At 45.5% G+C, this 47,983-nt stretch carries 41 protein-coding genes and 1 pseudogene (1 of these 42 running past the window's edge); 15 read left to right on the top strand and 27 right to left on the bottom strand.

The window, feature by feature from the left end; genetic code table 11:
• The 3 genes in view from JNK13_09410 to JNK13_09420 are tightly spaced (at most 36 nt apart) and all read right to left on the bottom strand, a layout consistent with a single transcriptional unit that may run on beyond the window.
• Window positions 1-932, bottom strand: partial view of a nucleotide sugar dehydrogenase gene (locus JNK13_09410; GenBank protein ID MBL7662954.1) — the 5' portion only. The gene continues 274 nt to the left of window position 1, outside the view; the window shows 932 of its 1,206 coding nt (coding positions 1-932); its start codon is at window positions 930-932; its stop codon lies beyond the left edge, outside the window.
• A gap of 36 nt (window positions 933-968) precedes the next feature.
• Complete coding sequence (locus JNK13_09415) at window positions 969-1,676, bottom strand: class I SAM-dependent methyltransferase (GenBank protein MBL7662955.1); 708 nt, start codon at window positions 1,674-1,676, stop codon at window positions 969-971.
• Complete coding sequence (locus JNK13_09420; GenBank protein ID MBL7662956.1) at window positions 1,655-2,686, bottom strand: hypothetical protein; 1,032 nt, start codon at window positions 2,684-2,686, stop codon at window positions 1,655-1,657. Before JNK13_09420 ends, JNK13_09415 begins: the two co-directional genes overlap by 22 nt.
• A gap of 102 nt (window positions 2,687-2,788) precedes the next feature.
• Between JNK13_09420 and JNK13_09425 the strand changes: the two genes are divergently transcribed.
• Entirely contained in the window at window positions 2,789-4,387 is a 1,599-nt protein-coding gene (locus tag JNK13_09425) for a hypothetical protein (GenBank protein MBL7662957.1), read from the top strand.
• The gene (locus JNK13_09430) at window positions 4,384-6,300 is read left to right on the top strand and encodes a glycosyltransferase (protein ID MBL7662958.1); all 1,917 of its coding nucleotides are present in this window, start codon (window positions 4,384-4,386) and stop codon (window positions 6,298-6,300) included. The genes JNK13_09425 and JNK13_09430 overlap by 4 nt, the downstream gene beginning before the upstream one ends.
• A 9-nt stretch (window positions 6,301-6,309) precedes the next feature.
• On the opposite strand, the gene JNK13_09435 is transcribed toward JNK13_09430, so the two are convergent.
• From JNK13_09435 to JNK13_09450, 4 genes are all read right to left on the bottom strand, one after another.
• Complete coding sequence (locus JNK13_09435; protein MBL7662959.1) at window positions 6,310-7,635, bottom strand: zf-HC2 domain-containing protein; 1,326 nt, start codon at window positions 7,633-7,635, stop codon at window positions 6,310-6,312.
• 22 nt (window positions 7,636-7,657) lie between these two features.
• On the bottom strand, window positions 7,658-8,212 hold the full coding sequence (locus JNK13_09440; GenBank protein ID MBL7662960.1) for a sigma-70 family RNA polymerase sigma factor: 555 nt from the start codon (window positions 8,210-8,212) through the stop codon (window positions 7,658-7,660).
• 832 nt (window positions 8,213-9,044) lie between these two features.
• On the bottom strand, window positions 9,045-10,214 hold the full coding sequence (locus tag JNK13_09445; protein ID MBL7662961.1) for an aminotransferase class V-fold PLP-dependent enzyme: 1,170 nt from the start codon (window positions 10,212-10,214) through the stop codon (window positions 9,045-9,047).
• Between the two features lie 17 nt (window positions 10,215-10,231).
• Window positions 10,232-10,867: a hypothetical protein gene (locus JNK13_09450; GenBank protein ID MBL7662962.1), complete on the bottom strand. Its 636-nt coding sequence runs from the start codon at window positions 10,865-10,867 to the stop codon at window positions 10,232-10,234.
• A 67-nt stretch (window positions 10,868-10,934) separates the two neighbouring features.
• On the opposite strand from JNK13_09450, the gene JNK13_09455 reads away from it, so the two are divergent.
• Window positions 10,935-11,696, top strand: a complete 762-nt coding sequence (locus tag JNK13_09455) for a hypothetical protein (protein ID MBL7662963.1) — start codon at window positions 10,935-10,937, stop codon at window positions 11,694-11,696.
• Here the strand turns inward: JNK13_09455 and rimO are convergent.
• Both rimO and lolA read right to left on the bottom strand, forming a co-directional pair.
• Window positions 11,685-13,136: a 30S ribosomal protein S12 methylthiotransferase RimO gene (gene rimO / locus JNK13_09460; protein ID MBL7662964.1), complete on the bottom strand. Its 1,452-nt coding sequence runs from the start codon at window positions 13,134-13,136 to the stop codon at window positions 11,685-11,687. The genes JNK13_09455 and rimO overlap by 12 nt on opposite strands.
• 14 nt (window positions 13,137-13,150) lie before the next feature.
• Window positions 13,151-13,909, bottom strand: a complete 759-nt coding sequence (lolA, locus tag JNK13_09465) for an outer membrane lipoprotein chaperone LolA (GenBank protein MBL7662965.1) — start codon at window positions 13,907-13,909, stop codon at window positions 13,151-13,153.
• 581 nt (window positions 13,910-14,490) lie between these two features.
• On the opposite strand from lolA, the gene JNK13_09470 reads away from it, so the two are divergent.
• Complete coding sequence (locus JNK13_09470) at window positions 14,491-15,594, top strand: hypothetical protein (protein ID MBL7662966.1); 1,104 nt, start codon at window positions 14,491-14,493, stop codon at window positions 15,592-15,594.
• Between the two features lie 228 nt (window positions 15,595-15,822).
• On the opposite strand, the gene phoU is transcribed toward JNK13_09470, so the two are convergent.
• From phoU to JNK13_09505, 7 genes are all read right to left on the bottom strand, one after another.
• Window positions 15,823-16,500: a phosphate signaling complex protein PhoU gene (gene phoU / locus JNK13_09475; GenBank protein MBL7662967.1), complete on the bottom strand. Its 678-nt coding sequence runs from the start codon at window positions 16,498-16,500 to the stop codon at window positions 15,823-15,825.
• Window positions 16,501-16,508: 8 nt separating this feature from the next.
• Window positions 16,509-17,315: a phosphate ABC transporter ATP-binding protein gene (pstB, locus tag JNK13_09480; protein ID MBL7662968.1), complete on the bottom strand. Its 807-nt coding sequence runs from the start codon at window positions 17,313-17,315 to the stop codon at window positions 16,509-16,511.
• A gap of 19 nt (window positions 17,316-17,334) precedes the next feature.
• Window positions 17,335-18,192, bottom strand: a complete 858-nt coding sequence (gene pstA / locus JNK13_09485) for a phosphate ABC transporter permease PstA (protein ID MBL7662969.1) — start codon at window positions 18,190-18,192, stop codon at window positions 17,335-17,337.
• An 8-nt stretch (window positions 18,193-18,200) separates the two neighbouring features.
• Window positions 18,201-19,097, bottom strand: coding sequence for a phosphate ABC transporter permease subunit PstC (gene pstC, locus JNK13_09490; protein ID MBL7662970.1), 897 nt, complete (start codon window positions 19,095-19,097; stop codon window positions 18,201-18,203).
• Entirely contained in the window at window positions 19,094-20,104 is a 1,011-nt protein-coding gene (locus tag JNK13_09495) for a PstS family phosphate ABC transporter substrate-binding protein (protein MBL7662971.1), read from the bottom strand. The genes pstC and JNK13_09495 overlap by 4 nt, the downstream gene beginning before the upstream one ends.
• A 194-nt stretch (window positions 20,105-20,298) precedes the next feature.
• Window positions 20,299-21,540: a PAS domain-containing protein gene (locus JNK13_09500; protein MBL7662972.1), complete on the bottom strand. Its 1,242-nt coding sequence runs from the start codon at window positions 21,538-21,540 to the stop codon at window positions 20,299-20,301.
• 32 nt (window positions 21,541-21,572) lie between these two features.
• A complete protein-coding gene (locus JNK13_09505) occupies window positions 21,573-22,268 on the bottom strand; it encodes a response regulator transcription factor (GenBank protein MBL7662973.1) in 696 nt (231 codons plus the stop codon).
• 131 nt (window positions 22,269-22,399) lie between these two features.
• Between JNK13_09505 and JNK13_09510 the strand changes: the two genes are divergently transcribed.
• Window positions 22,400-23,518: a hypothetical protein gene (locus JNK13_09510; protein ID MBL7662974.1), complete on the top strand. Its 1,119-nt coding sequence runs from the start codon at window positions 22,400-22,402 to the stop codon at window positions 23,516-23,518.
• A 281-nt stretch (window positions 23,519-23,799) separates the two neighbouring features.
• On the opposite strand, the gene JNK13_09515 is transcribed toward JNK13_09510, so the two are convergent.
• Window positions 23,800-26,334: a DNA translocase FtsK 4TM domain-containing protein gene (locus tag JNK13_09515; GenBank protein MBL7662975.1), complete on the bottom strand. Its 2,535-nt coding sequence runs from the start codon at window positions 26,332-26,334 to the stop codon at window positions 23,800-23,802.
• Between the two features lie 98 nt (window positions 26,335-26,432).
• The gene (locus JNK13_09520; GenBank protein ID MBL7662976.1) at window positions 26,433-27,071 is read right to left on the bottom strand and encodes a hypothetical protein; all 639 of its coding nucleotides are present in this window, start codon (window positions 27,069-27,071) and stop codon (window positions 26,433-26,435) included.
• Between the two features lie 118 nt (window positions 27,072-27,189).
• On the opposite strand from JNK13_09520, the gene JNK13_09525 reads away from it, so the two are divergent.
• Window positions 27,190-27,561, top strand: coding sequence for a hypothetical protein (locus JNK13_09525; GenBank protein MBL7662977.1), 372 nt, complete (start codon window positions 27,190-27,192; stop codon window positions 27,559-27,561).
• Window positions 27,562-27,695: 134 nt separating this feature from the next.
• On the opposite strand, the gene JNK13_09530 is transcribed toward JNK13_09525, so the two are convergent.
• Entirely contained in the window at window positions 27,696-29,315 is a 1,620-nt protein-coding gene (locus JNK13_09530; GenBank protein ID MBL7662978.1) for an MmgE/PrpD family protein, read from the bottom strand.
• 453 nt (window positions 29,316-29,768) lie between these two features.
• Between JNK13_09530 and JNK13_09535 the strand changes: the two genes are divergently transcribed.
• From JNK13_09535 to JNK13_09545, 3 genes and pseudogenes are all read left to right on the top strand, one after another.
• Window positions 29,769-30,476 (top strand): hypothetical protein, encoded by a 708-nt coding sequence (locus tag JNK13_09535; protein ID MBL7662979.1) that lies wholly within the window; start codon window positions 29,769-29,771, stop codon window positions 30,474-30,476.
• A 741-nt stretch (window positions 30,477-31,217) separates the two neighbouring features.
• Window positions 31,218-31,578, top strand: a pseudogene (locus tag JNK13_09540) (type II toxin-antitoxin system RelE/ParE family toxin).
• Window positions 31,575-31,892, top strand: coding sequence for an XRE family transcriptional regulator (locus JNK13_09545; GenBank protein MBL7662980.1), 318 nt, complete (start codon window positions 31,575-31,577; stop codon window positions 31,890-31,892). Before JNK13_09540 ends, JNK13_09545 begins: the two are co-directional and overlap by 4 nt.
• Here the strand turns inward: JNK13_09545 and aspS are convergent.
• Genes aspS through JNK13_09570 form a run of 5 tightly spaced genes read right to left on the bottom strand, consistent with a single transcriptional unit; the run spans window position 31,889 to window position 37,708 of the window.
• Window positions 31,889-33,706: an aspartate--tRNA ligase gene (gene aspS, locus JNK13_09550; GenBank protein MBL7662981.1), complete on the bottom strand. Its 1,818-nt coding sequence runs from the start codon at window positions 33,704-33,706 to the stop codon at window positions 31,889-31,891. The two genes, JNK13_09545 and aspS, sit on opposite strands and share 4 nt — an antisense overlap.
• Before the next feature lie 14 nt (window positions 33,707-33,720).
• On the bottom strand, window positions 33,721-34,818 hold the full coding sequence (locus JNK13_09555; GenBank protein ID MBL7662982.1) for a tetratricopeptide repeat protein: 1,098 nt from the start codon (window positions 34,816-34,818) through the stop codon (window positions 33,721-33,723).
• 9 nt (window positions 34,819-34,827) lie between these two features.
• Complete coding sequence (locus JNK13_09560) at window positions 34,828-36,039, bottom strand: aminotransferase class I/II-fold pyridoxal phosphate-dependent enzyme (protein ID MBL7662983.1); 1,212 nt, start codon at window positions 36,037-36,039, stop codon at window positions 34,828-34,830.
• Window positions 36,036-36,953 (bottom strand): lipoyl synthase, encoded by a 918-nt coding sequence (gene lipA / locus JNK13_09565; GenBank protein MBL7662984.1) that lies wholly within the window; start codon window positions 36,951-36,953, stop codon window positions 36,036-36,038. Before lipA ends, JNK13_09560 begins: the two co-directional genes overlap by 4 nt.
• A gap of 29 nt (window positions 36,954-36,982) precedes the next feature.
• On the bottom strand, window positions 36,983-37,708 hold the full coding sequence (locus tag JNK13_09570; protein MBL7662985.1) for an SCP2 sterol-binding domain-containing protein: 726 nt from the start codon (window positions 37,706-37,708) through the stop codon (window positions 36,983-36,985).
• Window positions 37,709-37,748: 40 nt separating this feature from the next.
• Between JNK13_09570 and JNK13_09575 the strand changes: the two genes are divergently transcribed.
• Both JNK13_09575 and JNK13_09580 read left to right on the top strand, forming a co-directional pair.
• On the top strand, window positions 37,749-38,408 hold the full coding sequence (locus tag JNK13_09575; protein ID MBL7662986.1) for a dephospho-CoA kinase: 660 nt from the start codon (window positions 37,749-37,751) through the stop codon (window positions 38,406-38,408).
• Window positions 38,401-39,069: a phosphoribosylglycinamide formyltransferase gene (locus JNK13_09580; protein ID MBL7662987.1), complete on the top strand. Its 669-nt coding sequence runs from the start codon at window positions 38,401-38,403 to the stop codon at window positions 39,067-39,069. Before JNK13_09575 ends, JNK13_09580 begins: the two co-directional genes overlap by 8 nt.
• Window positions 39,070-39,262: 193 nt before the next feature.
• Here JNK13_09580 and JNK13_09585 read toward each other — a convergent pair whose 3' ends face one another.
• Complete coding sequence (locus tag JNK13_09585; GenBank protein MBL7662988.1) at window positions 39,263-39,709, bottom strand: hypothetical protein; 447 nt, start codon at window positions 39,707-39,709, stop codon at window positions 39,263-39,265.
• Window positions 39,710-40,106: 397 nt separating this feature from the next.
• Here JNK13_09585 and JNK13_09590 point away from each other — a divergent pair, with 397 nt between their 5' ends.
• The 4 genes from JNK13_09590 (at window position 40,107) to JNK13_09605 (ending at window position 44,365) form a co-directional block, all read left to right on the top strand.
• Window positions 40,107-40,484: a hypothetical protein gene (locus JNK13_09590; protein ID MBL7662989.1), complete on the top strand. Its 378-nt coding sequence runs from the start codon at window positions 40,107-40,109 to the stop codon at window positions 40,482-40,484.
• Window positions 40,485-40,733: 249 nt separating this feature from the next.
• The gene (locus JNK13_09595) at window positions 40,734-42,692 is read left to right on the top strand and encodes a DsbA family protein (GenBank protein MBL7662990.1); all 1,959 of its coding nucleotides are present in this window, start codon (window positions 40,734-40,736) and stop codon (window positions 42,690-42,692) included.
• A gap of 230 nt (window positions 42,693-42,922) precedes the next feature.
• Window positions 42,923-43,900: a transposase gene (locus JNK13_09600; protein MBL7662991.1), complete on the top strand. Its 978-nt coding sequence runs from the start codon at window positions 42,923-42,925 to the stop codon at window positions 43,898-43,900.
• A 282-nt stretch (window positions 43,901-44,182) separates the two neighbouring features.
• Complete coding sequence (locus tag JNK13_09605) at window positions 44,183-44,365, top strand: hypothetical protein (protein MBL7662992.1); 183 nt, start codon at window positions 44,183-44,185, stop codon at window positions 44,363-44,365.
• Between the two features lie 276 nt (window positions 44,366-44,641).
• Here JNK13_09605 and JNK13_09610 read toward each other — a convergent pair whose 3' ends face one another.
• Both JNK13_09610 and JNK13_09615 read right to left on the bottom strand, forming a co-directional pair.
• The gene (locus JNK13_09610; GenBank protein ID MBL7662993.1) at window positions 44,642-46,339 is read right to left on the bottom strand and encodes a hypothetical protein; all 1,698 of its coding nucleotides are present in this window, start codon (window positions 46,337-46,339) and stop codon (window positions 44,642-44,644) included.
• A 48-nt stretch (window positions 46,340-46,387) separates the two neighbouring features.
• The coding region (locus tag JNK13_09615; protein MBL7662994.1) for a PKD domain-containing protein at window positions 46,388-47,983 on the bottom strand (1,596 nt) is incomplete at its 5' end.

A 47,983-nucleotide genomic window follows, 5' to 3' on the forward strand; every position in this document is an offset into this window, starting at 1 on the left:
ATCCCCAAAAGCGCAACCTTCTTGCCCCAAAGATTTCCACCCAGTGCTTTTTTAGCCTTATCAACGGCAAGTCCCGCTAGACCTTCATTGACTAGCATTGCCGTGTGACCGAGATGAAACTGATGATCAAAGAAACTCGCTAACTGCATTGTATCTTTAAACAAGCATGGTCCGGCAGCAAAACCTGGGGACTTATAACCCTTGGCACGTGGGTATTCATAGCGAATTGCCTCGTAGAGGCGATAAAAATCAACGCCGTTTTGCTCTGCAATCGCATAAAATTGATTAGCAATCGCAAATTCCAAGTAGCGCCAGGAATTTGCCATCAGCTTTGTTAACTCAGCCTCAAGTGGGCTAAGCTTGATGATCGAAGGGGCAATTCTGGAAAATAATTCCTTGGCACGATTAAAACTTTGATCGTCAAAAGCTGAAACAATTTGTGGCAAGTTCCAAATTTCTTCCAAACCTACACCTTGCGCCACACGTTCCGGGCAAAATGCTAACTTGGTTTTGGGATTTACTAGTGCAAGCTTTTCCTTGAGGTGCGACATCGTTCCAGGGAATAACGTTGAACGCATAATAATCAAAGTATCGTCGGCAAAATACTGTTGATAGTCGGCAAAAATTCGAGTTACTTCAGAAACTTTTGGGTTCAAGTGCTCATCAACCGGCGTTCCGGTAACAAAAACAATGACGCTCGCATCTCGACAAGCCGCTGAATCAGTTGTGGCCTTAAGCCCCGCTTGTAGCGCATGTTGTAATGTTTGGTCCCCATCCTTTTCTAAAAAGGGAAAGCGCCCCGAATTAACTGTGCGCACCGCGTTTTCGTTAATATCAATCAACGCTACTTCCAGGCCAGCAAGAGCAAACGTTACACCGAGAGGTAACCCAACGTGCCCACAACCCCCAATAATCACAACTTTCTTATCCATCGATAGCCCCTTTCTCAATCTGAATCATGAAGATACTTAAGCTGGGCGCCCCACGACAAATGTTTGCGCACCGAAAAATTTCCATAAAAACGGCATTTTTAAATACCAGCGAATCAATCCTGAAAAATGCCCAAGTTTCGATTTAACAGTATAGGGCAAAAATCGCGGGATCAATTCTTCTACACTAAAACCACAGACTTCCAATGCTTCAGCCAAGCTATGCTCAGTTAAGGCAATATGATGATCAATATAATCCCAATACGACGGGCCGACATAGCGGATATTCGGCTGTAGAATTATGACTTTACCTGTAGGTTTTAATACAGCTCGGACTTCATCCAAGACCTGCATCAATTGATCTTTAGATCTCAAGTGTTCGAGAAAGTTACTCATAAAAACAACGTCAACTTTCCCTGGCAGTGTGTTGCGAAAATTGGTTGCTGGTTGAATAAAAACTTTCACACCGTGTTTTTCGAGCTCGCGCGCATGTGGGCTTAAATCAAGTGCATACTTCTGAGCAGCAGAAATCTGCTTGATAAAGTAGCCGTCCCCTGCACCGATATCTAAAACACTAGCAGTCGGGCTAATATACTTTTGAAAAAAATCTTTACACAAAATTGACCAGACATACTCGCGAGATTGGTTTTCTTGATCGCTAAAACGTCGAGTATAAATTTCATATTCTTTCGGATCGATCGAATCTTGTAATTCTTTGTCTAAACTCACTTTTTCGGCTGCTTCCATAATTGCTTTATCAGTTGGCTACTGCGGCTCTTCAGGGCGCGCAAAAATCTTTGATAATCCCCGCTACAAATCATTGACCATGCTCGGCGCGCCAAGCGTATGACTTCACGCGCAGAAGGAGTTCTTCCAGTGTAAAAGCAGAGTGCCAATTTTGGCTGAACCTGCCCCACACATGTAAATCCAAATAAAAATCTCGCGGAGATTTCGGGGCTAATTGCTACCTCAAAACTAAGCTTTTCGCCACCCCGCACACGATTCCAAGGGGATAATTCGAAAACCAGGTTTTGTCGATGATTTGCGTGAATTCTCAGCTGCTTGGTCCAGCGCTGTACTGTTTTTGTGCGAATAGTTTGCAGATCGTCAGCTTTCAACAAGCTTACGCGAAATAAAGTTTCCCTGCCGAGTTCTGCTGCTGTCGTGCTTTCTGGATTAAGTCGCAAAGAGATTCCAATTGAGCGTAGGTCGTCTCCGGGCATGACAAAATCAACTCGCAAGTTCCCCGGGTTGATTTGCAAAAATCTGTCGCAACTTTGAACCAAGGGGTGCGGTCTAACAGCATGCATCCCTTGCGGCAGGAAAACACGCGGAAAGGGCGGAATAGAGTTCGACTGAAATTTTTCTAAGCTACTGAGCAGCTCCTCAGTTGTAACTATCTGCATAACCCGCTCTGGACAATCGATCACGCGGTCCACTTGAAGCAACAATCCAGCAACGTAATTGCGATCTGCAGGCCTGCTAACAAAAATAAAATCTGCCGCAGCAATCAACGCTAAAAGTCGGCTTGCGGAAACATTTGCGAGCAAATTATTCTGCGGATCAGATCCCAGACTAGTCAGATCTAAATATTGATACTGTCCGAATTGCTGTAGCTTGAATGTCCTGTCTGCGGAGCGTGTCCGGCGCGTAGATAAATCTTCAGTTTGCTGCTCGAACTTCGCACTAGAACGATCATTCGGCGGTTGGCCTAAGAGCTGATTTTTTTTTGCATCTTTTGTAGCAGCTTGCGCCATGGTTGTGTTAGTCTCTTGCAGCTTATTGACTGTGGGCCTACTAATTCATCTACAGCCAGCTAAGAACTAATATTAATACTATATCAATTTAAACCTTGATACATGAGAATTCTTGTCTTTGCTACTGATCTCCTTCCCTTGCCTGGATTACCGACAAGTGGCACAGCCTTAAGAACTTCCGGATTCATTGCGGGTTTTAAAAATTTAGGTCATGAAGTGCATTGTGCTGTTCCTCGGCAAGCACTGGCACTAGCTCAAGCAAAAGGTGCGCTTAAGAATTTTTCTACTGAAGTAGTCGCCAATCTCAGCGCACTTGCCTTTGATAGCACTAACCAAGAAGCGCTGGCTGCTCAAGTCGCGCCAGATTTAATTTTCTGTGGACATTGGCCTGCATACATTTTTCCAAAAGCTCCGCCAGTTCCAGTGGTAGTTGATCTGGCAGGACCACATCTACTCGAAAGACACTATCAAGGCTCGCCCAACCGCACTGACTCGCTCTTTGGCAAACTGACTGTGTTTGCCAGTGCAGATTATTTTATTACCTCCGGGCCAAGGCAAAAAGAATATTTTCGATCCTTTTTTGAACGCACAGGGCGGAGCGATTTCAACCAAGCCTCAACTGAAATCCCCATGCCTTTGAGTGAAAATTCTCCCTGCGCCGAAAACTCGAAGCGCAGTTCAAGAAACTATCCGCATTTTATCTTTGGAGGAGTATTTTTACCCTGGCAAGATCCCACTCAAGCCTTGACTAATCTCAGCGAATTTCTTGCAGCAAAACAAACAGGGAAATTAACACTGATTGGTGGAGTGCATCCACACTACCCAGTGCATAGTGGCGTCTATCAAAAATTATTTTCTAAACTCGAACTTAACCCACAGGTTACGCGAAAACCGCTCATGCCGTTTGAAGAATTTGCCTCAGAACTTGCAAGCGCAGATGTCGCCCTGGACTTAATGGCTTGGAATTTAGAACGCGAACTTGCGCTTACAATCCGCAGCACAACTTATCTCTGGGCAGGTCTACCGGTAATTTATAATGACTTTTCGGATCTTTCCGACTTAATCCGGCAGTATGATGCAGGGTGGACGGTAAGCCCTGCAGACTTGTCGGCACAGCAAAATATTTTTTCTGAAATTTCGGCAAATCCTGAGTCTGTTAAGAAAAAAGCTAAAAACGCGCTGCGCCTTGCCGCTGCGGAATTTAATGCCAGCAAGAGCGCTCAAAAAGTGCTCGATTTACTCGGGGCACCGCGCACAGCACTGGCCGATATTGTCTACATGGACTGTGAGCAGCGCGACACCGCAATTTGGAAGAATAGCGCAGTCTCGACTTTCTTTAGGGCACGGCGCAATTCACTTTCCCGCATCGATTTAAGACTTTCGACTCGATTTAACCCACCCGATGCTCCGTTAGAAGTGACTATTTCCAGTGCGAGCGACTTCGAGTCTAGTCAGGCTGATCTTAAATTTCAAACCACGCTCGCTCCCGAAAGCATCCCTGAGGATGATTGGTACTCAATTCATTTGCCGATGATCCAGACTGATCAATTACTGCGACTTGACTTACGATCGCAAGCCAGCGCACCCGATTGCGCAGTTTATGTCTGGGGCATGAATCATAGCCCCGACCCGCTGATGGGTAGCATTAAAGATGGTAAATTCACAAAAAATTATGCTGTCTGCATGAGGACGTTCTCGTGAGCTCGCAAGCAAAGTCAAAAAGCGTGCTCGTGCATGTTGTAACCTATAACCATGGGGATGTAATTAATGCCTGCCTCGATGCGCTCGATACGATCAGCCCAGCAGGCTTAAGTCTCCAAATCGAAGTCACAGACAACTGCTCTAGTGACGACACAGTTTTTCACCTCCAGAAGCGTCAAGCTCGTGAGCATTTCCGTTTTTTTCTTAATCCAGAAAATACTGGTTTTTCACATGCTCATAACCAAGCAGTTCAACGCGTGATTGAAAATAAGATTGATTACTTACTGGTACTCAATCCCGACGTGCGCTTAGAAAGCCCTGCGATCCAGGAGTTAGTGTCAGCCCTTGAGTTTGATCTGCAGGCTGGCACGGCAACGCCGAAACTGTTTCGCTCGAATCATAATCTTGACCCTGTGCAACCGCGCTGTTTTGATGCCTGCGGAATGTTTATCACGCCTAGCCTGCGGCACTTTGACCGTGGCTCAAATCAACTCGACCGCGGACAGTATGACGAGCCTGCATATGTTTTTGGCGGAACTGGAGCTTGCTTATTAATCAAACGCGAGTTTCTAGTTGATGTCTGCTTCGACACTCACGAGCTTTTTGACAATTCATTTTTTGCTTATCGCGAAGATGCAGATCTTGCTTGGCGCGCTCTGCTTTATGGCTGGAAATGTCGCTATGTGCCAAAGGCAATTGGCTACCATCGACGGGTTGTTTTACCCGAAAGACGAAAATCACTTCCACCAGCATTAAATCATGCTTCAGTTCGCAATCGCTTCTTAATGCAAATTAATCAATTTCACCCCTTAGACACTCCTCAAGCACTGCTACCTGGACTACTACGCAACCTCCTTGTTGTTCTCGGCAGCATTGTCTTTGAACGTAGTTCATTATCAGCATTCAAAGAATTAATGTCCCTCTGGAGCACACAGCTCAAGCGGCGGGCACTGATTCAAGCGCACCGCAAAATTGGACCAGGAGAAGTGCTCCCTTGGTTTGCCTCGAAGGAATACAGTCAGAAGGCATTAGCTCAAAGTCAAGCGCCTGAAAAAATTCGCACGATACATGCGGTGATCATTGATTATAAATCACCAGACCGAGTGGAGCGGCTGCTGCAAAGCTTGAAGGCTACGACACTTCCAGCAGATTTGAGCTTTTCCTACACAGTAGTTGATAATTCGACGGATAATCGTGGTTTTGCTGGTGGAATTAACTCCTGCCTCAAGGGCCGGCACGATGATGCCTTTTTAATTTTAAACCCCGACCTCACACTTGAGCCCGCTTCCCTACAATGCTTAGTCAACGATCTAAACCAATACGAGAACCTCGCGGTCGTTGCGCCAGTATTGCATAATCAAGATTACAGTTTACAATTAGGCTTCACTGCGCGTCGTCTGCCGACGCTGGGGTCAACTCTCTCTGAGCTTCTCGGGCTTAAGCGACTCTGGCCTAAAAATCCTTGGACTAGCTCATACCACTTAAGCGACATACCAAAGAACTCAGCTCGAGCGCTACAACATGACTTACCTCAGGTAGTTGAACAACCTGCTGGAGCCTGTCTATTAATCAGACGTAAAGCTTATGAAATTTTGGACGGTTTCGATCAAAGCTTTTACCCTGCATGGTACGAGGATGTAGATTTTCTCAAGCGCTTGAGTTGCACACGTTTCGTAGCTGCACTTTCTACCAAGACCACGACAGCAGGCAGCCGCGTGATCCATGAGGGTGGGCATTCGCTCACGGCTCTTAAGCGCAGTGATTTTTATAAAATTTGGTTTAAGAACATGGCCCGTTACTGGTGGAAGCATGGAAATTTCTTTGAAATCGCCTTGCTTATGCCGACGATCCTCCTGGCCTGGTTACTGCGAACAGTATTCGTTAATATGCGCACGATTCTATCTAGCAAATAGTGAAACGCTTTAGGGGCGCGTTGATTGGCTAATCTTTATAACTTCAATCTGCCGATACTCGCGCAGTTGAGCAAATTCCTCAGGGCTAATTAAAAAAGTAATATTCTCAACTGTAGCATTTGCTGACACCGCCCGCGCCGATCTAGCTACAGAAATCAAGGCAAAGACCAACAAATTACGCTCAGACCCTTGAGTTCTATTGTCAGTCACGCGAAGTAGTAAATCAACTTTTAGATTATCCAACTTCGACTCGTCAGCAACAAGGCCATGCATTAAATTTCGCTTCACTGGAATCGTCAGTGCTCTTAGCTGACGCCTTTCGGGCTGGATACCTGCATTGGATGATTGCAATCGATCGCTTCGATTTTCCATCAGGGCTTGTTGGTCAAGCTTAGCACTTAAGTTTTCTGCTGCAGGTTCCTCCATTGCACTTTGATCTTTTGCTCGCTTTTTTAGACCTTGGGCAGCTACTTGATTGCCAGCTTGCTCGACAGCTGCTGCAAAACCAGGCTCGATATTCTTACTATCAGCAAGTGGCGCCACAGTGCCCTGAAGAGTCGGTAGCTCCGAGCTAGCCTTAGCTTGCGCAGCGCCAATTTGATTTTCTTTTTGCTCGGTATCAGCTTGCGCGAGTTCTGCAGTTTCTACCTGCGCTAGCACACTAGACGGAGTAGCTGGCACTGCCCTGCTTCCCGTCTCAGCCTTAAACGCTTGAGGTGCTTGACTTAGGTCGTTTTCAAGCGGTGCCGATTGGACAGAGATTTCGTCACGCGATGACTGATCTTGCAGTGACCCTTCTTGCCGCTGATCTTGCAGCGCCTGATTTTGTAGTGGCTGATTTATTGCCTGGCGTTCTAGCTCTTTGCCGCCGGTCGCCATTTGCCCAGCGCTCGAGGACACTTGCTTACTAGAAGTTAGACTCGTCCCGGATTTATCGGCCAGAGCTTTTTCCTTCATTTCACTAGCGCTCTTTGCTTTGCTGTTTAAGACTTGATCGGGTTCATAATTTTTCGGCGCAACCAGCAGTGCAATCGTTGCCACTACAAGCGTTGAAGTTGCAAGGCTCAAGGTCTTCCAATTTAAGAATTTAGGAAAAATTGACCCGACCTCAAGTTTTTGAACTTGATCCATCGTCTTGACTGAGAAGGCAGGATGAACAGTACTGACCTCAGCACCAAGCTGAGCTTCAAGTCCAATCAGTCTTTGGTAATTTGTAAATTTCCGAGCACAAGTTGGGCAGGCCTGTAGATGTGCTTCGAAAAGTGTGCGTCTGTCTTCAACCAGCACACCCTCCAGTGCATCCAAAATCATTGCTTCAAACTCTTCGTGCTTCATTAGTTTCAATTCACCTGTTCAGCTAATTTCCCTCAAACATTATCGCGCTTAATAATAGCCGTGCACGGTTAAGCCGTGAACGGACTGTGCCCACCGGGATATTTAAGATTTTTGAGACTTCCTCATAACTACGTTGTTCAATTCCGCAAAGCACTAAAACTTCGCGAAAAATTGGATTTAAAGTGGCGATTGCATGCTGTAACTGGCTTAACTCCAGGTCCTGAGCAGGATTTGAAGTGCTACGTGCCGTAGCTTCAATTGCCGCTAGATTAGCAGTTCTTAAGCGACTCTCGCGATAAGCGCGTGATCTAAAATAAGTATTACAGGTATTAATTGCAATCCTGGTGATCCAGGTTTTAAGTGCCGCTTCGCCGCGAAACCGACTCAGGCCTTTAAAAACTTTTATAAAGGTTTCTTGGGCTAAATCATTAGCTACGTCGCGGTCTCCAGTTTGTCTAAAAATTAGATTCACAATCAGCTCTTGATATTTAAGGACAATCAGGCGAAATTCGTCCGTGGCACCTGCAAGAATGCGCTGAATAAGTTCTCTTTCTTCCTGAGGCGTTAGATCCTGCACCTAACCCTCTTAGCCTTGCTTAATTAGTTAGACCAGAGGGATTTAAAAGAGTTCGCATTTGCGATAATCTTTAGGAAGTTCAACCGCTTATGCTATAAATTAAGAAGTAAAGGCACAGCTTAGAGTAGATCGACCATAACAAATACTGAATTTTTGTTCTTTCTCAGATTTAAATTAAATATCGAGTATAGCTTTCCTCAATGCAGATTGTCTTTGCCTTGAGGGAAGTCAGCGTGGATTAAGGTTTTTAAGTTATTACTTTATAATACACTTACTCCAACTCTCACTTGTGAGGACTAATGCTATTTCTTCTCGAAGTGTTTTAGTCCTGACAAGGAGTAACGATGATAATCACAAGAACATTCGGATCAATCGCGGCATTACTTGACGCGATCGTGCATACAGCAACATACGACTTGCTAAATACATGCGCACGTGAAAACAAATCCAGCAACGGACCTAGCGCCCTAAGCACAAACGACAATTATACCGCGTGGTGTGACTGGGTGAGTTCACTCACCTCGTCCATCGGATTGTCAACTCGTGGATGGACCAACGGAGAAAAAGCACTCGCTCTTTGTGTCTATCACTTTGCTTTCAAGCTAATCGAGGTAGACTCGACCAGTGCCGAAAGCACTTTGTGTCACATCAGCTACGATTACCTAAGGAAAAGCTTCACCATGTTCATAACAGGAGAATGGGAGTGTTGTCCTCAGGATTGGGAAGAGGTGGAAGAAGCAGTTAAGTAGACCGCTCCAATTTTCACTTTAGGGAGATCCATGCTGAACTCCCCTCTTCTTATTCGATTTTTATTCGACCAAAACCAGCAAGTTTAGCACGAGGCAAATGCCGCTTCATTCCAAACCTGCCCGGCCCGAATTACCTCTTCCTCGGTAATATACATTTGAGGCGCAAAGCGTAGATATCCACCACGAGAAGAAACAAACACACCGCGCTTAATAATTTCCTTCATCAACTCCACCGGGTCCGTTTTAGTTACAAATGAAAGAATTCCGGAGCGATTAATTTTGTCGGGGAATAAAACTGGTTGATAAAATTTACGGTCAACAACAGTTAAAAATTTGTCTTGTAGACTAAAAATCCTATCGCGAATTGCCTCCATTTTCTGGCCTGAAAAAATCTGCTTGAGCGTAACCTCAAATCCATGCAACTCAGCTGGCGCAATCGTGCTATATTCAAACATTCTACCGTCGGGATGTGGGTCAAGTGTCAGATTTAAATAATCCACTCCCTGTTTCATCATATCTTGCCCAGTTAAAACTGGCGCAAGTTTTTGGCGAAATTTTGGACTAGTATAAAGTAGCGCTAGCGAGCTCGGCCCAATAAGCCACTTCGACGAAGGTGCGGCTATCGCTGAGATTTTCAGCGCTTCAGGGTAAATCGGCAAGGCCCCTAGGCTTTGTGCCGCATCAACTACAAAATCAATTCCGCGCTCCGCACAAAGCTCTGCAATACGCGCAATGTCGCAAGCAAAGCCACTAGTAAATTGCACATGACTGAGTGCCAGTAATTTTGTTTTAGCTGTGAGTGCCTGAACTACCGACTGATAACTAAACGAATGTGGGCGTTGTGGGTCAATCCGCAGGTCCGGAATAATTTTCAAGACAATGCCATTCCGTTCCAAATATTTCCAAGGATAAAAATTAGATGGGTACTCATGCTCGTAAGTCACAACTTCATCACCTGCGACAAGGGCCTGCGCCGCAACTAATCCTTGCGCAACTACACTCAAACACTCTGCGGTATTACGTAGGATTGAAATGTCGCTTGGATTTGCTTGTAAAATTTTTCCAAGCTCAGTGTGAATTGAGCGCAGTAGTTCATGATAGCCCTCAAACGCCTTAATTCCGTGCAATGCTTGGCGCTGCACGGACTCAATTAACGCTTCGAGAGCAGCTTGATGCAGCGGCGAAACCCCGCAGCTATTTAAAAAGATGTAATAATCTTTTACTGGAAACGCTTTACTTGAAGTCTCAAACATGAGTTTGCTTTATTAAATTAGTCGCAACTATAAACACCATTAGAGTATGCAGTCGATCGACCCGTTCCCTGATAGTCTTCTCGGCTTTCCGTGCGACCTGCCCCAACATTGCAATCACCATCTCCGGCGGGTTCATAGTTACCGACTTCTTTGACCATCACATTTGCTGTGTCGGCTACACCGTTGACAATGATTTCATATTTTTGCCCTGCTCGAGTATGAAAAGTGCCCTGACAACTCCCCCCGTGGGCTCGATACCAACATTTTTTATAAATTGATAAATAATCGTAACAATCACAGGGCGGACCTTTGTCTTGATAATATTTTTGTTGACATGACTGGTAGCTGTAATAGTCTAATTTACCGTAACCCTCACAATCGTAGGGCTCTTCATTCACATCAATCGAAAGCTTAAAGCTATGCTTACCGGGCAGCACTTGGATGCCAGAATTTTTAAAGGCGATACCGTCTACTGCGCGCTGATAAAAATCAACCGCATCGCCACCTTCGTATTTTGTCTTAACTAGCGCGATTTGTTCTTCGGGTAACTCCGGACCCTCATAGCCCTTTACTGGCGTACAGGCTGAGATACTGAGTAGCGTCCCAGCTAAAACAATTAAGCGAAAAACTGTAATAAAATCAGATATTTTCATAGTTAGACCCAGAAAAATACTTTTGCTACGCAACAAACTCCTGAAAACGGCCGAATTATAGATCAGAATGATAGATCAAACAGTAAATAAAATTTCGACCCAGGTTTTGCCTTCAACTACGGCATCTGGTCTCCAACCATCACTAATTATGGGGGCAAAACCTGTGTCTTTTAACAATTTTGGGCAGCTTTTTATGCCTACGGCGGGGGTGCGTACTGATTTCGGACTTGCCCAACTGCGCAGCCTTAATCAATTGGGCTTTGGCGTAAGCTCTCAGCTAACAGAAAACTCCCGCTTGGCAATCTTGCCAAATCTGTTTCACAAACTTGATGGAACACTCACTTCTAACCTCGCTAAGCTTGCGCTGAATATCTTGGGAATTGATGCTGAGCAACAGAAAATCGCGCCTTTCTCTAAGAAACTTTGGAATGAACATGTCGGCACACAGCCGCTGCAAGCCAAAGACACGCTCGTGGAAAATATCAAAGCTTTTGGTTTCCAGATTGATGACATTGCACAAAAGTTTTTGGGCAGTGCAAAAACCGACCAAAGCAATTTGCAATTACAGACATTAACCGATGTTAGCATTCCGCTTAATCCAAGAACACTTGAACTTGGCGGCACGCGTGCGGATCAGCTATTACTCAAAGAACACATTCGCCGTGGGTTATTACAGCATGCACGTCCTGTGCCTTATGAAAAAAACAAAAATGACCAAAAGAAACAATCAGCCCTAGCAGAATATTTAAAGCGTCAGGCCAACAAGCAGAGTACGAAATTTTCTACGCTTTTAAGCAAGCTCTTTCAGGCTTCAAGGCTAGCTAATTAAAGTGGCGATCAAATCAAAGTCCTTAACTTCGGTAATTTTCACGCGCACAAACTTCCCCTGTAAATCGCTGAGTTGATTGGCAAACTCCTCAGGGACGTCATTAATAATTACTTGGCCATCTGTCTCCGGACCTTGCCACTCGGTTCGAGCCGAGAGTAGTAGCTCTGTATCAGGATGAAATCCATCAACTAAGACCTTCATTTCTGAGCCAACTAATTTAGCCAGTCGCTGGTCGACCACTTTTTTTTGCGCTGCCATGATTCGTGCGCGGCGCGCCTCTTTGACTTGATCTGGCACTTGCTCAGGATAAGTAAACGAATCCGCTTCTTCTTCCTGAGAATAAGTAAAAGCTCCGACATGAGTAAAGTGCCCGGCACTGACAAATTCTTCGAGCATTTCTACATCAGCCTCGGTTTCACCGGGAAAGCCGAGAATAAAAGTTGTCCGTATTGCCAAGTCCGGTGCAGCCTCACGAATACTTTCAATCAAAGCTCGCGTTCCCTTTTCACCAAGCGGCCGGCGCATACTTTTCAAGACACTATTACTGACATGCTGTAGTGGAATATCTAAATAATTGCAGATTTTTTGCGAAGCAATAATTTGACGTATTAGTTCTTGATTTGTACCTACCGGGTAAGCATAAAAGAGTCGCACCCAGAAATCGTCCTGACTGATTTGATCGATATTACTGAGTAAATCAGCTAGTTCAGATTTAATCCCACGGTTTCCTGGGAAATCCGTGCCATAGGCAGTTAAATCTTGAGCCACAAGATTAAATTCTTTAACTCCATGATCTAAGAGCAGTTTAAATTCCGATAAAATCGAACTTTGCTGACGTGAACGTAATCCGCCACGGATTTTTGGGATAATGCAAAAAGCGCACGGACGATTACAACCTTCAGAAATTTTTATAAAAGCAGAATGTTTGCCTGTAGAAAGAGCACGCGGCATAGTTTCATCATAGAGAAAATATGGCCGGCGCGCCTGATCAAAGCATTCCGCTGTAGTCGAACCCTCTTCACCAATCTTCAATAATTCATCGGTTGAAACAAAACGATCAACCTCGGGAATCTCGGCTTGCAATTGTTGGCGATAACGCTCAACCATACAACCAGCAACAATCAGCTTACGACAGCGGGCTGATTTCTTGTAGGCTGCCATTTCCAAAATTTTATCAATACCTTCTTCAACGGCGGACTGTAAAAAGGCGCAAGTATTCACAACAATCACATCAGCCTGTTCAGGATTTTCAACTGCGCGATAACCTTGATCGAGCAGCACCCCAAGCATCACTTCTGAGTCGACTAAGTTCTTGGCGCAACCTAAGGTAACAAACGCAACATTGCCTTGGAATGGTGCAGCTTTCTTGGTGACAGTGCCACTTGGCTGTGTCTGGTCTGCACTGGAACAAGTTGATTCAGGGTAAATTGGTAAAGGCATAAGTTCGGCCGGGGCTAAAGATTAGTTTCCTGGATTGGGCGTGTTGCCGCGACAGGTAGTGCGCTTGCGGTTTTACGACGATCGATCACATCAGTGCCTTTTGGAATTTCAAAAGCAAAGCTTGTCGCAGGAATGTTGTCGTCATGTTTAATTGTCTCAAGTAAAATATTTGTTTCATTCCCGCCTACATCAATCAGATGCGCACCAAGTGGTGCATAAGTTTTAGCATCAACTACTAAACTGAAAGCCTGGAACCCTGCATCAGAATTTTTTGCCTTTAGTTGGAGGACTAACCCCTGATCGCTCAGGCAAGCATCGAGAAAGGAAAAGTTCTCGGAAAGTTTGCCCACGCCAAGGAGAAAGGAAACGGGTAAGTCGGAAGTAAAAGCATTTTTAAAGTCAGCGATTGTGACTTGATTTGCCTTTGGTTCATGGAAATAAAGCAGATTGCCATCAGCCACAAAGCGCTGTTCGCGTGGGCTTTGATATTTCCAATCCATGTATCCGGGTTTCTTAAAGCGCACTTCCCCGCGACTTGTTTCTTCTTCAGCCAGCGATATGAAAGTTGAGACTTGTGTAAATTTCGCAGTTAAGGAATTAAGCCCGCGATAGTTTGCATCGATAGTCTCGATTATATCTGCGGGGACTTTTGGCTTTACACCGGGCTGGCAAACAAAAAGTCCCTCAGCGATAGCCAAAGCGGAATTTGCGAAAAAGCCAATCAAGAAAATAGAAAACGCGCGCCAAGTTTTATTAGTTTTAGTTCTATGCATAGCCATTCTAAGACGAAGTAAAGTGCCATCTCATACTAAAACTAAGCGCTTTTCTCAAGAATATAACCACACAGATCGCCGAATTAATCATATATTTGACATCAAAAGTGTCGAAATTGAGCATTTTTCGCATTCTTTGAGAGAATTATCCGTTGCATCCTGCAAAAAAAACTGTCTTTTAAATTCATTTCTGAGAATAAGTTAGGGCTGTTACACTTAAGTGCGTTACGTTGTCGGGCCTCAGTAAAGTTCCTGCTGTTTTAATTTCCCCACAACCCTGAACCTGCCACGATATTCACTTCTAACGGACAGTCTTTTTGCCCAATGCCACGGATAAATTTCTTATCTAAGTATCCAGGATGGAGTTTCAAATTGTTAAAATTCTAACATTTCATCCCCGCATTCAATTGTTAGAATTTTGTTAGCGCTACTTATTGCTGATTCTAAATTGTCTAGTGAGTGCTAGAAACCTTTCAAGGGAAGCCTTTGACTCAGTTCTAGGTTGAGCCAAGATCGGGCTTAATCAGCGCTTCCCCCTAGATTGAATGGTCTCGAGTTAATAACTTAAAAAAGGAGCCGCTATGCGTAACTCAAAAGCAACTTTATTAGCGACGGCAACTGTACTGGCATTATCCATGTCAGCGCCAAGCCTGAGCTTAGCTGAAGATAAGGTTTACTATAAAGACGGAACGACATTTGAGCTTGGAGATATGAAGCTCAAAATGAATATTCGTCTACAAGAGCGCTTTGAATATACTGACAACGATGGTGGTGAAGATACCAATAGCTTCTCTGTCCGCACAGCACGTCTTGAGTTTAAAGGCAGCACTTTAGATAAAAAATTAGATTTTGCAGTTTCCAATGACTTCACAAAAGCAGAAGGCTTACGCGATGCATTTTTACAGTGGAACCTTGCGGAAGATCTTGGCGTAAAAATGGGGCAATACAAAACGCCACATGGTCGCCAATTTATGAATTCAAGTACAAAATTGCAGTTCGTCGATCGTTCAGCCGTTTCTAACTTCTTTACTTTCGACCGCAGACAGGGCGCGGGCTTTGTTGGCAAGCATGAAATGGGTGGATATCAAGTCGCTGTATTTAACGGTAACTCAACAGGCGAAGGCATAAATAGCGCCGGAGTAGATAGCGATCTACAAGGTTTTATCCAGGCAGATGCTAGCTTGATCGGCACATATGACCGCTCATTTGAAGGTGACCCAGTAGACACGCAAGAAGCTGCATTGGGCATTGGCGTAAGCGCGCATTATGGCCAAGGTGCTAAAACAGCAGAAGATCTAGCTACGGATTTTGATCAATACGGCGTAGCTGGTGACATCGGGTTTCGAAGCAATGGCTTCTCTGCTCAGGGCGAAGTCTTCTATGATTCATTCGAACCAGAAGGTGGAGATGAACAAGGAAACTTCGGATTCTATGCTCAAGCTGGTTACTTTTTCGTTCCAAAAGAATGGGAGGTTGCTGGACGGTTCGGCATGATTGATCTTGACGAATGCTCAAGCTCATACTGCGAACAAATGGAATACACAGCTCAAGTTGCACACTACATCAACGGACACAATCTTAAGGTCCAAGCTGGAGTAACTTGGATTTCTAGAGAATTTGATGATGGACTTGGAGAAGACACTGATACGCTAAAAGCACAGCTTCAAGTTGCGGCATATCTCTAAACGTTATCCTTTCGCATATAATGAACCAGGCTAGTTAACGCGCATCACGCTAGCCTGGTTTTTTATTGTTGATTTGTGAGAACGGGAGGTGTTGCAGCGGTCCGAGGTTGAGGCGATTTACTTGGAACGGGAATTGTGAGCAGCGGAGTTTATTGTAATAAATGAGCAGCGCAGCAATCTCCCGTTGCAAACAAATCGACCAAGATCGGGCCGCTGCAGAGCACCTCCCTAATGTTTTTTATTATCCCCAGTCCTACGCCAGTGCCTGACGATCTCACCCTCAACCAGGTAAATCACGTCTTCGGCGATGTTAGTCGTGTGATCAGCAATACGCTCTAGGTTTCTCGAAACAGAAAGATAAAGCATCAGTGTCTCGGCGTTTGCCGGGTTCTTTTGGATTTCTTGGGCGATTCCTGAGTAAGCACTACGATTAATCGTATCAATTGCATCGTCAGCAGCATGCACTTCGCGCGCCAAAGTCGCATCCAATTCGATAAAAGCCTGTAAACTTTTACGTAACATATTGCGAGTTTTGTTGGCCATTTCTTGAAAATCGAAGGGCGAGGAAATGACGGGGACTTGCGCAAGTGCAATAGCTCTCTCGGCGACATTTTTCGCTAGATCACCAATACGCTCTAAGTCGTTATTAATTTTTAAAACAGCAATAATTAAACGCAAATCTAAGGCAACTGGCTGGTGCAAAGCCAATAACTTTAAGCACTCTTCTTCGATGCGCACCTCAATCGAATCAATTTCATTATCAGTTGCTAGCACTTGCTGAGCAAGCTGTGCCTTGCGGTCTGCGACTGCTTTGACAGCGAAATGCACATTCTCCTCAACTAAAGCGCTTAGACTTAAAAGCTCGCGCTTTACTCGATCTATTTCCGTAAATAACACCTTAGACATGAATTAAATCACCCAAATCGACCAGTTACGTAATCTTCTGTTTGTTTTTCTTTAGGGTTAGTAAAAATCTGCTTAGTTAAGCCATGCTCAACCAGCTGCCCTTCATAAAAAAAGGCGGTAAAATACGATACGCGAGCAGCTTGCTGCATGTTATGCGTGACAATAATAATTGTCAGTTCCTTACCCAATTCACCAATCAGATCTTCAATTCTTGCTGTTGAACGCGGGTCTAGCGCAGAAGCTGGCTCGTCCATTAATAGAATCTGCGGATTGACTGCAAGTGCGCGGGCAATACAAAGGCGCTGCTGCTGACCGCCAGAAAGATCTAAGGCGCTATCGTCGAGACGATGCTTAACTTCATTCCACAAATCTGCGCGCTCCAAGCTGCGCTGCACAATCTCACTTAGCACCGCACGGTCTTTTGTGCCATGCAGCTTTGGGCCGTAAGCAATATTTTCAAAAATACTTTTTGGAAACGGATTAGAGCGTTGGAACACCATTCCAACTTTCTTACGTAGCGCTATCAGGTCCACACTTGAGCAATAAATGTCTTCGCCAGTTACTCGCACGTCCCCACTGATGCTGGTGTTGCCGATTAAATCGTTCATGCGATTTAAGCAGCGTAAGAACGTAGACTTTCCACATCCCGATGGACCAATTAGGGCAAGAACTTTTTTCTCGACGACATCAAGTGAGATGTTAAATAGAGCTTGAGTTTTTCCGTAGAAAAAATTCAGATCTTTTACCGCAACCGTTGTACTATCGAGAACTTGGGTAATCGGACTTATCGGTTCATCATTATAATCAGCTTTCATAACTACGTTTAACATACACCTATCTCAGCTTCTTCTGAAACCGAGCACGAAGCCAAATAGCAAAGGAGTTCATACACAACAATACTATTAATAATACAAGGATTCCTGCTGCAGCATTTGCGTGAAAAGCTTCCTGCGGACGTGAGGTCCAGTTGAAGATTTGAATCGGCAGTGCGGTAAATGCCGAGGTCAAACCGTCCGGCACAAAGGCTACATAAGTCAGCGCACCAAGCGTTACTAGTGGAGCGGTCTCGCCAATCGCACGCGACATGGAAAGAATGCAGCCAGTTAAAATCCCCGGTAAAGCAACGGGCAAAACCTGACACCAAATTGTCTGCCACTTGGTTGCACCAAGCGCAAGCGATCCTTCGCGAATTGATTTTGGCACTGTGCGCAAGGCCTCGCGTGTCGCGATGATAATCACCGGTAGCACTAAGAGTGAAAGCGTTAACGCCCCTGCAATTAAGCTTCTACCGAGCCCAGCGTAGCGAGCAAAAAGCTGCAGCCCAAGAAGGCCGTAAATAATTGAGGGCACACCTGCTAAATTTGCAATATTTAATTCAATTAATCGCGTAAACCAGTTCTTCCCTGCATACTCTTCAAGGTAAATCGCGGCAGAGACACCAACCGGCACAGCAATTGCTGCCGTCAAAATCATCAAATAAAAACTCCCTGCCAAGGCTGACAGAATACCCGCTTTCTCAGCAAAACGCGAAGGAAAAGAGCTTAGAAACTTATAGCTCAGTCGCCCGAACCCAGAACTAAGCACATCATAGATCAAGGCTAAAAGCACACCAAGGGCCAAGACAATTGCCAGGATCGCAATCAACTTGAAAACAAGCTCTGCAACTGAAATTTTTTGGCCGGAGAAAATCATTGTAAAGATTATTGAAAAGACCTTTTGTAGCGCTCGCGCAGCGTAATGCTAATAAAGTTAAGAACTAGTGTGATGATAAAAAGCATCAAGCCAACTGCAAATATCGTTTGATACTCTAAAGTGCCGTGTGGAGTATCGCCGAGAGAGACTTGCACAATATAAGCTGTCATTGTCTCCATTGAGCGCAGCGGATTAAGTGTAAAAATTGGCTCCTGTCCGGCAGCGATAGCAACAATCATCGTCTCGCCAACTGCACGAGAGACTGCAATGATAAATGCTGCAGTAATTCCACCGAGCGCTGCAGGCACAAGCACTGAAAAAATCATTTGTAGCTTAGATGCACCAAGCGCATAGGCACCTTCCCGTAAGCTTGCAGGCACAACAAAAAGCGCATCTTCGCTAAGGGACGCAACCATCGGCAGAATCATAAAACCCATCACAATGCCTGCACCAAGGGCATTAAAGCTAGTCAGCTCTGGAATAAACTTCTGCAGAAACGGCGTTACTGAGAGCAAGGCAAAATAACCAAAAACAATTGTTGGAATGCCTGCTAAAATTTCAAGCATCGGCTTAAGTGTTTTACGCACACGCTCAGAAGCAAATTCACTTAAATAAATTGCGATTATCAATCCTAACGGGATTGCTACGGAGAGTGCAATTAATGAGGTGATAATTGTCCCAGAGATTAGCGGAAGAATACCAAAGTGCTTATCGGCAAAAAGCGGAGTCCATTCAGTATCAGTCAAAAATTCGACAAGGGAGACATGTTGGAAAAACCCCCATGCCTCCGTTACAAGGATCAGGACAATACCTAGAGTAGTCAAAATTGAAACGCATCCACAAGTTCCAAGACAGAAATGAATGAGTTTCTCTTTAACTACTCTAGTATCCAATGTCGCGTTTATCCCTTAGCTGTTTCTTTCGACATAAGCTGTTCAAGGGTCATACCAATGAACGAGCCTTTTTCAAATAAGGAACCAACAACCCGGCCATCGAAACGTGAATGTGCCATTTCATAAACCTTAGATTGTAACGGCACGTAGCCGACTTCTTTAGTCAAGCTCTCGCCCTGTTTAATATAGAAGGAAACAAATTGCTTCACTTCAGGCTTATCAGCCGCTTTTTTGCTGACATAAATAAACAATGGACGCGCTAAAGGTTGATATACTCCCTTCAGTACATTCTCAATCGTAGGCAATTGCGCGCCTTCGCCATTATTTGGATTTAAGTCATCAATCGATACAGCAGTAAGTTTGCTCTTATTTTCCTGATAATAAGCAACGCCAAAAAAGCCCAGCGCATTCTTGTCACTCGTTACACCCTGCACTAACACGTTGTCGTCCTCACTGCTGGTATAGTCGCCGCGACTTGCGTCTTCTTTGCCCATTACGGCTTCAGTAAAGTAGTCATATGTTCCTGAATCAACTCCAGCACCAAAAAGCTTAAGCGGAGTTGCGGGCCAGGCTGGATTAACATCGCTCCACTTCGTGATTTTGCCTTGCGCTTCTGGCTCCCACATTTTTTTAAGCTCAGCAGTTGTCATGGTCTTAGCCCAAGTATTGAGCGGGTTGACTACTACTGTCAGCGCATCATATGCGATTGGGAGTTCAATATATTCGATTCCATTTTTCTTACAGAGTTCAATTTCAGCTGCCTTAATTGGACGAGAAGCATCGGAAATGTCAGTTTCGCCAGCGCAGAATTTCTTAAATCCCCCACCAGTTCCAGAGATACCAACTGTTACTTTGACATCTGGATGGGTAGAACCAAACTCTTCAGCTACAGCTTCAGTAATTGGGTAGACTGTGCTCGAACCGTCAACTTTAATTGTCCCGCTTAGTGTTTCTGCAAATGATGTGCCGGCGACTAAGAACGCTGACAAACCAACTAATGCCAATGAATTTCGCTTCATAGAATATCTCCTAGAAGAAGTTATTAACGCAGCTGTAATACACTTTTAAGTTAGATAAAACGACAGTTGTTAATGTTAGAATTTGGTTAGGAATTTAACTTAGATTAATTTTAGCATATTACTAACAGGTAATTACCTGCGTTATGCACATGTTAGAGCAGTTCACAATTCTATCTAGTAAATAGTGAATTGTTCTAGAAGTAGTGCCTGGGCATGTGTATTTTGAAAGTGCTGCCCTTACCAGGAACGCTTTCAACACTTGGGTAGCCGCCATGAACCTGACAGATATGCTTGACTATTGCCAAACCCAAACCGGTTCCTCCACTTTTTCTGTCTCGAGCCTGATCTACCCGATAAAACCGTTCAAAAATTCGTGGTAAATGCTTAGATTCGATACCAATTCCATTGTCTTTGACGCTCAGAATAATTTCATCGTCTTCACTAATAGCTAGAAGCTGAATTACCCCCCGTGGGTCGCTATAATCGATAGCATTATTGACAAGGTTCACTAGCGCCTGCTCGACTAGCATGCGGTCAGCTTGCAGCATAAGTTCTGGCGGACAAGTCAGCTCAAGCTGAATACCCCGTGCCAGTGCTCGATCACGGCAGATCTGTTGCACCGACTGAAAAATATCGTCAATTTTAAACTCTTCAAAATTATGCGCATCGACTTTAGCTTCGCTCTCAAGACGCGCCAGTGACAAAATGCTCTCGATTAATTTATCGAGTCGATCAGTGTGCCGCGCAATCATTTCTAGAAATTTAAGCGCATCGGCCGGGTTGCGGTAAGCTCCGTCAAGCAGCGTCTCGACGCTACCCTTGATTGAAGTAATCGGAGTTTTTAATTCATGTGAAACATTCGATACAAATTCCTTACGTAACTCCTCCAAGCGCTTAAGTCGAGAGATATCATGCAGCACTACGACTGCGCCGCGTTTGCCTGAATTGTCGAGGGCAAGTGGCTGCGCAGACGCTTGCACAATAAATTCACGTTCTTGCATCACAAAAACTAACTCTGTTTCCGAAAAACTATTGGACTTAAGCACTGCTCGCACAAAGCGTTCAAGTCCCGCATGGTGAAAGGCTTCAACAATACTTCTGCCACGGGCATGCATGTCAGTTAAATTTAAAAATCGTGCTGCAGCACTGTTGAGCTTAATAATTCGCTCCTCAGCATCAACTGCGATTACACCTTGCTGCATACTACTAAGTAGCGTTTCATATTCCGCACCTCGCAGAGTAAGGTTATGATACGTGCTACTTAAGTTCTTACGCATCTCCTCGAGTGCATCAATCAAGGGCACTAAAGTCGAGTCGCTGTCTCGAGTAACAGCCACAAAATTAGGACGAAAATCGCCCTTTCCAATTTGCTGAATATAGCTAATTAATGTCGCAATGACTCGATGTTGAGAACGGCGAAGTAGATCTTTGATCATCAGCTTATTGCTACGCCAAAAGGTGAAACGCTCTAGGGAAGCTCTTTAAACTTATAGCCAATCCCCCGCACAGTCTCAATCAAGTCACCATATTTACCGAGTTTTTTACGTAGTCCAACAATCTGCACATCAACCGATCGATCGGTAACTGGATAGTTACTGCCATGAACGGAATGCACAATATTTTGACGAGTAAATACTCGGCCACGATTTTGTGCAAGCAAATGTAAAGTCTTGAATTCTGTTGCCGTAATCTCAATTTTGCCGGAATTCGAGCTGACTTCAAAGCGCACTGGATCAATCACTAAATCTTCGACTTCAACAACTTGGCTAACATCAACTGTAATGGCACTGCTCCGGCGCAATACACTATCAACTCGAGCGATCAGCACTTTGGGACTAAATGGCTTGGTGATGTAATCATCTGCCCCAAGCTCGAACCCCAGGAGAATATCGGCTTCCTCACCTTTAGCAGTAAGCATAATAATACGAATGTCTCTTGTTTCTGCACGTTGCTTAAGGGTTTGACAAACTTCCAAACCATTAATACCGGGAAGCATTAAGTCAAGTAAGACCAGATCGGGTTTTGTTTTTCGCGCAAGCTCAAGGCCTTGCTCGCCGCTTGCTGCACACTGAATTTCGTATTTTTCTATTTGCGAGAGATTATATCTAACAAGCTCTGAAATATCTTCTTCGTCGTCAATAATCAGGATTTTATAACTACTCATAATTTTCTAACTCTTGTGGCTAAGTCCTTTAGCACGTAATAAGCAGTGCAGAAATTACGTTAACATCGAGCTATTGTTAGAATTCAGTTAGCGTGATAAAAGACTTCCAGGTCATTTATAGGAGATTTATTATGAAATTCTGCAATTTAATGGCAATTTGGCTGATCATGCTCCCCCTTTCGGCGAGCGCCGAGGATGCAAAATTTTACTGGAACGACGGCACTCGCTTAGAATTTCCTGAAGCCGGGTTTACGACAAAAATAAACATGCTGATCCAGCCACGCTATGACTTTACAGATACTGACGGTGGCGCCGAGAGCAATAGTTTCCAAATCAAGCGTGCGCGACTGATTTTATCGGGCACATTTCAAAATGATTTTTCTTATCAAGTCGAAAATGATTTCGTAAATGATCTTTCCTTACTCAATGCCTATCTCGCCTGGAAGCCTGAGAACATTGCTGAATTTAAAATAGGACAATTCAAGACATTGCTTTCCAGACAATTTAATACCTCGGATGCTCTGCTCCAATTTCCCGATCGGTCTTTTGTCTCCGACTACTTCTCACAAGGTAGAAATCAGGGCTTAGCTACTACAAAAGACCTCGCTGATGGCCGATTCAAGCTCAGTGCAGCTGCCTTTAACGGCCGCAGTGATGGCGAAGGAATTAACCGTGAGGGTCTAGACACGGAAGTATCAGCAATGCTTTCCGCGCGCTGGAACGCCTTCGGCAAAATGAATGCTTTCGAGGAAGGCGATGTAACTACGACCCCCGAAGCTGCGCTTTCGACCGGGATTGCCTATGCTTTTGCGGATGCCAGTAATGATCTCGATGGACCGACTGGACCTGGTGGCTTGGTTGGAAACGATCTCAGCACAATCAACGCAGATATCACCTTCAAGCACCAGGGCTTAAGTGTTGCCAGTGAGATTTTCTGGAGCGACTTTAGTTCAGATAGCGCGGCCGAAGCCAACCCACTTGGTGTCTATGCCCAAGCCGGTTACTTTGTTGTCCCTGCAGTGTGGGAACTAGCTGGTCGTTATGGAATAGTTCAGTGCGATGACGGTCAAGCAATTGGTCGCTGCGCTGGAAAAGATGATATTCAGGAATTAACTTTGGGTTTGAACCACTACTGGTCGAAACATAACCTTAAAGCACAAATTGCCTACAGTCGCCTCGAGGTCGATCCTGTCAGTGGGGATAATCTAAAAACTAATAAAGCAATCTTGCAGTTGACGGGGTATTTCTAGAGCAGGCTCTGCTTGAATGGCTCAAGATCCAATCTGGGAAACTTTGATTAAGTTCGAAGGTAGGTAAAATTAATCGAAGGATAGCAATAGTTTCGTGTCATTGCGAGGCTACGAAGTAGCCGTGGCAATCTGTTAACCGGCAGATAATATTTTTTATAATAAGTGAACAGATTACTTCACTTCGTTCGTAATGACAGCTGATTTGCCAAATGAACAGATTGCTTCCTTGCCTTCGGCGGAGGGCTCGGCTCGAGAAATACAACACAGGGAACACCTGCGCACTACTCCCGATTAGCCACAAAAACCTGACGCGGCTTTGCGCCATCAGCTGGACCAACCACACCCTCACGCTCCATGCTTTCGATAATGCGCGCCGCACGGTTATAGCCAATACGAAAAACGCGCTGAACTAGGGACGTCGAAGCCATGCCTTTTTCTACGACAAGCTGCACAGCTTTATCATAAAGCGGGTCAAATTCTTCCGACTCCCCTTCTCCTCCAAATGAACCTCCACCACTTTCACTTTCTTCAATGCGCTTAATCATCGCATCAATTGCCGGATCGTAGTCTGGAGCACCTTGAGATTTAACGAATTGCACTACTTGCTGCACTTCTTCATCAGAAACAAAGGCCCCGTGCAAACGCTTCATCCGTCCAGTAATTGGCGAAAGAAAGAGCATGTCACCCTCTCCGAGCAGTTGTTCCGAACCCGATGTATCAAGCACAGTGCGTGAATCTATTTTTGTCGCGACTTTGAAAGAAATTCGCGCAGGGAAGTTTGCCTTAATTAGGCCAGTAATCACATTCACGCTGGGACGCTGCGTTGCAAGAATCAAGTGAATCCCAGCAGCGCGCGCTTTTTGCGCTAGGCGCGTAAAAAGCTCTTCGACTTCACGCCCTACAGTCAACATTAAATCTGCTAATTCATCGACAACAATCACAATTCGCGGAAGTGGCTCTAAGATTTGCGCGCCTGGACTAGTGAGCTTTACTTTACCCGTGCTCGGTAATTCTGCAGCACCTAGGAGCCCCGCACTACTTTCTAAAACTTCATTCTCAGTTAGATTAATAATTGAACTGTCATCGGGCTCAGCACTTTCATCCGGAGCATCATTACCGAGTGCAAGTTTATTGTAGCCAGCTAAATTCCTGACGCCCATTTCTTTCATTAAAGCATAACGCCGGTCCATTTCTTCAACTGCCCACCAAAGGACCCCTCGCGCACGCTTGGGATTTGTCACCACCGGAGCTTTTAAATGGGCTATGCCCTCATACAAGCTCAATTCCAGCATCTTCGGATCGATCATGATCAATTTCATATCGCGCGGGCTATTGCGATAGAGCAAACTTAAAAGCATAGCGTTTAAGCAAACTGACTTACCAGTTCCAGTCGCGCCAGCAATTAAGAGATGCGGCATGCGCGACAAATCTGCAACGTAGGGATTGCCAAATGTGTCTTTGCCCAACGCAAGCGTAAGCAGCGATTCGGAACTTTGAAAATCATCACTTGCCAGCACTTCCTTAAGCCTCACAATGTCGCGACTTGAATTCGGGACTTCAATCCCGACTGTGCTTTTCCCTGGAACTGGTGCGTAAATTCTCACACTTGGTGCACGCAGAGCTAAAGCTAAATCATCGGCAACGTTAATGACACGCTGAACTTTTACTCCTGGAGCAGGCTCAAACTCATAGAGCGTAATCACTGGTCCGGGCTGCACCTCGATAATGCGTCCGCCGATTTTAAAATCTTGCAGTGCTTTTTCCAAGCGCTTAGAATTACGCATTAACTCCTCATCGCTTGGACCTTCACTATGCTCGATCGCGCCGGTTAACAAATCCAAACTCGGTGCTGAATAATTAGCGTAACTGACAGTACGTGCTTTCACATCCTTAGTGGTGGCTTTAAGTTTAGACTTTAGCGGTGGCTTTTTCTTGAGAAGTGCCTTAGATTTTGTTGTCTTTTGTTGAATCTCTGCAGCATAGTGCCTGGAAACTTTAATCGGAGGAGCATCTTCGTCAGCGTCCCAATCAAAGTCTTGCTGATCATCAAATTCATCTGCGTTGCTACGTTTTTTGATCTTAATACTTGGAGCAACTTTGGCATCGATTGCTGCATCTCCAAAGTGCCAGTCAACAGGCTCTAACTGACTTGTCTCGCGTGACAACAGAAAACTTACGGAGTTACCGATTGAACGAAAAATCCCCCAAAAGCATTTCCAGACGAAGCGCAAGCTTTCCCAGGTAAAATAAGTTGCATCAGCAAATAAGCTCGTTTCTCCAAACGAGTCCTCTGCTTCCTCTGCAGATTCAAAATTTAGACGTGGCCGGATTAAAGTAAAAAGTGTGTAGGCAGTGATTGTCCCGAAAATTAGTGCAACCCCTGTGGTTTCAAACGCAGGCACAAATAAGCCTGCAAAATAGTTTCCTAAAAAACCGCCCTGTGCGAGAAATGCACCAGCAATAACACTAATCGTTAGACTTAAAATTGACCAGAGCGAAAAGCGCCGCCTAAAGGAGAGCAGTAATTCGTCTTGCGGTTCTCGATATTTATCAATTGCCGCATCAACGAGTGACCAAAACCCAAGCGCAATAAAAATCGACCCATAGCCAATGGTAGCATCAAGTGACGCTGCGACGAATGCACCAACTCGCCCCATCAGTTGCGGGATCTGATAGCCGTAAAAAGTATGCCTTGAGAAATAAAAAGAAATCAGCGCCAAGCTCAAAAAGAGTGCAACGACACCGATGCCTAGTGCAATTACTTCCCAGGCAATACTAGAGGCAAAAAGAGACTGTTTTTTACGAGATGGAGCCATAGATTTTACTGCTTTAAGAGACCCTGCCGATCTCGTTGGAATTTTAATAATTCCTTGGCAGAGCCGCCAGTAAAATCTATCGATTTTGCAATCTTTAATTAAGAAGAAGCTTGATTTTTAAGATTTTCTAGGGCTTCTGCTAGGCTGCTTTCTAGTAATTCAGATGAGGTTTTAAAGCCAAATCCGGATTTAGCCTTCTCACCGATTGCAAAAAGATTTTCCGAAACAGCCGTGTCGACCCGATCAATCGTCGACGTCCATAAGACAGTTTTACTTTGAGCATCGACTAAATAAAGCCGTGCCCGCACAGCAGCGACACGTTCGGCACCATAGCTTTTACCAACACGTGTAGTTTCTTTTTCAACTAAGCCGACAAGCGCTGCGTCTGCACCTAGTTTGCTAGCTTGATCTGCAAAATAATCAATTAAGCCACTTGGTGCTGAGACTCCACCACTGGCTGATGCTTTTGAACTCACAGGAATAAACCGGCCTGAGGATTCAAGTAGGGAGTAAGCCTTTTGCGTCGCGCGGTCCAATGTCTCGGAGGCAATCGGAAGACTTGTCGCTGGACGAAATGGTGCAACAAGAATTCTAGTAACATGATTCGTCGTTGCCAGCTTGTTACTAATTGCCTTGGGCTTTAGCGCACAAGCGCTAGTGCAAAAAACCAATAAAAAAGCAAGGGCTGAGGCTAATATTTTAGCCTGGTTTTGTTTTATTTCAGTAATTTTTTCCATGGAATCCGCTCTAAAAATGAATTTTTCCTAAATCTCCAAAAAGCAGTTGACTGTAATACCACTTCCGATATGTTTGCTCCCCGATACGTTTGTCAAAAGACTAGGAGACAGATAACACATGAGTAGTGCTTACACAAAACTTGACCAAGCCTTGGCTGATTTAATTGAAGCTTACGTTGGACTTGAGTCAGATATGGAGACTAAATTTTCTGACGATGCAGACGCGTTTCAAAGCGCGATGACTGAAACATTAGAAACTGCAATCGAAACAGCGCTTGAAGAGCAAGACGCTTCAACTTCAACTTTTGCAACAATGCTTTCATTACTCTCTGAAGCGCTAGAAACTCTTGACCCTTCTGCCTTTGACGAAGAAACAGAAGAAGCAGCTGATGAAGACGAAGACTATGACGACGATGAAGATATTGACATCGATGAAGATGAGGAAGACCTCGAATTAGATGAAGACGAGGAAGAAGAAGAGGATGATTAATTTCCGCAAGGCAGTATAGCCCTGGAAGATAACACTGAGGGAAAATAGCATCTTAACCTTAGCTTAATTTCAAAAACAAAATAACGAAGGGCTCCATCGTGGAGCCCTTCGTATTTATTGGGCCTGACCGGAACTTAGGCCCGCTGGGGAAGGTCAATTGGCGGAAGCAATCGTATCTGGAAGTTGTAGATTCCCAGAAGTTCAGCTGCCGAAAACGCGCCTATTCCCATGAGCATTTCGATCGTGCGGCGCACGACCGCATCGTGCTCAAAGACCGGCAGCAAGAGCTTAGCCCATTTGTCTTCGAGTAAGTCATCGCGCTCTCCTTCCTCGGGATTTCGCGCATGACCAATGGGAAACATCACCAGTCCACTGTCGTGTTTTTGTTGATCTCCCCCCGTAATCACGACTGAAGTCGGAATTCCTTCCGGATACTTCGCGTCGTATTCTGGGCCACCGTGCTCGAACATAATCTTGGCCATGATCGCCCGTCGTGCTGGATCTTGAAGCGCCTCGTAGGAGTAATCCTCGGGCAGAAGCATCAAATTTGCCCAGGTTATGGGCCTACCATCTGCAGCGCATTGCTGCGCCTTGAGAATCACGCTGGCAACGATATAGGCCATCGAATGATCGGCGCTTTGACGCGTCTTCGGGTCCATTTTTTCAGGATTCCCGATGATACCAAAGGCCGGCTCGTAAGCCCGGATCAGCACGGCGGCGATTGCCTCCGGGTCAGCGATAAGCTCTGGATGCGCTGCAAGCATTTCCGTGACGGCCTGAATTGCTCCTGCCGACTGGTGCTCGTAGAGTCCGAGTTTGAAGTGCATACCCATCACAGCGAAATCATCTCCTGCCATGGTCAGGGTTAGATCAAACGGCGACTCGTAGCGCTTTTCTGTATCTGCCTGCGCCGGATCTGACCCGACTTTCGCAAACATCTGCCCGGGCCCTTCAAACAGCCTAAACGGCGCTTCGGGGTTACGGAAAATGTCACGCGGGCCAACAAAGCCTTCGTGCGGACCAGCATTGAGCATGCAGAGTTCCATGAACTCCACAGCCATTCCAGCAGAAATCGCAGCTGAGGCACCTTTCGAATCTGAAAGTTGCTTTCCAGCGCGAATTGCACGCCAAGGCGTTGCATGAGCAACAGTCATCCCAATGGCACATTCGATCTGCTCTGGAGTTGCGCCGCAAAGCGCTCCCCAAACAGCCGCTGTCGCGATGGCTCCGTGTAGCACGTGATCGATCTTACAGTCTTTGAGGCTGAAAGACTCGGCCAACCTGCCGCGGATTTCATCCAAACAAACCATGGCCAAGAGCGCTGTCGCTCCAGCATGGCCCATTTTCTGACAGGCAGCGACAACAAACCCGTAATAGTCGTTGTGACCGAATTCCCCAGCCATTCGATCTAGTTCAGGGTTGTACCCGAAGTTTGTGCCGTTGGAATCCCACTCGCGAACAGCTGAAGCAACAGCCATAGCGACGTATCGTGGATGATGAGTAAGGATTGAACCGAGAAGTGTCGCACCCCCCTTGCCCATGGGATACTGCAAAGCTTGCTTCTGCAATGTCAACGGCGCACTTGTTTTATGCGCTAGCGCAGAAATACCGCAAACAGTTGCGTCTACGAAAAACTGCCGGGTGCGGTTAAGTACCGCGTCACTGGGTTTCCCCTCACCGTTAACGATGAAATCAACTGCGAACTGCCCTAAACCTAAGGCCTGATTTGTGTCTCTCTTGAGATCTATCTTCAATTTATTCCTCCGTCTATTTCTATACGAAAATTTTGTGGACTTTGCTTCTAACGAAGCGACGATGAGCTAAGTGAGTTCCTGCGAACTCGATCGAGAAAAAAACCTTTAATTGCTACTTTCCCTCCTACCTGAAGATCTGACTTCAAGTAGGAGAGTCTGTAAATTACTACTCAGATTTATATTTTAGAGAACAAAAGTATTGCATAAAAAACTAGACTGAATGCAGCTACTTCGAAGAAAAATGAAAGCGTAACCTAACATAACTAAATCAAGAATTAAACTGGCTCCATTCGCAACAGTCTCGACGATTGTTTTAGATCTTTACAGCATAACTCCGCATGCTATAACCACCTGCTCACATTAATTTTTCGGGTAAAAATCATTTTTCTCGGTTCCATTGACTCAGCTGGTCAGTGGAGCCGAAGCATTTGGTTCTAAGGAAGGTTAATGGAAATGAACAAGGAAGTATTTAGCCGCCTGATCTGGCTACTCTTAGCAATCGTGCTGATATCTTGTAAGCACACGACACCTCTCGACAATGCAAATCGCCACACCGTCAACAGGCAATCTCCAGAAGCAGCAATCATGCCCGAACCGCGTGGGCATGAAACGAGTCAAGATCTCGAGAGCATCGCCGCTGAAGATGCGCAGATCCTCACGGATGCTGATGGTCGCATGACCATCAGTGGAACGGATTACGACATTGTGATCGATCAGCCTGAAGACATTGTTGGTTTTGGAATCAATCTTTCGACGCAATCGCTCGATACAATTGAAACCAAATTCTATACGATGCACTACGCGACGGCCGATGTCCCCGAATTGCGAAATGCGACTAAGACAGAAGTGCCAGAGATGCTCAGGACGCTACTTCTCAAGTCAACATCAACGGGGAAAGGGACTAAACTAACCCATAGCTATAAAGCCTTGAGATTATCGTCTGGCCATACTGGAGCACAGCTTACGTTTACAACAACAAACGAGAATGGATCAGCGAGCACGGAGATTATCGCAATCCACTGCGGAGGAGAGTCCGCCTGGATCATGATTCTCGCACCGACTCGTGATGCCGACGGGAACCCCCTCGAAGGGTCTGCGGAAGCTTGTAAGCTAGCAGTGCAAAAAATCTGTAGAACAATCGAAATTCGCACGAAGGCTTAGTGCTCGACGTTGAGATTCACTTTGAAGCATCGATGCGGATTAATCTTCTGGTTTTGAACACAGGTTAATCTGAATCGATGCTTCGCTCTTTTAATCTTTAACTGCTGAAGTAATTAGAAAATAATCTAGCTCGCTGAGAAGAAAGCACCTAAACGTTGTGGTGGAAAACACTATCAAAAACAGTTGAGAAAGCTGGCGGTTGCATATATTTCAATGTAACCGCCAAAACTCCCTTCTCACGAATGAATTCCAGCATCCATTTTTTGGTCCCCCCGGATGCCGTTGCTATGATCATGCGTGCGATGATCATACGCGCATAAAGCGCCCCCAGTCATGCACATGACAAACACGATCACACCGGCGAGAATGATCCCTCTCTCGTAGGGATCCATTTTTCTTTTCCTATCCTTTTTCATTACTCTCTCCTTCAACACCACAACGTTTATGGTGTGCCTAAAGCGGATTGCTTCACCTTAGACTCACCATAAAAGTTACTTTTCTACCCGGCCTGATTGTAAGAGAGCTTAAGAAATAAGCAGTGAATATATCATAAATAAACCCTAATTCAAATCTCGTCCCAAGTTTGAGGAAGGAGGTCAACTAAAAATGTTCTCGAATAGGCACTAACTGCCTAATTTTGGCAGATAATTAATACGTGCATTGATATTTACTGCTTGCACGTAAAGTTTATCAAATAAATTTATAGCTTGGCATCTATATAGCTTAAGAGCTATGATAATTATGTAATGAGAAGTTGAGTATACCGATGAGTTTGGAACATGGTGGGACAGCTTGAATGCGCAGGAACAGATTTCAATCGACGCTAGCATAAGTTTACTAGCTGAGCTTGGACCCAATCTACCCTTTCCTTTCAGCTCAGGCATTAAAAGATCGCGACACGCCCACATACGAGAGCTAAGGATACAACATAAAGGCAAACCATATAGGATACTTTATGCATTCGACCCGCGTCGAGTAGCATTGCTCTTGATTGGGGGCAATAAAAAAAGGAAGGGCGAATTGGTACAAAAAATCGATCTTACAAGCAGATCGGCTATACGATCAACATCTTGAGGAACTTTCAAAAGGAGACAAACTATGAGCAAGCCCTATAAGGACCTCCAAAGTAAAATGAGTGCGAAACAGCGCACAGAAAGTGCAAAGTTGACTAAACAAATGCTGAGCGAAATAGCTCTTTGCGAACTACGTCAGTCACTAAAATTGACTCAAAATCAAGTAGCTGAAAGCTTGCAAATTAAACAACCTTCATTAGCAAAGATAGAAAAGCAAAATGACATGTTTATCAGCACGCTTGCCAGAATTATCAACGCCCTAGGAGGAAAGCTCAAGATCATAGCTGCTTTCCCCGATCAAGAAGTGCTACTCGCGCAATTCACTAAACAAAATCGGCATTAGGTCTTAGCTTGATTAGCTTCGGTCGCCTTAGCAGTTACCTTAATCGAAAGTTCCTTAAGCTGCTGGTCACCGGCAAGAGACGGCGCACCAACCATTAAGTCCACACCCTTTTGCGTCTTTGGAAAAGCAATCACGTCACGAATCGAATCAGCCCCAGCAAGTAACATCACTATGCGGTCTACACCTAAGGCAATTCCGCCATGCGGTGGTGCTCCAAAGCGCAGCGCTTCGAGCAAGAATCCGAACTTTCGCTCTGCCTCTTCTGTAGAAATCCCCAGCAACGAAAAGACCTGCGACTGAATATCGGAACGATGAATTCGAATACTTCCGCCGCCAATTTCTTGGCCGTTAAGCACTAAATCATAGGCCTTGGCTCTAAGCTTCGTTGCGTCAGTCTTAAAAAGACGCAGGTCTTCCTCGGTCTCAATGATCGGACTGGTAAAGGGATGATGAATTGAAGTGTAAGTCTTAGTCTCCTTATCCCAACCAAATGCCGGAAAACGATCAACCCAAAGAAAACAAAGCTTCTTAGTATCAATCATGTTGAACTTTTTGGCTAAATGCACGCGTAGCGCACCAAGTGCTGCAGAAGTCACGTCGTAATCAGCAGCAACCATTAAAAGCGTTTCTCCGCCCTTAAGTCCAAGCTGAGCTTTAAGAGTTGCAGTTTCAGCAGCGGAAATGAATTTTCCAATTCCCCCCTTAAAGCCATCTCCTTCTAGAACCGACCAGGCCAGTCCCTTGGCGCCATAATTGGCAACAAAAGTTGTAAGTTCCTCAATGTCACTTCGGCTCAGCGCTTGATCCGGAGACAACACCAAAGTCTTAATGAACCCTTGAGCGCCAATCACGCTCTTAAAAACTTGAAACTCAGTTGACTTAAAAACTTGCGTTAGATCTTGAAGCTCAAGCCCAAAACGCATATCCGGAGCGTCAACTCCAAAGCGGTTCATGACTTCGTCATAACTCAATCGTGGAAATTTTGGCGTGAGCTCAACTGCAGCAGCATGCTTCCAAATATTAATCACCAAGCCCTCGACCAAGTCTTTGATGAAATCCTCGGTCGGGAAAGTTGTTTCGATATCAATCTGGGTAAACTCTGGCTGGCGGTTGGCACGAAAGTCTTCATCACGAAAACAACGCACCACTTGATAGTAACGGTCAAGGCCAGCAATCATTAGCACTTGCTTAAAAAGCTGCGGCGACTGTGGGAGCGCATAAAATTCCCCGGGACTTAAACGACACGGCACAAGAAAATCGCGTGCTCCTTCGGGGGTAGTTTTAGTCAAAAATGGCGTTTCGACTTCAGTAAAACCGTTGGTATCTAGATAACTGCGTGTGGCCTGGTAAACTCGGTGCCGCATGCGTAAAATTTGCTGCATTTTTGGGCGGCGTAAATCGAGATAGCGATATTTTAAACGCACTTCTTCCTTGAGGTCCTGTGCGTCTTCAATCATAAAGGGCAGAGGCTCGCATTCGGAAAGAATCTTTAAGCTTGTCACCGAAACTTCAATTTCGCCTGTACCCAAATCCTTTTTCTCTGTTCCTTGTGGGCGTTTCTCCACGCTGCCTGTAATTTGAATTACAAATTCAGATCTGAGTTTTTCGGCTAAGCTAAACGATTCCTGCGCTTCTGGCTTAAAGACAATTTGCGTGTGACCTGAGTAATCAGCCAGGTCAACAAACACTAGTCCCCCGTGGTCGCGGCGGCGACGTACCCAGCCTGACAATTTCACAGTTTGACCAATATCACTCGCACGTAAATCTCCTGCACGGTGGGTTCGCATCGCTTCGATTTCGTAAATATTTTTCATTGCTTCTTCCTAACCTATGTCGTTTCCTTACTCAAATCTTTTGCTTTTTGAAACTCTTCCTGGGCTTTCGTTCGCTCTTGCTTGAGCTCATATAAAACACCCAAGTTTGTATGACTTGCTGGGTCATTTGGATTTAATTCCAAGGCTTGCTTGAGTGCCTGCTCGGCGCCGACAAGATCACTTAGTTTCAATAAAATCCAGCCCAGTGTTGCCTGTAATGAAAAGTTAGTTGGATGCTTAGTTGCAACTTGACTCAAGACTTCACGGGCTTGCGTAAAATTTTCGGCTTCGGCTAAGACCAAGGCATATTGCAAGGCGACTTCCGGATTTGTCGAATCTTTTAGATGCGCTGCTGCGAGCAAGTTTCTTGCTGCTTCAGCGCGACCAGATTTTGCATAAAGCCTGCCCAGCGCAGCTTGCACACGTAAATCTTGCCCCAGCAATAACTCAGCAGCCTTAAGATCTTTTTCGGCACGATCATTTTTACCGAGTTCGAGTCCCAAGACCCCCGCGCGAAGATAAGCCTCTGCATAGTCTGACTTTAAAGTCTTGGTCTGCTCATAGAGCTCAAACGCCTCTTGTTTTTTACCAGCCTTGTCTAAGAGCAGTGCTAAACGAAACTTCGACCCCGCATCTTTCGGCTTAATCTTCACAGCCTCTCTTAACAATTCCTCCGCACGCTCAATATCCCCAGAACGTTCATAAACAAGCGCTAACCCCTGCACGGCTTGCACAGTCTCAGGACTTAATTCACGGGCTTTTTCAAAATTTGTCTTTGCTGCAAGGAGATCGTTCTTGAGATTTGCCAAGACGCCAAGTGCGACATAAAAAAGCGGATCAGGCCGAAGCTCTATCGCTTTTTTATACTGTTCTTCTGCTTCACTAAGTTGATTTAACTTCTGCAAAGTCAAACCCAAATTGTAATAGGCGTCGGCAAGCTGTGGGCAAGCAGTCAGCGCTGCCGTAAAAGAATTTTTTGCGTCCTCTGGCCGTTCCATTGCCGCAATGCCCTGACGCACAAGCTGCACAGCTTGCACGCAATCCTCAGCCTGCAAATCACGAGCGACAAGTAGCAAGGTAAAACTTAAGATGATCGTCTTTAGATTACTCACAATAAAACATCACTTTTCAATAAAATTTCTAATCAGCTCAAGTGCTCGTGTCAGTCTGGACTCATTTTCAACTAAGGCAAAGCGCGCATAGTCTCGCGCTGCTGGGTCAAATCCAAGTCCTGGACAAATTGCGACGGCATTTGATTCAAGTAACATCCGTGCGAATTCAGCGCTGCCCTGTTCGCGGAATTTTTGAGGAATTTTTGCCCAGACTAAAAGCCCAGCATGCGCAGGAGTAACTTCGAACCCAAGCTCACTCAAACCACTCACTAGTAAGTCGCGACGCGATTGATAAACGTTTTGAATTTCCTTTGCATATTGATCACGGTCTGCAAGGGTTTCGATTGCAGCGATCTGCAAGGGTTGAAAAATTCCAAAATCAACATAACTCTTCATGCGCTTTAAGGCACTGACTAGCTGCGCATTCCCTACACCAAAACCGACACGCCAACCCGGTGAAGAATAGGATTTTGAGAGTGAGCAAAATTCAATTGCACATTCCTTTGCACGTGGCACACTGAGTAGACTGGGTAATTGATAATTCAAGCCTAAGCCTGCATAGGCAAAGTCATGGATCAGGATTAAATTATTGTGAACAGCAAAATCAACCAGTCTTTCAAAGAATTCATGATCGACCACTGTCGTTGTCGGATTGTGCGGAAAACTTAAAATCATTGCGCGCGGTCGCGGCCAAGTCTGTAAAATACTATGCTCTAATGCTGCAAAAAACTGGTCCCCTTCAGCGCTTTTGCCGGCAAGTATGCCTGAAGCTGCTATAGGTAAATCCAAGCCGATAAAATTCCCTCCCGCCAGAAAAACCCCGGCGCGATGCACCGGATATGCTGGGGTTGGCACGATCACGTTATCCCCTGTCTGCAGAGTAGTCATCAAGAGATGACTAATGCCTTCCTTAATCCCAAAAGTAACAACAACTTCATGTGCTGCTGAAATTGCGACATCAAACTTAGCTTGATACCACTCGGCAACCGCCTCACGCAGTTTCTGAATTCCTTGTGAAGATGAATAACGATGATTTTGTGGCCGCAGACTTGCTTGCACAAGCTTATCAAGTGCGCGTTGCGGCGGTGCCAAATCAATATTGACTTGGCTTAAGTCTAAAACATCAACCCCGCGTAGACGCAAAGCTTGCACTTCTTCGGCAATTCGCCCGAGTGGGTACGGCGGCAGTTCATCAATACGGAGCTTAATTGCCTGCGTCATTCTACCACCTGCGTTGCCGCAAAGTTAGGATCTAACTGCTGATCGGCATGATAGCTGCTACGCACCAGGGGTCCGATTGCAACATGCTTAAAGCCTTTTGCTTTTGCCAGTTTTTCATAATCAGAGAATTCTTCAGGGCTTAAATAGCGGGAAACGGGTAGGTGCTCCCGTGTCGGTTGTAAATACTGCCCAGCGGTAAAGCTTTGGACCTGATGCTGCTTACAATCTTCCATTAATGCAGCGACCTCGCTTTGCTCTTCCCCTAGACCAAGCATGATTCCAGTCTTAGCAATCACCCCTGGAGCATAGGTCGAAACTACTTGCAATAATTTTAGTGAACGTTGATAGCTTGCGCCTGGTCGCACACGGCGATAGAGTCGCGGCACGGTTTCTAAGTTATGATTTAAAACGTCCGGTCTGGCATCGAGGATTTGTCGCAGCGCGTCAAGATTTCCACGTAAGTCAGGAATGAGGACTTCGACTGTCGCTTGCGGAAGCTCGGTGCGTAGCGCACGAATCGTTTCCACAAAACCTTGCGCCCCACCGTCAGCTAAGTCATCGCGCGCAACAGAAGTAACGACAACGTGCTTTAATCCCAGGGTTTGTGCGGCAGCTGCTACGCGCTGGCCTTCGCTACGAAACTCCTCGGGTTGCATCTCTGGCCGACCTGTGGTGACAGCACAAAATCTACAGCCGCGCGTGCAGATGTCACCCAGGATCATGAAAGTGGCTGTGCCGCGTGAAAAGCAATCGGAAATATTGGGGCAACGCGCCTCTTCGCAAACGGTGTTAAGCGTAATTGTGCGCAATAGTTTTTTTACGTCACGTGTGGCTGCGTTTGATCCCGGTGGACGTTTGAGCCATTCAGGCAACGAGACTTGTGGGGCTTGCGGCGAAGAACTATCAGCTAGCACTTTTTCCAAGGTTCAAATTCACTCGATAGCTATTCAACAACAGGACATAAGAGCGACTGAAAATCAATTGCGCGACGCACATCTCCAGTGATTTTAGTTTTCTGCGAGAGAATCGCCAGTTGGGGATTAAGTTCACCATTGACAATCTGGAGAAAATCGCGATTTTGCATACTCAAAATCACTTCAGCTTCTTCGCGCCGATTTACGACGTCCAACTGTTGGCCAACATTTAAGGTCCAAATCCCGCCTTGATTGCCTTTCAATTCGATGCGGTAACTACCTTTTAAAGCCTCGCGCAAAGTGTCTGACAAAACGTCGAAGCGATATAAAATTTCGGATTGAAAAAATTCTTTTGTGCTCTCGACTTTTGATTGCCAAGGCAAACATGATTTTTCGTCTTCTTCGAGTGGTTCACCGCGCTCAAGGTCAAATATTTCCTGCGCAAAAGGATCTTCTTCTCCTTCGCTAACAGTTTCACCTTCGATTGGTTCTTCGCTAGAAACGGCTTCATCGCCGGCAGTAACGCCTTGCTTGCTTAATTGTGCTGGTGGTTGAATCAGGCGCGAGCGTGGCGGTAAAGATTCTGCCTCGTCATCATCTTGGTCAAACTCCGTGCTTGCCCCGGACAACTCACGGTTATCGACAATCTCTTCGCCTTCAATGCTCGGCCCATCGGTATAAAGTTCGCCTTCGTTAGTATCTGACTTTGAAACAAACGAACGGAGCCAATTTTTCGAAATTATTGCAGCTATCATATCCTTGAAACTTTATGTATAATATAAGCAGTCTATTTATATGCCCGATTCAATCACAGTACCAGCATGGCACCGAAAAGTCGTAGCCGTTACAGGCTCGATCGGGAGTGGTAAGTCTAGCGTAACTAAACTGTTTCGTGAATTAGGCGCCTATACTCTAGCATCTGATGACCTGGCTCGGCGAGTGGTTGCAGCAAATGGTCAGGCATTAAAGAAAATATCCGAGACTTTTGGTGCGGGTTTAATTTCCAAAGACGGTGTTCTTGATCGCCAAGCGCTCGGGAAAATTGTCTTTTTGGACCCGGCTGCCTTAAAAAAACTTGAGGCAATTACTCATCCCGTGATTCGCGCTCTTGCTGACGAAGAATTTACGGAGGCATTTAAAAATCCATATCCACTTTTCGTCTATGATGTGCCACTTTTATTTGAAGCAGGCTTAGCTGTGCTCGATAAAAGAGATCGCCAAAATAATGGATTTAAAAAAATAATTGTCGTTTATGCCGATCGTCAAACCTGCATTCGGAGATTAGTCGAGCAGCGTGGCATGTCCCTAGCAGAAGCTGAACAAAGAATCGCGGCACAACTGCCAATCGAAGAAAAAATCAAGTATGCTGATATTGTGATCGACAATAGTGGCACATTAGACGAATTGAAATTTAAGGTTTTGGAAATTTTCAAGGAGCTGACTACCCATGCGTAGAATTGGTGTATTACTTTCTGGACGTGGATCGAATTTCGAGGCCCTCGCCCGTGTGCTTAAATCGAGGCAACTACCAGCCGAGGTCGTAATTGTCATTTCCGACAAAGCCGACGCACGGGGTATTGCTATTGCCAAGGCGTTAAATATCCCCACAGAAATCATCGAACGATCTCCAACTGAAGATAAGACTACTCACTCTAAACGCATTCAAACTGCGCTTGAGGCGAAAAACTTAGACCTGATTGTGATGGCCGGATTTATGCGCATTCTTTCCTCTGAGTTCGTGAGCGCCTTTAGCGGGAAAATCATCAACATCCATCCTTCGCTACTACCAGCTTTTAAGGGACTCAATGCTCAACAGCAAGCTTATGATGCAGGTGTTTGCTTTTCAGGTTGCACGGTCCACTACGTGACGGCGGAATTAGATGGTGGACCGATTATTGCGCAATCGGTCGTGCCGGTTTTAGCTACTGATACTGTGGAAAAATTAACTGCGCGCATTCTCAAAGAGGAGCATCGATTACTACCTGCAGTTGTTGCGCAGATTGCCTTAGGGAATGTGCGTATGGAAACGGAATTTGGTCGCTCCTTTGTGCAATGGAAATCGACTTCCTGGCTAAGTTCCGGCGAATGGTCGTCATCGAGTATTCGGCTAGCCTAAGACATCACTTAATACCACCTCTTAGGCTCAGGCTTGAACTCATCCTTCACCTTTCAACCTCCTTATGATCATCACGCGGAGCATTGCTGCGCCAGTGTAGTAAAACATGGCAATTTCTTTGCGCAACACGTCATTAAAGAAGTGGCAAAGAGGAGTATTGCTAAACCTTTTTGCCAATGCGGCGAGTCAATGCTCAAATGATCAAATACTCCTCGCCGAGTTGCTCTTTTAGACGCTCGACGATGACTGCAAGAGTTTTTGTAGCAACAACAGAGAGTTCCCCGTCATAGTTAGCAATCACGTCGGGGAGTCCAAGAGCTCGCAACGCCTTGCTAATTTCTGTCTTGTTTTTGCTGCCCAATGCTGCGTGAAGCTTAGTTGCGGCATCAACTTGCACAATCCGCCGAAAAGTCGCCTCAGCATCTTTAAGCGTTTGCCAATCGGCAGCTGTCAGATCTCTTTCCAAGGAGCCAGTTAGCGTTTTCGTGCAGTAGTACCAGCGCGGGTCTTCGGGCACGAGGCTAACGACTTTGGTGCCGTTGAGTTGCGCAACTGTTAGCCCCCCAGTCGCGATCGCGACTTGAAATGCTAGCACCGTAGTGATGATGATTTTTTGGGATTTTGTTTTGTTTTCTGCCATAAGTTGCTCCAACTGTGGCTGCATTGATGTGCGTCTATCAATCCAGCCACAGTTACTAGCTACTGCAATAAAACCTCAAAATACTCCTCTACCCTGGCATTCTAATACTCAAATCGAGCAATATTTTCAACCGATCTGGCGCTCTCCACGGGAGGTCACGTTTCCTGGCACTTAGCCCATAACAATACTTGGATAAAATTTAATATGGGTAGTTGGTTTTGACGCATCTCCATTAGGGGCATTTTTGATCAGTGCCTGCTTGTGGAGGTGTGAAAGTAATCTGGTTTTATTGGTTTTGATATTCATGCGCTGAATTTTCAATTGATCATCAAGTATCGACTAGGGATTTTTGAGCAGCTGATTAGCAGTTTAAAAATCCCTGGGAGGATAAATGACAATGAAACTCATTCTTAACTTCAGCGCTCTGATGAGCGCCATCAACGAGCACGGCATTGCCGCGCTTGGTCTCGGCAATGCGCTTTACGCGCTCATGTGGACAGAGGAAATCGCGAAGCGACACGCTCGGAAAATCTGCCCGCAGTTCCTTCCTGTGCTTGAGAAAGCAATCGCAGAAGGACGAGTCGCGTTTAAGGACTCGAGTAAAGACAAGATGACCTTTGCCAAGGTCTCTGACTTGCTGACTAGAAACAGATGCAAACCGCTTTCTTCAACTGAAGGAGGGTACGGGTTTTACCAAGTGCATCAGCGCTGCGTAGATCCTCGGATCGAAGTCACAAGCTCGTTTCAAAAGAAACCACTACGTAAGGCTGCGTAGCGGCGTGGAACGACTTGAAAGGGTGCATGAATTCTCCTCCAAACTGTGCCCATTCGCGCAGTCCAGGTTTTGAATACTTTCACCCTTCTCTTTCGTTCCAAGCATTCTAAATTTCTAACGCTCTTAAAACATTCGCTAATTTTCATCGAGGCACACATGTATTCTTTTTTGCACTATCATTTTACGTACAATCATCATAATAAAATAGCTTTAAAGCAGTATCAAAGTAGTATCAATGCGGCGTCCCATATGAACTTCTCCATAAATTTTTCTTTTCATAAAAGATTCACACTAGAAATTTCAATTCTTTGCCTTGCGTTATGCCTCTTTGCAGCTAGCCCGTGCCTGGCGCAAAGCCTGCCGCAGCAGCCGATCAAACAAATTGAAGACCCGATTGACCCGAAAGAAAAGAAATGTGACGGCTCATGGAACCCAAATACGGGCTGGGTGCCAAGCTGCATCGTTAACGGTCGCGGCGCCACTTGCACAAAAGTTTCAGATTGCTCTAAGAAAGAAAAAGGTTGCGAACAGGCTAGTTGCGTAGCTGGAGGGAGTGGCTCAGCTTGTTTTGAGAATAAGGATTGCCAGACCTGGGCTTGCGCTGGCCCTGAGGGGCAACAAGCTTGCACAGCTGGCGCGGATGGAACAGTCTGTAGGCCCGGCGAAGACTGCAACCGGGGGCTACGCTGCTCGATTTACTCTTCATATCCGAATTGCGTTTTGGGCGGCTATGGAGAAGATTGTGCGATATCCGCAAATTGCTCGTCAAGGGTGTGTCGTGAGGATCCTAGCACTCAAGTCAGATCATGTGTTTACGATAATGAAAGTAGTAGTGAGCAACCCTGTCAATCTCATGCGGATTGTCGAACTAACGAACTAAGATGCGTGCAAGCAAATTTATGTTTTCCATCAGAAGATGGTGAAGGCATACCGTGTTCAGCTCTCGGCGAAGACCCTGCGTGCGGGAAAAGGTATTGTTCAAAGTCTGGTGGCAATTACTTCTGCACGGCTTCGCCTGAGGCAACGACGCGAATTGAATGCACAAAGAACGAAGATTGCAAATCGCTTGAAGAGGGCAAAAAATGCACTTGGATTCCTCCGACAGATCGAGCCGCAGGTTATTTTACATGTGAAAAAAATGGCAACGGCGAGGAATGCAATAATGCAGCTGATTGTGGTGACCCCAAGGAAAAGCGCTGTCAGTTTGTGCCGAGTAGAAGTGGTGGTTCCGTGCAGTGTATTCCTGGCGGGGAGATCAGTAATCCAAAATGCACTTCGAGTTGTCCGCAAAAAGTCTGTAGCAATGAGGGGACCTGCGTAAAGAATCAAGGCCAGGGTGGCGCTCCCTGCGCTGACAATAATAGCTGCTTTCACTATGGTTGCGAGGCAAATCCAACTGGCGGAGGACAAATCTGCATTAAAATTAATTCTCCAGGCTTAAATGCGTGCTGGGATGCTAAAGGCAATCCGCTTTGCGATGTGAGCGCGATCGGGGTCGGCAACGAAGAAGCTATGCAACTGCTGGCGCTTAATTCTCGACCAGTTAGCAATGAAGAAGTTGGCATCAAGTCTTTAAACATTCATGATATAAATCCGCTAAAAAAGATCTCGGCAAATGTCTTAAGCAGTTTCGTTAGCTCTCTCTATGGCCATGGCGTAACTGGGCCAGACAGCGCAAGTGATCTGGTGATTAGCTTTAACGATGCAAATTGTGGAATGTCGGGGAAACTTTCGCGTGAAGCGTTGCCGGAGCTTTATGAATTAGCTGAGGCGGGGAAAATCAAAGTAATTTTTGTACCTTATCCTTTAATTCCCAAGGCAGCAGAAATCAAAATCTCCGAAGCTTTCTACTGTGCGGCAGAACAAGGCAAACTTGTAACTTACATTTCAGCTCATTATGGCCAGAAAAAGGAAATTGTCCCTGACGATTTAAGCTTGATTGGGAAGCTTGCTGGGCTTAATTCTGCAAACTTCAGCATGTGTCTAGCTAGTGGTCGCTATGCTGCTCGAATTCAGCAAAATATCAAATTCGGTGTCAAATTCGGAGTTAGAGGGACTCCCAGTAATTTTCTTCTAAGAAATGGCCGTGTTTATGATCTTTCCGGGGCCCGCCCAGCCAGCCACTTTCAATCGGTACTGGAGATAAATAAAACCCCTGAAAGCAGTGTGTCTATTGAACGCGCCTCCGAAAAAAGCCAGCAGTATTAACCGCCTACTTCGCCTACTTTGGTATGGGGTTAGCCCCTCCTCTGGTATCGGGTTACTTTTTCCATTCTGGCCTAAGCTTCCGGAGCCGAACCTTGCCCTTCCGCTATAGCCCCCCCCAGCCGACCCTCTGGTCTGGTATGGGGTTAGTATATTTTTCACATAACGCAACAGCAGGGTGAATCTGGCCGAAAATATTAGGTAACAATTTATCTAGAGCAGGAGGGCCAGATATGCCAAAAAATCCAAAATGTTTCTTTAATAACACAGTAGTAGAATTCTGCAGCAGCATTCAAGAGGGGCTACCCTTATCAGTAGCTCCATATTTGGCTGTAATCATTGAAGGAATTTTAGCAGCTGCAGCTACCCAATGTCCTGTTACAATTTGCCACTATCTATTTATGGGAAATCATTTTCACATGATAGTTGTTGTGCAAAACCCCGCTGATATTCCAAGATTCATGCGCTATGTTAAGTGCGAACTTGGTCACGCGATCAATAGACTCTTAGGACGCAATCAACGAAGCGTTTGGGTTTCTGGATATGATTCCGTAATCGTCCTTGACCCAGTAAAGGCCATAGAAAGAATTGCTTATTTATATCTAAACCCAGTCAGTGCAGACCTTGTCGACAAAACTTCAGAATACCCTGGGGTTTCAAGTTACCAAGCGTTACTCAGTGGAGGTTTGACAAAAACTTGCAAGAAAGTATCCAGAGATGACATCCCTAAAATACCTGCCGCACAATTGAGCTTAGAAGCACAACAAGAACTTGCCAACTCTCTTTTAGAGAACAAAGGACAAGACTACACTTTAACTGTCTGCCCGTGGGCATTTCTCTCCTGCTTTAATCAAGCTCAAAGCTCAGAGATTAAGCATTATAAGCAGGAACTGCTAAAAATAATCAAAGACCGTGAACATGGGTTAAGAATCAAACGTAAGGGGCCTGTGTTTGGCGCTCATGCCTTAAAGTTAAACCATCCAAAACACGCATACAATTCTAAGCGTTCCGGTTTAAAAATGATTTGTATGTCCTGTGATGTCGAACTTAGGAAAACTTTTATTTCTTGGTTCAAGGGACAAGCCGACCTAGCCAGAAGTGCCTTTAGCGCCTGGAAGTCTGGGAACTTTCAGTTGAAGCCACCGCCAGGATTTTTCGCACCTGGAGGTTCTCTACTTGCTAGTGCCTTATTGCCTCTGGCCTTAGCTTAGTTTAGTTACTTTTTTAGACTCTATTCATAGAAGCATTGCGCTTCATCACTAGAGCTTTATTTGAATTTTGATATTTTCTCAGACTTCTGTCCTCAGTAGGTTTTTTTCCCTCAGAATTATTGGATGAGTGCCCTTTTTTCCACTGTCGCCCATCGAATGCTTGATTTCTTTGCGCAGACTATCACTAGTCAGCTTCTGTCAGCTTCTGTTACCCCGTTCCAGGCTAGGGGAGCCCCGCTCCAGAGGGAAAATTCTAAGCGTTCCGGTTTAAAAATGATTTGTATGTCTTGTGACGTCGAACTTAGGAAAACTTTTATTTCATGGTTCAAAGAACAAGTGAACTTAGCTAGAAATGCCTTTAGCGCCTGGAAGTCTGGGAACTTTCAGTTGAAGCCACCGCCAGGATTTTTCGCACCTGGAGGTTCTCTACTTGCTAGTGCCTTATTGCCTCTGGCCTTAGCTTAGTTTGCTACTTTTTTAGACTCTATTCATAGAAGCATTGCGCTTCATCACTAGAGCTTTATTTGAATTTTGGTATTTTCTCAGACTTCTGTCCTCAGTAGGGCTTTTTTCCCTCAGAATTATTGGATGAGTGCCCTTTTTTCCACTGTCGCCCATCGAATGCTTGATTTCTTTGCGCAGACTATCTCTAGTCAGCTTCTGTTCAGCTTCTGTTACCCCGTTCCAGGCTAGGGGAGCCCCGCTCCAGAGGGAACTCCAGAGGGAAAGTTACCCAGCGTTCTAGGGGGAAATTTCTTGAGCTGCTTTCACTGACCACTCACCAGCCTCAAGCTTCACACCCTCAATCAACTCCTTGCCAGAAAAAATAAGGCTCCTACCATTTGCATCCGTCAACGAATACTTAACGCCCGCATCCACTACATACCACTCCGGAAATTCATTCAAACGCACAAACCTTTTCGGAAGCTTGAAAAACTCACGGTGCCGCACAAAATCAAAGCGCACCTCGGCAATCCAACGATCCTGACCAGCCGGCACTTGAATATAAAACTTAAACTCACCATCCGTCTCAACCGCCCCAACCCCAGCCCCCGGCTGCCAATTCTTTAAAAATAACCCGCGACTCTTTAGCCCAGCATAAAGCAACGAAGTGCGAATAAAATTCCCCTCTAAATACGACTGATCACTATGCCCATCCTCACGCTGCGCCTGCCAAATGTTCTTAATTTCAGCATCAATCCAGGCAAACACCTTCTCCTGCGGCTCACGATTCACTAAATAAATCGCACTCTCCACCGAATCAGCCACGCCATCATAATGCCCCCACTCCCACTTATAATTACGATAATTAACAACTGACTTTAACGCCCTAAGCACCGCATCGCGGTATTTCTCTTCGCCAGTAATTAAATAATAATTATAAACCGCTCCATAAACATAACCCCAGTTGTCCACAATGCCTTGATCCTTAGGCTTCAAAGTTTGCGGGTCAATCACATTATAAAGCATTCCATCTTTAACCGCTGAAACTAATAAATTGTCGAACATCCTACGAATCGCCGGATCATACTCTGCAACCTTAGGAGACTTTTCTAACCACTCCATAATGTAAACCAGCATCAACCCAACCACAGCCTCATTTCCATGGTCACGCAAACGTGCTTCATTTTTTACCGCCAAATGTTTTTCAAAATCCCAAAAATGCGCCGGCAAATAGTTATTCGCCGGAAAAACCTCAAACAAATACGCCTCCGCTAAGCGCTGCCCCCACTCACGAAAACGCTTGTCTCCACTCAGCCAATAAAGTCGCGGTAAAACCTGCAACAAATCTCCATTCAGCTCAGAATCTCCCGAAGGTAAAAGCCCAAATTTACTTTTAACTTTCCCAGCCAACATCGTATCGGCAACCATTTTCTCCATACGCTGATACCATGGCGTGTCGCGCTTTACTTCAGTGATAGAAATCAACCCATCCTTGGCATACTCAGCAGCCCCAAATAAACTCGGCTCTTCAGCTTTTTGCGTCTTAATATAAAACGTGCCGGGTATGGATTTACCCTGCGACATAAATTTCTGCTCAGACTTAAGCATCTCCAGCACCTTTCCTCGATAAGTCGGCTGATCAAAAAAATACGCCGCCAAAACGAGATAGCAATAACAATCAGCTAAAAAATTATGCGGACTTACACGGTCAAAATTCCACTGACGATACTTCGCCGGCGGATTGTCCATAAAAAAATCCGCAACCATCAAAGACTTCGGGTCAGCAGATTTTAAAACTGCCTGCAACGTGCGATAGATTCGCTCAGACGCCTCAGCATTTTGCGCAGCATTAAGCACAAGTTTTTCGTGCGCCAAGATATTCCCAGTGATTTGCCCTTCTCCAACTTGCGTTGGAGAAATTTGCCCAGAGTCCGCAAGGGCCTGAGCAGTAAATATGATTACTAATAGATAAATACCCGCTACGATTTTAAACATTTGAGGATGCTCTACCGGCTTTTGATCCTAAAGCGCACGTTAACAATTCTAGCGCACCTTACTAGTCGAAGCAGAATTCACCGAAGCTGTGCCAAACTGATTCGTAGCAGTAACACGACAACGGATGCGCTTCTTCCTGTCAGCCTTACGCACGGTATAAGTTGCCGCAGTACGGCCAGATAGATTCTTGACCGAACTTCCTGACACGGTTTGCCACTGATAGGAAAAGATTGTGGGCCGCGTTCCAGTCCAGACACCGACACGACAAAATAAAGTCCTTCCAATTCTAGCACTGCCCACTACCTCAGGAATGACGCTAACAATTGGAGCTGATAAAATATCTACAAAAATAGATTGCGTCTTTTGCGTAACGTTCCCTAGATTGTCAGTAGTCGTCAACGTCACAGTATATGTCCCAGCAACAGTATACGTGTGAGTTACGGGCGACCCCGACCCAGTGTTGCCATCACCAAAGTCCCACTGCGGATCGCCCCCTACGACGCCACTTAAATAGTCTGTCGACGCAGCAGAAAAAGTTGTAGGAATTGTTACAATTGTTGATTCAGGGATAGTAACCGATGAAAATAAAGGCCCCTGATCGTCATAATCTGTGGATTGGACAATTTGGTTTGCTCCGTCACTGCGATCCCAAACCGCAGTAAAGCTCCCAAAAGAATTAGCTCCAAGCTTAGGATTAAAGGCGTCTTGCCCAGCCGCAGACAAATCAACCGCAGCACTCCAAATCCCAGCACCAAAATCAAAGCGCGAAGCTTGGGCAATCCAGTTCGCACCATCACTCCTAGTCCAAAGCGCAATCGCATCTCCAGCTTTGTCGACATGAACAGTCACAGTTTCAGTGTCAGCACCGACAGCAGATAAATTAACTGCGGTTGCAAAGCTTGCATTGGCAGCAGTACGAGTGCGCACCACAGCTAAAATATCGGCAGCAATTTCTTGACGGTAAACAATCGCCATCCGGCCAGTTTTGTTGACGGACACAATTGGATAGGCTGCATTATTGTGCGTTGTCGGGCTACTTAGATTTTGTCGACTGCTCCATGCGCTGTCACTGACCTTGTACGTGCTAACAAAGATATCAAATACTGAGAGATCTCCATTGGTCCAAGCCAGCGTGGCATTACCTTCATCATCAATGCCCATGCTAAAGTTATAAAATCCAGAAATCGTCAGCGTATCAATCGCCACCGGAGTAGACCAACTACCATCCCCATAAACAGAGGCAAAAAGCTTAATAGCTGTGCCATCAACTTGCGCCCAGGCCGCAGCGACTTTTCCGCTTGGACTCACAGCGATTTCCGGGAAACTTGCTGAGACTCCTACCCCTGAGATCTGCACCCCCGGAGTCCAGGTTTCAGTCTCAGCGATATACTTAGCAAAATAGACCGAAGATAAAGTATCTGTTTCAACCCACACAGCATAAGCTGTGCCGGAACTATTTGCGGCGACTTTCGGTATTGATGCATCCCGAGTTGTGTTGGAAATCGTAACCGGTGTCGACCAGGAATTACTCGACTTTAGTCGACGGGCTGCTCGTATCGCATCATTTGTATCCAGACCACGCCAGAGCGCAATAGCATTTCCTGAGCTATCTACTGTGAGCGCGGGGGTGGCAGAAATTTCCCC

The organism is bacterium, from assembly GCA_016786595.1.
Lineage (GTDB): Bacteria > Bdellovibrionota_C > UBA2361 > SZUA-149 > JAEUWB01 > JAEUWB01.

Coding starts and splice junctions, on each gene's coding strand:
- JNK13_09420 (MBL7662956.1), bottom strand. CDS start 2,686: ATGGCGCAAGCTGCTACAAAAGATGCAAAAAAAAATCAGCTCTTAGGC.
- pstB (MBL7662968.1), bottom strand. CDS start 17,315: ATGAAAGCTGATTATAATGATGAACCGATAAGTCCGATTACCCAAGTT.
- JNK13_09575 (MBL7662986.1), top strand. CDS start 37,749: ATGCCCGATTCAATCACAGTACCAGCATGGCACCGAAAAGTCGTAGCC.
- JNK13_09520 (MBL7662976.1), bottom strand. CDS start 27,071: ATGGAAAAAATTACTGAAATAAAACAAAACCAGGCTAAAATATTAGCC.
- JNK13_09605 (MBL7662992.1), top strand. CDS start 44,183: ATGTCTTGTGACGTCGAACTTAGGAAAACTTTTATTTCATGGTTCAAA.
- JNK13_09535 (MBL7662979.1), top strand. CDS start 29,769: ATGAACAAGGAAGTATTTAGCCGCCTGATCTGGCTACTCTTAGCAATC.
- pstA (MBL7662969.1), bottom strand. CDS start 18,192: ATGATTTTCTCCGGCCAAAAAATTTCAGTTGCAGAGCTTGTTTTCAAG.
- JNK13_09455 (MBL7662963.1), top strand. CDS start 10,935: ATGATAGATCAAACAGTAAATAAAATTTCGACCCAGGTTTTGCCTTCA.
- JNK13_09510 (MBL7662974.1), top strand. CDS start 22,400: ATGAAATTCTGCAATTTAATGGCAATTTGGCTGATCATGCTCCCCCTT.
- JNK13_09500 (MBL7662972.1), bottom strand. CDS start 21,540: ATGATCAAAGATCTACTTCGCCGTTCTCAACATCGAGTCATTGCGACA.
- rimO (MBL7662964.1), bottom strand. CDS start 13,136: ATGCCTTTACCAATTTACCCTGAATCAACTTGTTCCAGTGCAGACCAG.
- JNK13_09545 (MBL7662980.1), top strand. CDS start 31,575: ATGAGCAAGCCCTATAAGGACCTCCAAAGTAAAATGAGTGCGAAACAG.
- JNK13_09425 (MBL7662957.1), top strand. CDS start 2,789: ATGAGAATTCTTGTCTTTGCTACTGATCTCCTTCCCTTGCCTGGATTA.
- phoU (MBL7662967.1), bottom strand. CDS start 16,500: ATGTCTAAGGTGTTATTTACGGAAATAGATCGAGTAAAGCGCGAGCTT.
- JNK13_09495 (MBL7662971.1), bottom strand. CDS start 20,104: ATGAAGCGAAATTCATTGGCATTAGTTGGTTTGTCAGCGTTCTTAGTC.
- JNK13_09415 (MBL7662955.1), bottom strand. CDS start 1,676: ATGGAAGCAGCCGAAAAAGTGAGTTTAGACAAAGAATTACAAGATTCG.
- JNK13_09470 (MBL7662966.1), top strand. CDS start 14,491: ATGCGTAACTCAAAAGCAACTTTATTAGCGACGGCAACTGTACTGGCA.
- JNK13_09585 (MBL7662988.1), bottom strand. CDS start 39,709: ATGGCAGAAAACAAAACAAAATCCCAAAAAATCATCATCACTACGGTG.
- JNK13_09560 (MBL7662983.1), bottom strand. CDS start 36,039: ATGACGCAGGCAATTAAGCTCCGTATTGATGAACTGCCGCCGTACCCA.
- JNK13_09505 (MBL7662973.1), bottom strand. CDS start 22,268: ATGAGTAGTTATAAAATCCTGATTATTGACGACGAAGAAGATATTTCA.
- JNK13_09570 (MBL7662985.1), bottom strand. CDS start 37,708: ATGATAGCTGCAATAATTTCGAAAAATTGGCTCCGTTCGTTTGTTTCA.
- aspS (MBL7662981.1), bottom strand. CDS start 33,706: ATGAAAAATATTTACGAAATCGAAGCGATGCGAACCCACCGTGCAGGA.
- JNK13_09450 (MBL7662962.1), bottom strand. CDS start 10,867: ATGAAAATATCTGATTTTATTACAGTTTTTCGCTTAATTGTTTTAGCT.
- JNK13_09435 (MBL7662959.1), bottom strand. CDS start 7,635: ATGAAGCACGAAGAGTTTGAAGCAATGATTTTGGATGCACTGGAGGGT.
- JNK13_09590 (MBL7662989.1), top strand. CDS start 40,107: ATGAAACTCATTCTTAACTTCAGCGCTCTGATGAGCGCCATCAACGAG.
- JNK13_09580 (MBL7662987.1), top strand. CDS start 38,401: ATGCGTAGAATTGGTGTATTACTTTCTGGACGTGGATCGAATTTCGAG.
- lolA (MBL7662965.1), bottom strand. CDS start 13,909: ATGCATAGAACTAAAACTAATAAAACTTGGCGCGCGTTTTCTATTTTC.
- JNK13_09445 (MBL7662961.1), bottom strand. CDS start 10,214: ATGTTTGAGACTTCAAGTAAAGCGTTTCCAGTAAAAGATTATTACATC.
- JNK13_09600 (MBL7662991.1), top strand. CDS start 42,923: ATGCCAAAAAATCCAAAATGTTTCTTTAATAACACAGTAGTAGAATTC.
- JNK13_09525 (MBL7662977.1), top strand. CDS start 27,190: ATGAGTAGTGCTTACACAAAACTTGACCAAGCCTTGGCTGATTTAATT.
- JNK13_09595 (MBL7662990.1), top strand. CDS start 40,734: ATGAACTTCTCCATAAATTTTTCTTTTCATAAAAGATTCACACTAGAA.
- JNK13_09610 (MBL7662993.1), bottom strand. CDS start 46,339: ATGTTTAAAATCGTAGCGGGTATTTATCTATTAGTAATCATATTTACT.
- JNK13_09515 (MBL7662975.1), bottom strand. CDS start 26,334: ATGGCTCCATCTCGTAAAAAACAGTCTCTTTTTGCCTCTAGTATTGCC.